Source organism: Halobacillus aidingensis (genome assembly GCF_900104185.1).
GTDB classification, from domain to species: domain Bacteria; phylum Bacillota; class Bacilli; order Bacillales; family Halobacillaceae; genus Halobacillus; species Halobacillus aidingensis.
Genome location: NZ_FNIZ01000011.1, coordinates 1 through 57,671, shown reverse-complemented (window position 1 = coordinate 57,671; position 57,671 = coordinate 1). Strand labels below are relative to the sequence as shown.

General features: G+C 44.7%; 56 protein-coding genes (1 of these 56 running past the window's edge). 21 read left to right on the top strand and 35 right to left on the bottom strand.

Annotated elements, in window-relative coordinates:
* The 3 genes from pyc to glsA form a co-directional block, all read right to left on the bottom strand.
* Positions 1-2,178, bottom strand: partial view of a pyruvate carboxylase gene (gene pyc, locus BLS23_RS11900; protein ID WP_089652772.1) — the 5' portion only. Its footprint begins 1,266 nt before the window's first position; the window shows 2,178 of its 3,444 coding nt (coding positions 1-2,178); the start codon lies at positions 2,176-2,178; the stop codon falls past the left edge of the window.
* A 205-nt stretch (positions 2,179-2,383) separates the two neighbouring features.
* Positions 2,384-2,665 carry an Fpa/YlaN family protein gene (locus BLS23_RS11895; RefSeq protein ID WP_075036512.1) on the bottom strand — a complete coding sequence of 94 codons (282 nt, stop codon included), beginning with the start codon at positions 2,663-2,665 and terminating at the stop codon, positions 2,384-2,386.
* Positions 2,666-2,746: 81 nt separating this feature from the next.
* Positions 2,747-3,676 (bottom strand): glutaminase A, encoded by a 930-nt coding sequence (gene glsA, locus BLS23_RS11890; protein ID WP_089652771.1) that lies wholly within the window; start codon positions 3,674-3,676, stop codon positions 2,747-2,749.
* Between the two features lie 90 nt (positions 3,677-3,766).
* Here glsA and BLS23_RS11885 point away from each other — a divergent pair, with 90 nt between their 5' ends.
* The gene (locus BLS23_RS11885) at positions 3,767-4,261 is read left to right on the top strand and encodes a hypothetical protein (RefSeq protein ID WP_089652770.1); all 495 of its coding nucleotides are present in this window, start codon (positions 3,767-3,769) and stop codon (positions 4,259-4,261) included.
* An 85-nt stretch (positions 4,262-4,346) separates the two neighbouring features.
* A complete protein-coding gene (locus BLS23_RS11880) occupies positions 4,347-4,925 on the top strand; it encodes a YhcN/YlaJ family sporulation lipoprotein (RefSeq protein WP_089652769.1) in 579 nt (192 codons plus the stop codon).
* 33 nt (positions 4,926-4,958) lie between these two features.
* Here BLS23_RS11880 and BLS23_RS11875 read toward each other — a convergent pair whose 3' ends face one another.
* Positions 4,959-5,252: a hypothetical protein gene (locus tag BLS23_RS11875; RefSeq protein WP_341845046.1), complete on the bottom strand. Its 294-nt coding sequence runs from the start codon at positions 5,250-5,252 to the stop codon at positions 4,959-4,961.
* Between the two features lie 128 nt (positions 5,253-5,380).
* Here BLS23_RS11875 and BLS23_RS11870 point away from each other — a divergent pair, with 128 nt between their 5' ends.
* Positions 5,381-5,584 (top strand): YlaI family protein, encoded by a 204-nt coding sequence (locus BLS23_RS11870; protein WP_089652768.1) that lies wholly within the window; start codon positions 5,381-5,383, stop codon positions 5,582-5,584.
* A 627-nt stretch (positions 5,585-6,211) separates the two neighbouring features.
* Here BLS23_RS11870 and BLS23_RS11865 read toward each other — a convergent pair.
* Positions 6,212-6,592 (bottom strand): YlaH-like family protein, encoded by a 381-nt coding sequence (locus tag BLS23_RS11865; protein ID WP_089652767.1) that lies wholly within the window; start codon positions 6,590-6,592, stop codon positions 6,212-6,214.
* A 121-nt stretch (positions 6,593-6,713) separates the two neighbouring features.
* Between BLS23_RS11865 and BLS23_RS11860 the strand changes: the two genes are divergently transcribed.
* Positions 6,714-6,902 (top strand): hypothetical protein, encoded by a 189-nt coding sequence (locus tag BLS23_RS11860; RefSeq protein WP_244157183.1) that lies wholly within the window; start codon positions 6,714-6,716, stop codon positions 6,900-6,902.
* A gap of 38 nt (positions 6,903-6,940) precedes the next feature.
* Here the strand turns inward: BLS23_RS11860 and BLS23_RS11855 are convergent, their stop codons facing one another.
* Positions 6,941-7,750, bottom strand: a complete 810-nt coding sequence (locus BLS23_RS11855) for an inositol monophosphatase family protein (protein WP_089652765.1) — start codon at positions 7,748-7,750, stop codon at positions 6,941-6,943.
* Positions 7,751-8,445: 695 nt separating this feature from the next.
* A complete protein-coding gene (locus BLS23_RS11850; RefSeq protein ID WP_089652764.1) occupies positions 8,446-8,634 on the bottom strand; it encodes a hypothetical protein in 189 nt (62 codons plus the stop codon).
* Between the two features lie 179 nt (positions 8,635-8,813).
* On the opposite strand from BLS23_RS11850, the gene BLS23_RS11845 reads away from it, so the two are divergent.
* Positions 8,814-9,452, top strand: coding sequence for a YktB family protein (locus tag BLS23_RS11845; RefSeq protein ID WP_089652763.1), 639 nt, complete (start codon positions 8,814-8,816; stop codon positions 9,450-9,452).
* Between the two features lie 36 nt (positions 9,453-9,488).
* On the opposite strand, the gene BLS23_RS11840 is transcribed toward BLS23_RS11845, so the two are convergent.
* Together BLS23_RS11840 and BLS23_RS11835 are read right to left on the bottom strand one after the other, a co-directional pair.
* Positions 9,489-9,761 carry a UPF0223 family protein gene (locus BLS23_RS11840; protein ID WP_089652762.1) on the bottom strand — a complete coding sequence of 91 codons (273 nt, stop codon included), beginning with the start codon at positions 9,759-9,761 and terminating at the stop codon, positions 9,489-9,491.
* Positions 9,762-9,773: 12 nt separating this feature from the next.
* The gene (locus BLS23_RS11835; protein ID WP_089652761.1) at positions 9,774-10,733 is read right to left on the bottom strand and encodes an NAD(P)H-dependent flavin oxidoreductase; all 960 of its coding nucleotides are present in this window, start codon (positions 10,731-10,733) and stop codon (positions 9,774-9,776) included.
* Positions 10,734-10,857: 124 nt separating this feature from the next.
* Between BLS23_RS11835 and BLS23_RS11830 the strand changes: the two genes are divergently transcribed.
* Positions 10,858-12,327 carry an aminotransferase class I/II-fold pyridoxal phosphate-dependent enzyme gene (locus BLS23_RS11830; protein WP_089652760.1) on the top strand — a complete coding sequence of 490 codons (1,470 nt, stop codon included), beginning with the start codon at positions 10,858-10,860 and terminating at the stop codon, positions 12,325-12,327.
* A 276-nt stretch (positions 12,328-12,603) separates the two neighbouring features.
* On the opposite strand, the gene BLS23_RS11820 is transcribed toward BLS23_RS11830, so the two are convergent.
* Both BLS23_RS11820 and BLS23_RS11815 read right to left on the bottom strand, forming a co-directional pair.
* Entirely contained in the window at positions 12,604-12,717 is a 114-nt protein-coding gene (locus tag BLS23_RS11820) for a GapA-binding peptide SR1P (protein WP_089652758.1), read from the bottom strand.
* A 192-nt stretch (positions 12,718-12,909) separates the two neighbouring features.
* Positions 12,910-13,758: a polysaccharide deacetylase family protein gene (locus tag BLS23_RS11815; RefSeq protein ID WP_089652757.1), complete on the bottom strand. Its 849-nt coding sequence runs from the start codon at positions 13,756-13,758 to the stop codon at positions 12,910-12,912.
* Positions 13,759-13,896: 138 nt separating this feature from the next.
* On the opposite strand from BLS23_RS11815, the gene BLS23_RS11810 reads away from it, so the two are divergent.
* The 3 genes from BLS23_RS11810 (at position 13,897) to BLS23_RS11800 (ending at position 17,268) form a co-directional block, all read left to right on the top strand.
* Positions 13,897-14,973, top strand: a complete 1,077-nt coding sequence (locus BLS23_RS11810; RefSeq protein ID WP_089652756.1) for an FUSC family protein — start codon at positions 13,897-13,899, stop codon at positions 14,971-14,973.
* Between the two features lie 38 nt (positions 14,974-15,011).
* Complete coding sequence (locus tag BLS23_RS11805) at positions 15,012-16,547, top strand: glycine betaine uptake BCCT transporter (RefSeq protein WP_089652755.1); 1,536 nt, start codon at positions 15,012-15,014, stop codon at positions 16,545-16,547.
* Positions 16,548-16,893: 346 nt separating this feature from the next.
* Complete coding sequence (locus tag BLS23_RS11800) at positions 16,894-17,268, top strand: hypothetical protein (RefSeq protein ID WP_089652754.1); 375 nt, start codon at positions 16,894-16,896, stop codon at positions 17,266-17,268.
* A 238-nt stretch (positions 17,269-17,506) separates the two neighbouring features.
* On the opposite strand, the gene lpdA is transcribed toward BLS23_RS11800, so the two are convergent.
* The 5 genes from lpdA to BLS23_RS11775 all read right to left on the bottom strand — a co-directional run bounded on the left by lpdA (position 17,507) and on the right by BLS23_RS11775 (position 23,544).
* Positions 17,507-18,916 (bottom strand): dihydrolipoyl dehydrogenase, encoded by a 1,410-nt coding sequence (lpdA, locus tag BLS23_RS11795; protein ID WP_089652753.1) that lies wholly within the window; start codon positions 18,914-18,916, stop codon positions 17,507-17,509.
* A 3-nt stretch (positions 18,917-18,919) separates the two neighbouring features.
* Entirely contained in the window at positions 18,920-20,218 is a 1,299-nt protein-coding gene (locus BLS23_RS11790) for a dihydrolipoamide acetyltransferase family protein (RefSeq protein ID WP_089652752.1), read from the bottom strand.
* A 28-nt stretch (positions 20,219-20,246) separates the two neighbouring features.
* Positions 20,247-21,224, bottom strand: a complete 978-nt coding sequence (locus tag BLS23_RS11785; protein WP_089652751.1) for an alpha-ketoacid dehydrogenase subunit beta — start codon at positions 21,222-21,224, stop codon at positions 20,247-20,249.
* A 3-nt stretch (positions 21,225-21,227) separates the two neighbouring features.
* Positions 21,228-22,310 (bottom strand): pyruvate dehydrogenase (acetyl-transferring) E1 component subunit alpha, encoded by a 1,083-nt coding sequence (gene pdhA, locus BLS23_RS11780; RefSeq protein ID WP_089652834.1) that lies wholly within the window; start codon positions 22,308-22,310, stop codon positions 21,228-21,230.
* Positions 22,311-22,857: 547 nt separating this feature from the next.
* Positions 22,858-23,544, bottom strand: coding sequence for a YkyA family protein (locus BLS23_RS11775; RefSeq protein WP_244157182.1), 687 nt, complete (start codon positions 23,542-23,544; stop codon positions 22,858-22,860).
* Between the two features lie 226 nt (positions 23,545-23,770).
* Between BLS23_RS11775 and def the strand changes: the two genes are divergently transcribed.
* Positions 23,771-24,325 carry a peptide deformylase gene (gene def, locus BLS23_RS11770; RefSeq protein WP_089652749.1) on the top strand — a complete coding sequence of 185 codons (555 nt, stop codon included), beginning with the start codon at positions 23,771-23,773 and terminating at the stop codon, positions 24,323-24,325.
* 563 nt (positions 24,326-24,888) lie between these two features.
* Here the strand turns inward: def and BLS23_RS11765 are convergent.
* Positions 24,889-25,665 carry a Cof-type HAD-IIB family hydrolase gene (locus BLS23_RS11765; protein WP_089652748.1) on the bottom strand — a complete coding sequence of 259 codons (777 nt, stop codon included), beginning with the start codon at positions 25,663-25,665 and terminating at the stop codon, positions 24,889-24,891.
* Between the two features lie 436 nt (positions 25,666-26,101).
* Here BLS23_RS11765 and BLS23_RS11760 point away from each other — a divergent pair, with 436 nt between their 5' ends.
* Together BLS23_RS11760 and rnjA are read left to right on the top strand one after the other, a co-directional pair.
* Positions 26,102-26,311, top strand: a complete 210-nt coding sequence (locus BLS23_RS11760; protein WP_089652747.1) for a DNA-dependent RNA polymerase subunit epsilon — start codon at positions 26,102-26,104, stop codon at positions 26,309-26,311.
* A 3-nt stretch (positions 26,312-26,314) separates the two neighbouring features.
* The gene (gene rnjA / locus BLS23_RS11755; protein ID WP_089652746.1) at positions 26,315-27,985 is read left to right on the top strand and encodes a ribonuclease J1; all 1,671 of its coding nucleotides are present in this window, start codon (positions 26,315-26,317) and stop codon (positions 27,983-27,985) included.
* 42 nt (positions 27,986-28,027) lie between these two features.
* Here the strand turns inward: rnjA and BLS23_RS11750 are convergent, their stop codons facing one another.
* On the bottom strand, positions 28,028-29,749 hold the full coding sequence (locus BLS23_RS11750; protein WP_089652833.1) for a pyruvate oxidase: 1,722 nt from the start codon (positions 29,747-29,749) through the stop codon (positions 28,028-28,030).
* A gap of 241 nt (positions 29,750-29,990) precedes the next feature.
* On the opposite strand from BLS23_RS11750, the gene BLS23_RS11745 reads away from it, so the two are divergent.
* On the top strand, positions 29,991-30,365 hold the full coding sequence (locus tag BLS23_RS11745; protein ID WP_244157181.1) for a hypothetical protein: 375 nt from the start codon (positions 29,991-29,993) through the stop codon (positions 30,363-30,365).
* Positions 30,366-30,624: 259 nt separating this feature from the next.
* Here BLS23_RS11745 and BLS23_RS11740 read toward each other — a convergent pair whose 3' ends face one another.
* From BLS23_RS11740 to BLS23_RS11720, 5 genes are all read right to left on the bottom strand, one after another.
* The gene (locus tag BLS23_RS11740; protein WP_089652745.1) at positions 30,625-31,290 is read right to left on the bottom strand and encodes a potassium channel family protein; all 666 of its coding nucleotides are present in this window, start codon (positions 31,288-31,290) and stop codon (positions 30,625-30,627) included.
* Between the two features lie 821 nt (positions 31,291-32,111).
* A complete protein-coding gene (locus BLS23_RS11735) occupies positions 32,112-33,125 on the bottom strand; it encodes a cytochrome d ubiquinol oxidase subunit II (RefSeq protein WP_089652744.1) in 1,014 nt (337 codons plus the stop codon).
* Complete coding sequence (locus tag BLS23_RS11730) at positions 33,122-34,483, bottom strand: cytochrome ubiquinol oxidase subunit I (RefSeq protein WP_089652743.1); 1,362 nt, start codon at positions 34,481-34,483, stop codon at positions 33,122-33,124. The genes BLS23_RS11735 and BLS23_RS11730 overlap by 4 nt, the downstream gene beginning before the upstream one ends.
* A gap of 837 nt (positions 34,484-35,320) precedes the next feature.
* Entirely contained in the window at positions 35,321-37,153 is a 1,833-nt protein-coding gene (locus BLS23_RS11725) for an ABC transporter ATP-binding protein (protein WP_089652742.1), read from the bottom strand.
* Between the two features lie 13 nt (positions 37,154-37,166).
* Positions 37,167-38,924 carry an ABC transporter ATP-binding protein gene (locus tag BLS23_RS11720; protein WP_089652741.1) on the bottom strand — a complete coding sequence of 586 codons (1,758 nt, stop codon included), beginning with the start codon at positions 38,922-38,924 and terminating at the stop codon, positions 37,167-37,169.
* Positions 38,925-39,372: 448 nt separating this feature from the next.
* On the opposite strand from BLS23_RS11720, the gene BLS23_RS11715 reads away from it, so the two are divergent.
* On the top strand, positions 39,373-40,230 hold the full coding sequence (locus BLS23_RS11715; RefSeq protein ID WP_425250621.1) for a mechanosensitive ion channel family protein: 858 nt from the start codon (positions 39,373-39,375) through the stop codon (positions 40,228-40,230).
* Between the two features lie 32 nt (positions 40,231-40,262).
* Here the strand turns inward: BLS23_RS11715 and BLS23_RS11710 are convergent, their stop codons facing one another.
* From BLS23_RS11710 to cbpB, 5 genes are all read right to left on the bottom strand, one after another.
* Entirely contained in the window at positions 40,263-41,555 is a 1,293-nt protein-coding gene (locus tag BLS23_RS11710; RefSeq protein WP_089652740.1) for a hemolysin family protein, read from the bottom strand.
* Positions 41,556-41,647: 92 nt separating this feature from the next.
* Entirely contained in the window at positions 41,648-42,763 is a 1,116-nt protein-coding gene (locus BLS23_RS11705) for an N-acetyldiaminopimelate deacetylase (protein WP_425250620.1), read from the bottom strand.
* A gap of 75 nt (positions 42,764-42,838) precedes the next feature.
* Positions 42,839-43,558 carry a 2,3,4,5-tetrahydropyridine-2,6-dicarboxylate N-acetyltransferase gene (gene dapD / locus BLS23_RS11700; protein WP_089652739.1) on the bottom strand — a complete coding sequence of 240 codons (720 nt, stop codon included), beginning with the start codon at positions 43,556-43,558 and terminating at the stop codon, positions 42,839-42,841.
* Between the two features lie 60 nt (positions 43,559-43,618).
* A complete protein-coding gene (locus BLS23_RS11695) occupies positions 43,619-45,091 on the bottom strand; it encodes an MDR family MFS transporter (RefSeq protein ID WP_089652738.1) in 1,473 nt (490 codons plus the stop codon).
* A 67-nt stretch (positions 45,092-45,158) separates the two neighbouring features.
* Positions 45,159-45,626: a cyclic-di-AMP-binding protein CbpB gene (cbpB, locus tag BLS23_RS11690; RefSeq protein ID WP_089652737.1), complete on the bottom strand. Its 468-nt coding sequence runs from the start codon at positions 45,624-45,626 to the stop codon at positions 45,159-45,161.
* A gap of 250 nt (positions 45,627-45,876) precedes the next feature.
* Between cbpB and trhA the strand changes: the two genes are divergently transcribed.
* Positions 45,877-46,515 (top strand): PAQR family membrane homeostasis protein TrhA, encoded by a 639-nt coding sequence (gene trhA, locus BLS23_RS11685; protein ID WP_089652736.1) that lies wholly within the window; start codon positions 45,877-45,879, stop codon positions 46,513-46,515.
* Positions 46,516-46,637: 122 nt separating this feature from the next.
* Here trhA and BLS23_RS11680 read toward each other — a convergent pair whose 3' ends face one another.
* The 4 genes from BLS23_RS11680 to BLS23_RS11665 form a co-directional block, all read right to left on the bottom strand.
* The gene (locus tag BLS23_RS11680) at positions 46,638-47,582 is read right to left on the bottom strand and encodes a F510_1955 family glycosylhydrolase (protein ID WP_089652735.1); all 945 of its coding nucleotides are present in this window, start codon (positions 47,580-47,582) and stop codon (positions 46,638-46,640) included.
* A gap of 60 nt (positions 47,583-47,642) precedes the next feature.
* Complete coding sequence (locus BLS23_RS11675; protein WP_089652734.1) at positions 47,643-47,843, bottom strand: cation transporter; 201 nt, start codon at positions 47,841-47,843, stop codon at positions 47,643-47,645.
* Between the two features lie 106 nt (positions 47,844-47,949).
* Entirely contained in the window at positions 47,950-50,352 is a 2,403-nt protein-coding gene (locus BLS23_RS11670) for a heavy metal translocating P-type ATPase (RefSeq protein WP_089652733.1), read from the bottom strand.
* Positions 50,353-50,365: 13 nt separating this feature from the next.
* Positions 50,366-50,683: a metal-sensing transcriptional repressor gene (locus BLS23_RS11665; RefSeq protein WP_089652732.1), complete on the bottom strand. Its 318-nt coding sequence runs from the start codon at positions 50,681-50,683 to the stop codon at positions 50,366-50,368.
* 154 nt (positions 50,684-50,837) lie between these two features.
* Here BLS23_RS11665 and BLS23_RS11660 point away from each other — a divergent pair, with 154 nt between their 5' ends.
* Complete coding sequence (locus BLS23_RS11660; RefSeq protein WP_244157180.1) at positions 50,838-51,491, top strand: DUF4396 domain-containing protein; 654 nt, start codon at positions 50,838-50,840, stop codon at positions 51,489-51,491.
* Between the two features lie 85 nt (positions 51,492-51,576).
* Here BLS23_RS11660 and BLS23_RS11655 read toward each other — a convergent pair whose 3' ends face one another.
* Entirely contained in the window at positions 51,577-51,771 is a 195-nt protein-coding gene (locus tag BLS23_RS11655; RefSeq protein ID WP_089652730.1) for a DUF2197 domain-containing protein, read from the bottom strand.
* 15 nt (positions 51,772-51,786) lie between these two features.
* Positions 51,787-52,554, bottom strand: a complete 768-nt coding sequence (gene fadH / locus BLS23_RS11650; protein WP_089652729.1) for a 2,4-dienoyl-CoA reductase — start codon at positions 52,552-52,554, stop codon at positions 51,787-51,789.
* 147 nt (positions 52,555-52,701) lie between these two features.
* On the opposite strand from fadH, the gene BLS23_RS11645 reads away from it, so the two are divergent.
* The 4 genes from BLS23_RS11645 (at position 52,702) to BLS23_RS11630 (ending at position 55,027) form a co-directional block, all read left to right on the top strand.
* Complete coding sequence (locus tag BLS23_RS11645; RefSeq protein WP_089652728.1) at positions 52,702-53,559, top strand: metallophosphoesterase; 858 nt, start codon at positions 52,702-52,704, stop codon at positions 53,557-53,559.
* A 102-nt stretch (positions 53,560-53,661) separates the two neighbouring features.
* Positions 53,662-54,222: an SCO family protein gene (locus BLS23_RS11640; protein WP_089652727.1), complete on the top strand. Its 561-nt coding sequence runs from the start codon at positions 53,662-53,664 to the stop codon at positions 54,220-54,222.
* Between the two features lie 62 nt (positions 54,223-54,284).
* Entirely contained in the window at positions 54,285-54,755 is a 471-nt protein-coding gene (locus BLS23_RS11635) for a YkyB family protein (protein WP_089652726.1), read from the top strand.
* A 62-nt stretch (positions 54,756-54,817) separates the two neighbouring features.
* Positions 54,818-55,027 carry a hypothetical protein gene (locus BLS23_RS11630; RefSeq protein ID WP_089652725.1) on the top strand — a complete coding sequence of 70 codons (210 nt, stop codon included), beginning with the start codon at positions 54,818-54,820 and terminating at the stop codon, positions 55,025-55,027.
* A gap of 661 nt (positions 55,028-55,688) precedes the next feature.
* Here BLS23_RS11630 and BLS23_RS11625 read toward each other — a convergent pair.
* Positions 55,689-56,594 carry a chemotaxis protein gene (locus BLS23_RS11625; RefSeq protein ID WP_089652724.1) on the bottom strand — a complete coding sequence of 302 codons (906 nt, stop codon included), beginning with the start codon at positions 56,592-56,594 and terminating at the stop codon, positions 55,689-55,691.
* An 818-nt stretch (positions 56,595-57,412) separates the two neighbouring features.
* Between BLS23_RS11625 and BLS23_RS11620 the strand changes: the two genes are divergently transcribed.
* Positions 57,413-57,671 (top strand): helix-turn-helix domain-containing protein (locus BLS23_RS11620; RefSeq protein WP_143015262.1); only part of this gene is annotated, 259 nt, incomplete at its 3' end.

The window sequence follows — 57,671 nt, the reverse complement described above, 5'->3', positions numbered from 1 at the left end:
TTGATAAGCCGCTTCCGGTTTAAGCAGTCCAGCCATATCTTTAATGCCAAGGATATGAGCTCCTGCTTCCTGAAGTTCAAGCGCCAGCTTTTTATAGTAAGCGAGATCATACTTCGGTCGGCTGCTATCAAGAATGTCCCCTGTATAACACATCGCCGCTTCGGCTACTTTCCCACTCTCCCGCACAGAGTGAATGGCAAGCTTCATGCCTTCCACCCAGTTCAAGCTGTCGAAAATCCGGAAGACATCAATACCTGCTGACGCACTTTTGTCTACGAATTCACGAATGAGATTGTCGGGATAGTTTTTGTATCCGACCGCATTGGAAGCCCTTAATAGCATTTGAAAAAGGACATTCGGTGCTTTGGCCCTCAATTTCAACAAACGCTCCCAAGGATCTTCATTCAAGAAACGGTAAGAGACATCGAACGTCGCTCCACCCCACATTTCTAATGAAAACAGATCAGGTAATAGACGGGCCGTCGGTTCAGCTATATTCTCAAGGTCCTTCGTTCGGACACGGGTAGCCAGTAACGACTGGTGGGCGTCCCGGAAGGTCGTATCTGTGAGCAGCACTTCATTCCTTTCTTTCAACCAAGAAGCGAGACCTTCAGGACCTCTTTCATTAAGAATTTGTTTCGTTCCGCCTGGAATCGGTTCCGAATGCTTGATGATAGGAATTCTCGGTTTTGAATAGCTCGGTTTCTTGCGATTGCCGTATCCTTCGAAGCCATTGATGGTTCGATCAGCAATATAAGCCAACATCTTCGTCCCGCGGTCTTTTCGTTTTGGAAAAACAAAGAGCTCTGGAGAGCGGTCGATGAACGTTGTATCATATTCACCGGATAGGAACTGTTTATGCTGCACTACATTTTCCAAAAATGGTATGTTCGTTTTGATGCCGCGAATACGGAATTCTTTCAAGTTTCTGACCATCTTATGTGCGGCTTGGTCAAAACTGAGTGCCCACGTAGACAATTTGACAAGTAAAGAATCATAGTAAGGAGAGATAACCGCCCCCTGGAATCCGTTTCCGGCGTCAAGTCTCACACCGAAACCGCCTCCAGAACGATAGGCCATGATTTTCCCTGTATCAGGCATGAAATTGTTCAGGGGATCCTCTGTGGTTACACGGGATTGAATGGCATATCCGTGTGTGACAATATCATCTTGTTTCGGTATAGATATGCGGTCGCTATGTAAACCATATCCTTCCGCGACGAGGATTTGCGTCTGGACAATATCTACACCGGTAATCATTTCTGTAATCGTATGCTCCACCTGTACACGAGGGTTGACTTCAATAAAGTAAAATTCATCACCGGTCACTAAGAATTCTACCGTTCCTGCGTTGATATATTTTACGTTATCCATAAGTTTGACGGCGGCATCGCAAATGGCCTCCCTCACTTCATCTTTCAAGCTGACACTCGGAGCGATCTCCACAACCTTTTGGTGTCTACGCTGCACCGAGCAGTCCCTTTCATACAAATGGACAATGTTCCCATCACGATCTCCGATGATTTGGACTTCGATGTGCTTCGGCTGTTCGATCAGCTTTTCAACATAAACTTCATCACTCCCGAATGCTGCTCGTGCTTCCGAACGGGCGCGATCATACGATTCTTCCAGGGTTGTAGCGCTTCTGACGACACGCATCCCTCGACCACCGCCGCCCATTGCTGCTTTGATCATCAATGGGTAGCCGTGCTTTTCACCAAAGTCGCGAATCTCTTCCAGTCCACTGACAGGGCCGTCACTCCCTGGAATAACGGGAATCTCCGCTTGGACCGCTTGATCTCGTGCCTTCACCTTATCTCCAAACATATTCAAATGTTCACTGGTCGGTCCTATAAAAGTAAGCTTTTCTTCTTCGCATCTTCTCGCAAACTCAATGTTTTCAGATAAGAATCCATATCCAGGGTGGATGGCATCAACCTCCACACTCTTGGCGATTTCAATAATGCCTTCAATATCCAAATAGGCATCGATCGGTTTTTTCCCTTCACCAATCAAATAAGCTTCATCAGCCTTATAACGATGGTAGGACCCCGTATCTTCCTGCGAATAAATGGCGACGGTACGAATATTTAATTCTGTACACGCACGAAAGACTCGAATAGCGATCTCGCCACGATTAGCGACTAATACTTTATTGATTTTCTTCGTATTTGCCATGATTCCACTCCCTGTTTGTCTATGTTTTAGAACTTTGAACGTACTGTTACATTGTTTTCTACTCAAACACCGAAATTTCCTTCAAATCTGACAATTTTAGTTGTAAATAACTGACGAGGAGCCTCTCAAATCTCTCCGTATATGTATAAAAGTGAAAATAAAAAAACTCAAATCACAACAAACCGTCGCAATTTGAGTTCTTATCTTATGACTTCTGTGCAGCCTCATGCAAAACGTTCAACTGTTTTTCAAGGTTATCCAGTAGTGCTTTTCCTTCTTCGTCGCTGATTAAATTCAAGCGAACCGCAAAATGAATTTCGCGGGATAATCCAAACATTTGTGTATCTAAAACTTCTTCGTAGAGTGGACACTGAGGCATCGTCAAGTTGTCCATCTGTACTTTTATTAACCTTAGTATTTTATCAGCGTCAGCTTTTAGAAGGGCATAGGCTTTTTCTCGATGATCCACAGCCACATCAGACAACATCAAAATCCCCTCCAATGTACAAGTCTTTCTTCTTTTTATCTTATCGTTTAACACAATAAATTGCAAGATAGGAATGAACAATTAGAAGATCGACAAATCGTAGCGATTAGATAGGATTTCTAAAAGTCTCAAGCCGACAACGCTGTTCCCCTTTTCATCAAGGCTCGGACCATAAACCGCGATTCCTCCAAATTCGTTTAACGAAGCGAGGACGGATCCCGAGACACCACTTTTTGCTGGTATACCCACTTTGATAGCAAAGGAGCCTGAAGCATCATACATGCCGCATGTGACCATAAATGTTTTACAAATTCTTGCAAGATGCTTCGGTATGATTCTACGCCCAGAGTGGATGTCCTTCCCACCATTCGCAAGCAGCGCTCCAATACGGGCAAGTTGACAAACATTCACTTCAATCGCACATTGTTTGGTATAGGCATCAAGAGTTTCCTCTACACTACCGGTGACAATCTGATGCTGCTTCATGTAGAAAAGCAGGGACCTGTTGAGAAAAGCGGATTCAAATTCCGAGGTGGCCACTTCTTCGTTGTACCCGATGGAATGATCATCGGTCAAGTCATGAATAAAGCTCAACAAGCGCCCTACTTTTTCATCAGGCGTATCTCCGTGGATCATATTTGTCACCGCAAGGGCCCCGGCATTGATCATCGGATTGAGCGGTTTGGATGGAATTTGTTCCAGACGGTAAATCGAGTGAAACGGATCGCCCGTCGGTTCCATACCTACACGGTCGAACACATAGCTTTCCCCGTTATCCATAAGAGCCAAAGCAAGTGAGATGACTTTCGATATACTTTGAAGGGTAAACCTCACTTCCGTTTCTCCAGCTTCCACTGCATCCCCATCTATATAGTGAATGGCGACAGCAAGATCTTCCGGGTTGCTGCGTGATAATGCGGGGATATAGTTGGCCACTTGACCATCGTATGCATATGGGCGTACATTGTCTAACCATTCTTCCAGGACGTTTTCTGTTATATCTTTAATCAATGGATCACGCCTCCTTTAATGAAATCGAATTCATTTTTTGCTATGATTTTGGATGGATGACTTTTTATTAATCGAAAGGTGGCCACAGCCATGATAGTTCAAATAGCAGGAAATGTTAAATTCCCAATTACACTCGACCCGACCGTCTGGATTTTCGATGATCGAAAAAAGACGTTCCCAGAAGTATTCGAAGGTGAAGAAAATCCAACAGAATCAACGAAAGAAGACGAGTTGAAAAGACAGTCTACTCGTTTTGACAGAGAAGTCTATCAACAAAAAATTAACCCTCCTGTCAACAAAAGCATCAATCGTTATGAAAAACAAAGGATTTTAAAAGGCACCTTTCTCATGCCGCTAAAGCCTTTCCTACATACCAGCGAACCAGCAGCCGACGTAAAAAAAGCGGCACTGGTCACGGATGAAGGCGAAGAAGTGATTGATGCAGATGTTTTATCCGAGTCGCTTTTACTTTTTGCTGAAAATGGAAAGCCTTTGCAGGAACATGGCCCTGTTCACCTTTATTTCAAAGACGGATCCAACCGTTCTGAGCCGATCAAAGGAATTAAAAAAATCGTATTACAATAATGAATTGGGCAGCTTTTTAAGCTGTCCTTTTTGTATATTATCTGCAAGCTGACACAGGCTATAAATAAAAAAAGTGGTGATTCCTTTGAAAAAATTAATTTGGTTAGCAGCCCTTTTGACCTTAGTTGCGTGTCAGCAAAACGGTGGTGAAGAGTCACTGCTTCAAGAGCGACAAAACGATCCTGAATTGAAGTATGTCACGGATTCAGATCCGGTGGAAAAGAAAAACATGACGAGCCAGCAAGCAGCCCGGCACCTGGCTAAGCTTGCCGTTCAAGTTCCGGATGTTCATGATGCTACAGCCCTCGTCCTCGGCAACTATGTAGTTGTAGGAATCGATGTGGACAAAGACCTCGACCGCTCTCGCGTCGGCGTCATCAAATATTCTGTAGCCGAAGCTTTGAAACATGACCCTTACGGAAAGCAAGCGGCTGTAATCGCAGACGCTGACGGTGTGGAACGCCTCAGAAGCCTTGGGCAAAAAATGGCTGAAGGCCACCCTGTGGAAGCGGTCACGGATGAACTGAGTCAAATCGTTAGTCGTTATATGCCGAGTGGTTCGGTTGAAGAAAAACCACAATCCAACTCAAACCAGGACTCTGTGCCGGAGAAAGACCAAAAGAAACTTGAGCAAATTGAAAAAGAACAATCAAAGCAAAACTAAATGAACAGAAAAACAGCTAAATCCTCACGGGATTTAGCTGTTGCTTTTCTCAAGGATTTCTCTTTCTTTTTCTGTCAACTCATTATAGTATTGGACACCGAATTGAGATCCCTCTGCAACCATGTCTGAATTATCCAGTGAGGCTGTCTCAGGTTTGCCAGCTTCTTCGATTGGCATGTCCTCTGATTTTCCTAGGTTGCTCTGAATCGATTTTGCTTTGTCTTTAACTTGCTGACGCTTGTCCTCATCTTTCAAGAAATAAGCAACCGTTCCTCCCACAGTGGCACCAATAGCTGTAAAAATCCAACGTTTTCTCAAGTAAATCATCCTTTCCTCTACTTCTGTAATTACATTTCCCATTCACTATAGAAGTCAAACGTGGAAATCTCATCTATTTATAAAAAACTTATTATGTTAAACTATATGTAATCGAATGGAAAATAGAGGTGAAAAAGATGCGTGTACAATGCGTCATTTGCGATGAAATTGAGAAAATTGACAGCTACTGTCTACAAGCAAAACGACTTCGGAATCGCCGGATTCACACGTACATGTGTCAATCCTGCCACGATCGTATAGAAGAAAACACCAAAAGACGTTTAGCTACCGGGAATTTCCGGTTCAACAGAGAACGTAAAAAAGAAAAGCATTTAAGCTAGATACCAAAGAGAGAGGTTCCGCCTCTCTCTTTTTATATTTCACAGTTAAAGATAAGCTCCCGATTGCGGGGAATGGCTCGCTTTCCGCGGGAGCGCGGTGAACCTCCTCGGACTGCGTCCTGTGGGGTCTCACCAAGCACTTTTTCCCGCAGGAGTCTCATCATTCCCCTCCGCCCCTTTGCCATATAAGTATCTCGAAACACTTCCACAAATAGCGGAGCTTCCAATAGTAGCTTGTAGATACTAAAGATTGTACACTTTCCATGGAAAGCTTGCTACAGAGCTCTTTATCAATCTAGAACAGGGATGGTGGAAGGCACTCATCCTGGGCAAAGTGGGATCGTTTTTCACATTTATCGAATGGGGTGGTTGGGAAGCTGCGAGACTCCCGCGGGAATGGATTGACTGGCGATACCCCGCAGAGCTTTAGCTCGAGGAGGCTTGCCGTCATCCCCGCAGGAAAGCGAGTTGCTTCCCAACTACCCCTGACGCTCAACTTTGTAACGAACCCCAGTAATCTCGAAACTGAGTCTTCCACAATCCTGCCATATTCTTTAATAACTAATGAAAAATCATTTTCGGGCAAAGCAAAAGCCCCTTTCTTTAATAAGGAAAGGAGCTTTGGGGTCAGGATGATTCATTTTGCTGACGGGCTCCGCGCTCTCTATGGAGTCGGATCCGGTAAATACCCAGAATTAAGGCCGCTACAACCAAACTTTCAGGAAGGGGCAAATTCAATCCAAGGATCAAGGTTAAAATAAATGTACCTATGATGAGAACGGAATAAACAACGATTGTTTTCATCAAAGGTAATTTTCTGGCGAATCCAAGCTTGAATGTAATGATAGCGAGAATAACAGTCGTTAAGTATAGTAGCATGAAAGAACGAAAGAGCATGGTCACTTCGCTTTCATCGTTTAAGTTCACTTCACTCCCGAATCCGCGGAAAAAGAAATCGGCGACAGGCCATAGATCCGTCGGCACAGGTAGTGTGGACATATCGTTCATGATGTTCCTCCTCATGGATACCCTATTCTGTTATCTATCATACTAGAAAGCCTCACTGGATGCTACCCGTGAAACCATTTTCATTATTTAGACAAATCCTATATAATAGACCTGAATAGAGGTGAGCCTTTTGAAAAACTTTCATATGAACACAGCACTATTAGCCTGTCTCGTAATTTTATCATTTATCGCTGTTGGGTTTGCTATCGGCCAAGAAATCTTCTGGCTTGCAGCCGTCCTTTTCTTTTCGGGATTTGCCCTTATGAGTGTAGGTTTGAGAAGAAAAAGAAAACAACAGCAAATGTCCTGAAACATGCAGAAAGCGACCTCGATTGGGGTCGCTTTCTTTTATTTCTTCAAACGGACGTAATCCTTCGATATTTCTTCATGAATGTTCGACCGGCTTGCGAGGACTGTCGTCTTGTTCAACAAATCCAATTCCTCTCGGTCCGCACGGGTAACGATTCCACCCACTTCACGAACGATAACACTTCCAGCAGCGTAATCCCACGGCATCAATGTCATCGTCAAGTACCCATCCAGAAGTCCTTCGGCTACAAAAGCAAATTCCAAAGCGGCAGAACCATAAGATCTTGTACTGCGTAATTTTTTCACTAGATCTTCCATCCCTTTGTGATCCACGTGTGGATTTTCAGGAATTAACCAGGAAGTATTAAGCGCAAGGATCGACTGATTCAAAGGACGCTTTTCATCAAGTCGAGGTAACCTTTCTTCGTTCTTATAGGCCCCTTCCCCTCGTTTGGCAGTGTACAAAGTACCGTCCATCACATTATAAATCAATCCGATTTCACCGACACCTTCATAATATACTCCGACAGAAATGGCGAAATTTCTTTTTTGATGGACAAAATTCATGGTTCCATCAATCGGATCTACAATCCAGACGGTTCCTCCGAGGTCTTCTATTTCATCTCCGAATCCCTCTTCTCCTAATAAATAATGATCCGGATACGTCTCATTGATTTTTTTCGCGAAAAATTGTTCTGTTTCCTGATCCATTTCTGTAACCAGGTCGTTCGGGTTGGATTTCGTTTCAATGGATCGAGGCGAATCAATATTGCTTTTGATTCGTTCACCAGCTTCCAAGACCCAAGCTTTTGCGTGTTCAAAAATCTCGTTCTTTTTCTGTTGATCCATAACATCGTACCCCTTTTATAAGTATCAATCTTTATCGTACCAAATCCAACCAGACATTGCATCAAATCCGCCCTCCTTGTCCCACTAAAGCTCCTGATTGTGGAAGACTCAGTTTCGAGACTTTTGAGTGAGCGGTTCGGGGCGGCGGGGGATGACTCGCTTTCCGCGGGAGCGCGTTGAGCCTCCTCGGACTGCCGTCCTGCGGGGTCTCACCAAGCACTCTCTTCCCGCAGGAGTCTCCCCATCCCCCGCCGCCCCTTTAACATATAAGTGTCTCGAAACCACTTCCCCAAAGGAAATCTACTATGATTAGCAGGCCGATGATAAAGAGTGGATATCCCACATTGGAAGCTACTACAGAGCGCTTGGTAACACTATGACATGGATAGTGGAACACACACACCCTCTGCAAAGGGGTTCGTTTCTCCCTTACATTGAATGGGTTGGTTGGGAACTGCGACACTCCCGTGGGAGAAGGAGATAGGTGAGATCCCGCAGGGCGTAGCCCGAGGAAGTTTGCCACTCCCCCACAGGAAAGCGAGTAGTTTCCCAACCAACCCTAACGCTCCACTTGGCAACGAACCCCGAACCCCTGTTTTCTCGATACAGAGGCTTCCACAATCCTGCCCTATTAGTCAATAAGTTATCTGGTTAAAAGCAATAAAAAAAACGAGCAACTTTAGTGTTGCTCGCTCTTATATGGACCATTCAATCAATTGCTTACGAAGTTCAGAGAGTCTTCTCTTTGTTTTTTTCATTTGTTCGACATCTCCGGCGATCATGGCATCGTGCAAGGTCACCAGTTCGTAATCAATCTCCATACGGATTACCGGGAGCTTCTCTTCAGCTTCTCTTTTACGCAATGCTTCCATGACATGTTTCACTGCTAATTCCTCCCTTTCAAATCCTTACTTTATATATATGTGACTTTTGCGACAGAAGTTTCAATTAGATTACTTATATGTAACCCATTTTTACAGAAATCAAACCATGCGAACACATCACTTAGTAACCGTGTTTTCTTGTGGTAAAATAAGGGCGAGAAAATGGAGGAGTTGATCGAATGACGACATTTAGTGGATTTACACAGGAAGACTTTGACGTTTTTTCCATTCCCGGATTGGAAAATAGAATGGAGGCTTTAAGAGATCGCATTTCTCCGAAGCTTGAGGCTGTAGCGACAGAACTCGCGGCAGATGTCACTGCGATGACTGGTGACGAAATGTTTGTACACGTTGCGAGACACGCACGCCGGAAGACGAACCCGCCGAATGATACGTGGGCGGCTCTTGCTTCAAATAAACGCGGATACAAGAAGCTTCCTCACTTCCAAATTGGTCTGTGGGAGTCACATGTATTCATTTGGTTTGCTGTGATCTACGAAAGTCCCATTAAACAGGACTTTGCATATAAACTGGAGCAAAATAAGGATGAAGTGCTGCGTCATATCCCGGAAGACTATGTATGGTCCATCGATCATATGAAGCCTGACAGCATTCCCCAGTCAGACGTAGATGAGGATAAGTTTTTGAGTATGACCGAGCGTCTGAAAACGGTGAAAAAAGCAGAGATCTTGTGTGGCAGGAACATTGAACGTGGAGATGCCCGTTTGAAAGATCCGGATGCTTTCATTGAGCTTTGTAAAGAAACGTTCCAAACCCTTGAACCTTTATACCGCTTCACAAAACAACTGGATCAGTAAAGAAAAGGCGCCCCTTAATGGAGCGCCTTTTTTCGTTTACATCTTCACTTTTTCACCTTTACTCAGACCTTTCGCCTGTTTGACAGCTCTGTAGCAGGAATAGCCGGATTCTTTTTCAAATTGTCCGCACAACGTTTTTTCTTCACTTTTAGATGGGACGATCTGTTTGAACCGGGTATAGGCGAGCATAAGCTCATCACGATCGACTCCTTTTTCATAGGCTTGTTCGACCATGCTGTAAAAATTGACAACATCAATAATTTCTTCTTTAGACCAATAAATTTCATCGATTGGATACGTATAACTCATTATTCTTCCTCCTTACTTGCTCCACCTGTTGCGGATTTCTTCCGCTTCTGTGACGATACGTTTGAACAATTCATCGACCGATGGAACGTCATGGATCCTTGAAGCCACTTGACCAGCCCATCCGAATCCGTAAGCTTGTTTTCCATCATAAATGAACTTTTTATTCGCTTCGCCGTTGATGTAAGATTTTAAGCCTTCATACCCCGCTTGTTCATCTTCCAGTTCCAAAATACGCGCTGTCCAATCATTTTTCAAGGCACGGGCCGGGGCCTTCAAACTCCTTTTGATGACAGTGGTGGATGTTTCGTCTGCTTCAATCAAAGCTTCCAGATAAGCGGGATGGGCGTGCACACACTCTTTGGTTGCGATAAACCGCGTCCCCATTTCCACACCTTCCGCTCCTAAAGCAAGCGCAGCCATCAGACCTCTTCCGTCTCCGATCCCTCCTGAAGCAATGACAGGTATATCCACGGCGTCCACGACTTGTGGCGTCAAGACGAATGTACCGACATCATCGCGCCCGAGGTGTCCACCGCCTTCATGACCGACGACCATAACAGCATCAGCTCCCAGCTCTTCTGCTTTAACGGCCTGCCGTCTTGCCGCTACAAGTACGAGGGTTTTTATTCCAGTGCCTTTGACAAGCTCAAGAACTGGTGCAGGATTTCCGCCGGTCACAGAGATGACCGGCACCTTTTCTTCCACAGCCACTTGAACCATCTCTTCAAATGGTCGCCCATGTTGACCAATCGCGAAATTCACTCCAAACGGACGGTTTGTTTTTTCTCTTACGGCATCAATCTCTTCTCTCAGTTGATCGGGACCTTCCATACTCATTGCCGTTAACTGACCGAGCCCGCCAGCGTTTGAAACCGCTGCAGCCAAGTCAGAATAAGCGAGGTGAGCAAGTCCTCCCTGGATAATCGGGTATGTAATGCCTAAAGCTTCTGTGACGCGAGTTTTCCATACCACATGAATCCCTCCCCTTTGTTTCATTTTAGCATGATTGGAAAAAGGATACACAAAAGACTAGCAAGCGAACGTGGAACCTGCTATAATTCATGTGCTTTTCTAAATTAAAGAGGTGGAAACACAAATGAACCAACATGAAACTCCCTTATTTACAGGGTTAAAAAAACATAGAGACCGAAAGCCGGTCCAATTCCATATTCCAGGGCACAAAGGAGGAAAGGGAATGGATGAAGAATTCCGCTCGTTCATCGGAGACCAATCCCTTTCCATCGATCTTATCAACATTGAACCACTGGATGACCTGCACCACCCGCAAGGCATGATCAAACAGGCGCAAGACCTCGCTGCTGAAGCCTTCGGTGCAGATTATACATTTTTCTCTGTCCAGGGCACATCTGGTGCGATTATGACGATGATTATGAGTGTTTGTCATCCTGGTGATAAAATCATCGTGCCAAGGAATGTCCATAAATCTGTAACGACAGCGATTATTTTTTCAGGAGCAAAACCCGTCTTTATCCATCCGGAACTTGACGACCGCTTCGGGATCTCTCACGGGATCACTTCAGAGGCTGTGCAAAAAGCTTGTGAAGCACACCCGGATGCAAAGGGACTGCTCGTCATCAATCCGACTTATTTCGGAGTTTCTGCTGATTTGAAAAAGATCGTCAACATTGCCCACCGTTTCGATATCCCTGTGCTTGTCGATGAAGCCCACGGCGTCCACATTCACTTCCATGAGCGTCTCCCCCTTTCTGCGATGCAGGCAGGTGCAGATATGGCAGCTACGAGTGTGCATAAGCTTGGTGGGTCCTTAACTCAGAGTTCCGTGTTAAATTTACGAGAAGGGCTCGTCTCTCATGAAAGAGTGCAGTCGATTTTATCCATGCTTCATACAACTTCGACGTCGTACCTTTTACTCGCAAGTCTTGATGCCGCACGGAGACATCTCGCCATTCACGGGCGGGAGCTGATGGAAGAAACCCTTCGCCTCGCAGACCATGCCAGAAGACGTTTGAATGAGATCCCAGGCATTTACTGCCCAGGCAGCGAAATATTGACGAGCGATGCTACGGTAGACTTCGATCCTACGAAATTGATCATCTCCGTGAAAAAGCTCGGATTATCAGGCTATGACGTCGAAGTTTGGCTTCGGGAAAAAGCCAACATCGAAGTGGAACTCTCCGATTTGTATAACATTTTATGCATCGTTACCCCTGGCGATCGGGAAGAAGACATCGACGAGCTTGTAACGGCTTTAGATAAACTTTCTAAAGAGTACTCGGACAAAGAAGAGACAGAAAACATCCGGGTGAAGGTTCCCGACATTCCTGTGCTTGCTCTTTCTCCAAGAGAGGCCTTCTATTCTTCCACAGAAACGATTTTACTGAAAGAAGCTGTCGGGAGAATCAGCGCTGAATTCGTGATGGTCTATCCACCCGGCATTCCCATTTTCATACCAGGTGAAATTATTACAAGGGAAAACATTGACTACATTCACGATAATGTCGAAGCAGGCCTCCCTGTACAGGGCCCTGAAGATGATACTCTTGAAACGATTCAAGTCATTCGTGAACAACGTGCATTCAAATAAAAAAGAAGCCCACGCCGGGCTTCTTTTTTTGTTTCTCCTGCTCTTTGGCGCGACTCGATGGCTCTTTGGCGCGACTCGATGGCTCTTTGGCGCGACTCGATGGCTCTTTGGCGCGACTCGATGGCTCTTTGGCGCGACTCGATGGCTCTTTGGCGCGAAAGGATTTCCTCAAATCGGAAATCCTTTCGCGAAAAAAAGAACCAGGTCCAAGACCTGGTTCTTTCCTTTTATGCTTCCTTCACAGGAAGGATGCCCCCATTTAATAGTACATACTCTTTATTTATCTTCTGGCTTGTTGCAAGTTGGACAGGTGCTGTAAAGAGTAGAAACCTTCTCATTTTCGTAGTGCTCAATTACCTTCTGACAGTCTTGACATACGATTGTACCCATTCACATCCACTCCCCATATTTGTAATCGTTTTCAACGTAACTTTATTCTAATATGGCACAATCGAAAAATCAAGCCCAAAAGTATAACTTTTTATAAAATGTGTCATACTAATAATTTCTTTACCTACTATTATATGATCAAGAATTCTTTTTAAGCCTAAAAAAAGAACACTCCGAGGAGTGTTCTTTGAATTATGGTGTCTGAATGAGTGCTGGATCTAACAGCTCATAGCCTTTCTCTCGCAGACCATCAGCGATTGGACCCAATGCTTTGTTTGTCCATTCCCGGTCATGCATGAGCAAGTTGGCGCCGTTATTTAGCAGCGGTGTGTTGACCATGATGTCAGCAAGTGCTTGAGCATCCTGGTATTCACTTTCCCAATCGTATCCGTACGTCCAGTTCATGACGAGCATCCCTTCTTCTTCTGCCAATTGCTTAGAAAAATCAGTGTTCTGTCCAAATGGGGCACGGAAGAAAATTGGTCGTTCGCCAATGATCTCTTCAATTTTGTCATTCAATCCAACGATTTCTACCCTTTGTTCCTCTTCACTGAGATCGGGTAAGCTTGCATGTGTCTCTGTATGGTTCCCGATTGGAAAGCCCATTTCATGAATTTCTTTTAACTTTTCTTCTTCTTCTGGTGTATCTATGAAATGACCGTTTACGAAAAAGATCGCAGGCGCATCTTTTTCTTTCAACGTTTTAGCCATTTCCACCGCTTGAGTATCTGGTGCATCATCAATCGTAAGGAGAGCGACTTTTGGATTCGCATCTCCGATCGGCTCGAAGGACCAGTTTCCTGTTAACTCGTATTGGGGTTCTACATTCTTCATCACTTCTGAATCTTGTGCCGCTGGTTCTTCCGTATCTTTTTCTTCTTCATTGGTTTCTTCCGCCTTCTCCTCTTCCTCAACCACTTCTTCTGTCGACTCTTTCTCAGCAGTCTCTTCCTCTGGTTTCTGAACTTCCTCACTGTTCGCTCCTGAGCAGGCAGCAAGCAGGAAAATAAGTACGATCCACAAACTTGTCCATTTTTTCATAGGTGTTCCCTCCACTGTTATGTATTTCCACTTTCTTCATTATAAAAGATAATTCAACATTTTATCTATCGTTTTCGGGTAAAATATTATATAATGTTTTATCGTGGTCTAATGACTTCTTACATATGGGTGATTAAAATGCTACATTCATTGAAAAAATTCAAATTTTTAGGAAGCCGGACGTTAAAAACGGGGATTTCTGTCTTTTTGACTGCATTGATTTGCGGTTTTTTTAATTTACCCATTATATTTGCTGTCATCACAGCTATCGTCACGATTGAACATACAGCTGCAGATTCGATTAAAAAAGCCGCCGTACGTTTTCCTGCATCGGCCATTGGAGCGTTGCTCGCTACAACCTTTTACGGCCTTTTGGGAAAAGGTGCGTTGACATTCGCTCTTGTAGCTATGGTGACGATCGCCGTCTGTCACAAACTGAAACTGGATGATGGAATTTTAGTTGCCACCATTACGGCGACTGCAATGATTCCAGATTTTCAAGATCAATATGTGGTTTCATTTTTTACGAGATTGGGTACAACCTCCATTGGAATCATCATCTCGACTTTTGTGAATTTTTTCCTTTTGCCACCCAATTATTCGCCCATGATTTACAAAAACATCAACGGTTTGTATAATCAAGCTGGTCTGCTTTTGAAACGAATAATTTCTGAGGTAACGGCAGAATCTAAAGAGAAAACTCGTGCTATTCAGAGGTCCTACCGGCAATTGACGGCCCATCTGGAAAAGACAAATCAGCTTTCTCAATATCAAAGGGAAGAGTGGAAATATCACCGTCACTCAGAAGAAGAGATGGTCGCTTTTCAACTCTCTCAACGGAAACTGGCGGCATTTCAACAAATTGCTTATCATCTTGGAAACTTGCAGTATGTACAAACAAAAGCCTCTGATTTCACAAACGAGGAAAAAGAGCTTTTGCTTGCACTTACGGAGGAGTTCACCCATGTACTCAGTGACCCGACCCACTCGATTAACGAAAACCAGTTCGAGATGGTAAATAAGCTGGATGATGCATTCTGGAAATGGAAAGAAGACCATGTCATAAAGCAGACAGGTTACCGACACCATTTACCACCGCAGACGATCTTAATTTACGAATTGCTTTGTTTTCACGACGTATTGGAAGAGTTGCAAAATTTGTCGCAGAAACAAGAACAATTGGTGAAAAAATGCTATTTACCAGATCAGTCATAACGTGGTAAAGAAATCTTTTACTAGGAGGGAAGTCAGTTATGAATCAAGTAACGAAAGTATTTTACATTTCGGTAGTTGTCGCATTCTTATTCATTGGCTGGGGAGTCATCCCTGAAGCTGTACTACCGACTTGGAACTTAGAAAATGTAACATCTAACATTCAAGGTTTCCTGACAGAAAAATTTGGATGGTTCTACTTATTGTCAGCTACAGGCTTCTTAATTTTTGTTATCTTTTTAGTCTTCTCGAAATACGGAAACATAAAGTTAGGAAAACCGGACGACGAACCGGAATATCCATACATTACATGGTTTGCCATGCTCTTTAGTGCGGGTATGGGTATTGGACTTGTTTTCTGGGGATCTGCAGAACCCCTCTCTCACTTCCATACCCCACCAATCCCTGGACAAGAGCCTATGAGCGAAGAAGCGGCTCAGTCCGCGATGAAGTACACCTTCTTCCACTGGGGACTTCATCCTTGGGCCTTTTATTCTGTACTGGCTCTGGCCCTAGCTTACTTTAAATTCAGAAAAGACGCTCCTGGTGTCATTAGTGCCGCTCTCACGCCAGTACTGGGTGAAAAGAGAGTAAAAGGTCCGCTGGGTACGCTTATCGACTTCATCGCTGTTTTTGCAACGATCTTCGGTGTAGCGACCTCTCTTGGTTTAGGTGCACTTCAAATATCCAGTGGTCTTGCTTTTACCATTGACGGCTTAGAAGATACGTTCACACTACAGCTTACTATTATTGCTGTCGTAACTGTCCTTTTCATGGTGTCTGCCATGACTGGTTTGAACAAAGGAATTAAATATCTTAGTAACACGAACGTCGTGCTAGCAATCGGCTTAATGGTGTTCATGCTATTCGCAGGACCGACAAACTTTATCATGGATTACTTCACGACATCATTCGGGTCTTATATCCGCGACCTGCCCTACATGAGCTTTCGGATGACTCCTTTTGCGGAAGATAGTTCATGGGTTCAAAACTGGACAATTTTCTATTGGGCTTGGTGGATTTCCTGGGCTCCATTCGTAGGAACCTTCATCGCACGTGTTTCCCGCGGGCGAACGGTTCGTGAATTCATTTTAGGTGTACTTTTAGTACCGACAATCTTTGGAGCTCTATGGTTCTCCGTATTCGGCGGAACAGCGATTTCACTTGAGTTCTTCAATGGTGTAGATATCTATTCCGATGTTAGTGAGCTTGGTTCAGAAGTTGCTCTCTTCTCTATGATGGAAAATGTACCATTAGGGTCGATCATGTCTTTCGTAGGGCTATTGCTTATTAGTACATTCTTCGTGACTTCTGCCGACTCTGCTACATTCGTACTCGGCATGCAGACGACGAACGGAAGCTTGAACCCTAAAAACCAAGTGAAATTCACTTGGGGAATCATCCAGGCCGGAGCAGCCGCTGTGCTGTTGTGGCAAGGCGGTTTAGGTGCACTCCAAACGGCAGCGATCATCGCCGCCTTCCCGTTCACCTTTATAATGATTCTCATCTGCTTCTCCTTGTTCAAAACATTCCAGGATGAAGCGAAAAAAGTCGATCTTAAGAAGAAAAAGAAATAATGAATCTTATAGGAACCCAGAATATACTTTCTGGGTTCTTTTTTATTCCCCTAATCAGACTAGCTTGTCCTTATGAATTCATGAGATCCATTCACAGTCCTCTTTCTTATTACACGTTCCCTTCCCCTTTCTTTATTCCATCAAGTCATTCACGTTCTTTCACAAGCCGTTGCACGCTCCTATATCGGCGGCTGCCTCGTTACAAATTTCATTAAGGGACTTTACAATAGATGTCACAATACAACATGAGACTATCATTTCGATGACAAAACGATAACATCAAAAAAATCCCTCTCATTCCTTGTTACACTGAGTATGGATCAAAGACAAGGGAGTGGGTCGGACCATGATTAATCGTATTATCCTATCTTTCTTAGCTATATTCTTACTCGCTGGATGTCTCCAAAAAGGCGAAACCGTACAAGTACTTACAGCTACACCTGAAAACTATGAATTATACTTATACTCCGAAGCGGATCAGGAAGAGTCCGCACAGGATTACTTAAGTGCCCTTCTCGATTGGAAATTGAAACAGGATGAGGGAGCTGAATTGCAGTTCGAACAAACGGAAAAAAACAAAAATGACCTGAACATCCCTACGGAAGAATTGCCCGTCCTCGTAGTTAAAGAAGAAGGTAAAACGGTAACCACGATCTCAGGGAACAACCCACGTGAAAAAATCTTAATGACATTGGAAAATCATATAGCGATGGTTAGATGAATGCCAAAGCCTCCCATAATTTCATGGGAGGCTTTTTGTACACTTAATAAGGTTTTTTGTTAGAGGACGGTGATGCTTACTTAGAGGACACTGACTTACCATTAAAGGACATTAAAGCTCAGCTAGAGGACATTGACTTACCGTTAAAGGACATTAAACTCTAGTTAGGGGACGTTAACCTTTCCCCCAACAAAAAAGCCCGACAGGCTCCTATGAGTCTGTCGGGCTTTTCATTTCATTATTTAACGATGTGGATCGGTTGATCAATGGCAACTTCAGCTGCTTCCATCGTGATCTCACCTAGTGTCGGGTGAGCGTGGATGGTTAGCGCTAAGTCTTCGGCAGTCATGCCGGATTCGATAGCCAAGCCAAGCTCAGCAATCATGTCACTTGCATTCGCACCCGCGATTTGAGCACCGATGACAAGACCGTCTTCTTTACGTGTAACGAGCTTCAAGAAGCCGTCACTTTCGTTAAGAGATAGCGCACGTCCGTTTGCTGCAAATGGGAATTTGGATGCTTTGACCTCGTAGCCGGCATCTTTTGCTTCCTGCTCTGTGTAGCCAACAGAAGCTAATTCTGGATCAGAGAATACAACTGCTGGAATTCCAAGGTAGTCGATCTCAGACTTCTCACCAGAGATCGCTTCTGCAGCGATTTTACCTTCATAAGAAGCTTTGTGAGCAAGTGGTGGTCCTTCAACGATATCACCAATCGCATAAATGTTATCAATGCTTGTACGGCACTGTTTATCGATTTCGATGATCCCTTTATCTGTCATCTTGATTCCTAGATCTTCAAGACCGATTTCGTCTGTGTTTGGACGACGTCCGACAGTTACTAGTACGTAATCAGCATCGATGGATTTTTCTTCACCTTTAGCTTCATACTTAACAGTCACGCCATTTTCCGTCTCTTCAACACCTTGAGCCATTGCTTCCGTTACAACGTCTACGCCTTTTTTCTTCAGACGCTTTTTGACGATGGAAGACATTTGCTTCTCGAAACCGCCTAGGATGTCTTTTGTACCTTCTAGGATGGTTACTTGTGTACCGAAGTTTGCATACGCTGTACCAAGCTCAGTACCGATGTAACCGCCGCCGATAACGACCATTTTCTCCGGGATTTCATCCAGGTTCAAAGCACCTGTAGAATCTAGAACACGATCAGAGAATTTGAAAGAAGGAATCTCGATCGGACGAGAACCTGTTGCAATGATGCAATTGTTGAACGTGTACGTTTGAGAATTCTTCTCGTCCATAACACGAACTGTGTTTTTATCTACGAAGTAAACTTCGCCTTTGACGATGTCTACTTTATTTCCTTTAAGAAGACCTTCAACACCGCCAGTCAGTTTGTTTACAACGCCGCCTTTCCATTCTTGTACTTTAGAAAAGTCGACCGTTGTGTTTTCTGACTTAATACCCATGTCTTCAGCGCCTTGTGCGTGTTCATAGCGGTGACCGGCTTGGATCAATGCTTTAGAAGGAACACAACCGACGTTTAAACAAACGCCACCAAGGTTACCTTTATCGACAATGGTTACATTTTGACCGGATTGTGCAGCACGGATGGCGGCAACATAACCGCCAGGACCCGCACCGACAACTAACGTATCTAGTTCAATTGGGAAATCTCCTACTACCATACTTTACGCCTCCATCATGATTAGTTGTGGATCGTTCAGTAAACGCTTGATGTTGTTCATTGCATGCTGAGCTGTCGCACCATCGATGATACGGTGGTCGAAGCTTAGGGAAATCGCAAGAACTGGAGCTACTACAACTTCACCATCGCGTACGATTGGCTTGTCTGCAATACGTCCGATACCAAGGATCGCCACTTCTGGGTGGTTGATGACTGGTGTGAACCACTGACCACCGGCAGATCCGATATTCGTAATTGTAGTGGAAGCACCTTTCATTTCTTCTGATGATAGTTTACCGTCACGAGCTTTCACAGCTAGTTCGTTGATTTCGCTTGAGATTGAGAAGACGGACTTGCGGTCTGCGTCTTTTACGACTGGAACCATTAGGCCTTTCTCTGTATCTGCAGCGATACCAATATTATAATAGTGTTTCTGAATAATTTCATCCGTATTGTCGTCAATTGACGTATTAAGAACAGGATATTTCTTCAGAGTGGATACAAGAGACTTCACAACATATGGAAGGTAAGTCAACTTGATATCCTGTTCAGCTGCAACAGCTTTGAACTTCTTACGGTGTGCAACAAGCTCAGATACATCCACTTCGTCCATCAATGTTACGTGAGGAGCTGTGTGCTTGGAGTTCACCATAGCTTTGGAGATCGCTTTACGGATTCCGCTCATCTTCTCACGAGTTTCAGGGTAAGCTTCACCTGCAGCTGGAGCTGCTTGTTGTGTAGTAGCTGCTTCTTCCTGCTTGTCTTCAGCTGGAGCTTCTGTAGCTGCTTCTGCTTGTCCGCCGTTCATGAAGCTTTCAACGTCTTCTTTAAGAACGCGGCCGTTTTTGCCGGATCCTTGAACTTTACGGATGTCGACATCGTTATCACGAGCGAATTTACGCACAGAAGGCATCGCTACAACGCGGCGGTCTTCATCAACGTCACCATCGTTTGCAGATGCAGCTGGTTGTTCAGCTTTATCTTCTTTGCTTTCTTCTTTCGGTGCTTCCTCTTTTTCTTCCTTCGGCTCTTCTTTAGGCTCTTCAGAAGCAGGAGCATCTTCAGATCCATCATCGATTGTAATGATTACTGTTCCGACAGTTGTTGTTTCACCTTCGTCCACATGGATGTCTTTGACCGTTCCATCTACTTGGGAAGGGATTTCTACTACTGCTTTATCGTTTTGTACTTCACAAAGTACATCGTCTTCTTTAACTTCGTCGCCAGGCTTGACGAACCACTTCGCAATTTCACCTTCGTGGATACCTTCACCGATATCAGGCAGTTTAAATTCGAATGCCACGGTTATTACCTCCTAGTATTAGAGATGATTAAAAGTTCATAACGTCGTTGACTTTTTCAACGATCGTGTTGTGATTTGGCAACCATACTTCTTCTGCTTGTGTGAATGCATAGACCGTGTCTGGTGCAGCTACACGCAATACAGGCGCTTCAAGGTGAAGGATGGCTTTTTCTTGAATTTCAGAAACAACGTTCGCTGCGATACCCGCTTGCTTTTGAGCTTCCTGGACAACTACAGCACGGTTTGTTTTCTTAACAGATTCAAGGATTGTTTCGTAATCGACTGGAGATACAGTACGAAGGTCAATGACTTCTGCACTGATTCCGTCTTTCTCAAGCTCTTCTGCAGCTTTAAGAGAAGAGTGAACCATTGCACCATAAGCAACAAGAGTAACGTCTGTACCTTCGCGCTTAACGGCTGCTTTATCAAGATCTACTGTATATTCTTCTTCAGGCACTTCTTCACGGAATGAACGGTAAAGTTTCATGTGCTCAAGGAAGATCACAGGATCGTTATTGCGGATGGAAGAGATCAATAGACCTTTCGCATCGTATGGATTTGATGGGATGACTACACGAAGACCAGGCTGTTGAGCCATTAGACCTTCAAGACTGTCTGCGTGAAGTTCTGGTGTGTGTACACCGCCGCCGAATGGAGAACGAACAGTAATCGGCATTGGACGAGTACCGCCAGAGCGGTAACGATAACGTGCCATTTGACCGCTGATTGCGTCCATGACTTCGTATACGAAACCGAAGAATTGAATTTCAGGTACCGGACGGAAGCCTGTAAGAGCAAGCCCGATGGACATACCGCCGATTCCGGATTCAGCTAGTGGTGTATCAAATACACGATCTTCGCCGAATTCTTTTTGAAGACCTTCAGTCGCACGGAATACTCCGCCGTTTTGACCAACGTCTTCACCGAAAACAAGCACGTTTTCATCATTTTTAAGTTCTGTGCGCATCGCGTCTGTGATGGCTTGGATCATTGTCATTTGTGCCATGATTTACTTCGACTCCTTTTCCTTGTATTCTTCCATCTGCTCTTTCAAGTTAGAAGGAAGTTCCTCATGCATGATACCGATCAAATCAGTAACCGTTTGTTTTGGAGTATTGTCAGCTTCTTTAACAGCTGCTTTAATTTCTTCTTTAGTTTTTTCTATCAGTTCGTTCTCTTCCTCTTCAGACCATAGGCCTTTCGCTTCAAGGAACTTACGGAAACGAACGATTGGATCTTTCTTCTCCCACTCGTTGTCTTCATCTTCCGTACGGTAACGAGTCGGATCGTCTCCGGCCATAGTGTGTGGACCATAACGATAAGTAAGTGTCTCGATCAATGTCGGACCTTCACCGTTTACAGCACGCTCACGAGCATCTTTCGTTGCCGCATACACAGCAAGAACGTCCATACCGTCAACCTGGATACCTTCGATTCCTGCAGCTACTGCTTTTTGAGCGATTGTTTGTGCTGCAGACTGCTTTTCAACAGGCACAGAGATTGCGAAACGGTTGTTTTGTACGACGAAAATAGCCTGCGCACCGAATGCACCAGCAAAGTTGATACCTTCGTAGAAGTCACCTTGAGATGCACCGCCATCACCTGTGTAAGTGATTGCTACAGCATTTTCACCGCGTTTTTTATAACCAAGACCAACACCAGCTGTCTGCGTGATTTGCGCACCGATGATGATTTGCGGGCTCACTGCGTTCACACCTTCAGGCATTTGGTTTCCTTTATGGTGTCCACGGGAGAATAGGAATGCTTGATAAAGTGGAAGACCGTGCCAGATCAACTGTGGTACATCACGGTACCCTGGAAGAATAAAGTCTTCCTTCTCAAGTGCAAATTGGCTTCCAAGCTGGGATGCTTCCTGTCCAGCAGTTGGAGCGTAGAAACCAAGACGTCCCTGGCGGTTAAGCGCGATGGAACGCTGGTCAAGAATACGCGTATAAACCATACGGCGCATAATTTCTTTCAGATCTTCATCAGATAGGTCAGGCATAAAATCTTCGTTTACGATTTCGCCTTCTTCGTTAAGGATTTGAAACATTTCGAACTGATTTTCAATGTTCTCAAGAGTTCGTTTCAAATTCATTCACCCTTTCCTTTCGTATTTTAAAATGGATGCTGTGAGTAGCTTTCCCAATTATGAAAAAAAACTGTACCGATTTGCTCTTTACGTTTTACCCTGAACACTTCTTTATTAATCATGCAGGGACGTTTATAGAAACTGTTACATTCTTCAAGTAAGATTCAATGGTACAATGTCAATCCATTATGTAGTTTAGCTCAAATCGCCATCATTCGTCAATCACTTCGCTACATAATATCTATACATAGTCATAGAGGCTTCTGACAGCAGTCGAAAAATGACTTATTTTGTTATTTCAGAACATGATACTGTATCACCACAAAATTAAGCCTGTATTAATCTTACGTTTTTTCCCCTATACAATCAAATGAATTGTTTAGTTTAGAGCCAATTTATAATTCCAGACTTCGGATCCTTCATTATGGAAGAGATGCCGGACGTGCACCTCCCTCATTGTTAAAAAGGTAGAGATAAACGTTTCACGATCAAATGTCCTCACTTAAGACAAAAAGCCGTTGACGAATCATCGTCAACGGCTTTTCCATTACTCTTCTGATGTCGAGGATTCTGATTGTTCCTCATAGGTTACATCAAGTTCCATCGCCTCATAAAGTTCTTTTTTCAATGCATTATACTCTTCTGTATGTTTGTTGAACGTTTCGTTATGTTCAATCACTTCATTATATTTCTGATTGATCTTATCGATTTGTTCTTGAAGTTGTTCTTCTGTTAAATCCTCATTCTGCATCATTTCATATAGTTTGGCATCCAAAGTTAAAGCTTCGTCATAAGCCTTATATAAATTTTGATACGAATCATACCGTGCATTCATCGTTTCGACTAATTGCTCTGCTTTTTCCTTTGCCTCTGCATTCTCTTCGTCCAAGTCTTCGATTAGAGGTTCAATCTTATCGAATTCCTCTTTTGCTGTATCAATGCTTTCTTTTTCAAGCTCAAGCTTTTCTCTGCGCTTTTCTACGATAGAGGCCGCCTGCTTGGACTTCTCTTGGATTTCATCAAATTGATCCATGTTCAAATTGATGATTTCTTCATATAATTGTTGTTCTTCTGTCTCAAGATCCACCATCGGCTGCTGCTGTTCGCGGAAAGCATCTTCTAACGTCACCGCTTTTTCTAGATGTTCATAAATCTGTTCTTCTGCTGACTGACCTGTACAGGCAGACAAGAAAGCTGCTACTGCCAGGAGCACCACTAGCTTATGTACTCGCACACCTTTTCCCCCTCGAATTCCGTGAAACATTATTGTAATCTAAACGTATCTACAATAGTATAATAAATGATATCAAATTGAAAGTGCCTTTTTCACATATGTTACCATTGACATGGAGAGGAAAAAGGTCTATTTAAGAGAGCTCTTTATTCCATTCATTATATATACTGAAACCAATGAGTTAGAGCTTTTTTTGAAAATGTATAGTTTGAAAGGATGTTGCTTAATGATTACAATGGACGATATTGTTCGTGAAGGTCACCCCGCTTTGCGTAAAGTGACAGAGGAAGTGCCCCTCCCCCCTTCTGAGGAGGATAAAGAAACGTTGGAAGAAATGATTCAATACTTGAAGAATAGCCAGGATGAGCAAGTTTGTAACCGGTACGGACTCCGTCCTGGGGTTGGCTTAGCTGCACCGCAGATTAATGTGAATAAACGGATGCTGGCGGTCCATTTCACGGATATGAAAGATAAGTTATACAGCTATGGCTTATTCAATCCTCGTATTGTCAGTCATTCGGTGGAAAAGACTTACCTTTCTACAGGAGAAGGCTGTCTTTCCGTCGATCGTGAAGTCCCTGGTTATGTTCCGCGCTATCGCCGTATCACAGTGAAAGCTACGGACCTTGAAGGTAATGATGTGAAGCTGCGCTTGAGAGATTATGCAGCCATCGTGTTTCAGCATGAAATTGATCATCTGCACGGGGTCATGTTCTATGATCACATTGATCAGGATAATCCTTTCAAAGAGCCTGAAAATGCTACACCTGCCGATCGATAAAACAAACCAAAAGCTCCACCGTCACCGACGGTGGAGCTTTTTTATCCTTTTAACTTCTTCCATATAAGCTCCCGATTGTCGAAGACTCAGTTTCAGGATTTTTGTAGAGTGGATGGGGGCTGCGGGGAATGGCTCGCTTTCCGCGGGAGCGCGGTGAGCCTCCTCGGACTGCGTCCTGTGGGGTCTCACCAAGCACTTTTTTCCCGCAGGAGTCTCGCCATTCCCCTCCGCCCACTTGCCGGAAGAGATTCTCGAAACTACCTCCCAGTATTAGGAGCTTTTATGGTTAAGAATCCTATATCGACGCGGGTTAATAAGGATTTTACAACAGAACTAGGCAGGGTACATTAAGAGCAATTTCGAGAACCTCATATCGTAAAGGGACGGAGGGAAACGGTGAGACTCCTGTGGGAAGTGCGGGGTAGATGAGACCCCGCAGAGCGTTAGCTCGAGGAGGCTCATCACTCGCCCACGGAAAGCGAACCTTTTCCCGGAGCCCCTAAACTACCACAAAAGTCTCGAAATCAAGTCTTCCACAATCCTTTCAGTTAGTTGAAGAAAGGTTATTTCAGCAATCCTAGTTCATAAATTGCATGGGAGAGTCCATCTTCCCCAACATCTTTCGTGACGAAATCGCTGACAGCTTTGGTTTCAGGAACGGCATTTCCCATTGCGACTCCTGTTCCTACCTCACGGATCATTTCTATATCATTCAAGCCGTCGCCAAAAGCGTACGTATCTTCCATCTTGAGACCGGCTGCTTCGATCATCTTTTTAATTCCTTCTGCTTTTGATCCACCTTTAGGAAGGACATCACAGGAAACGGGATGCCAACGAATGTAATCGAAGGAATCATAGGCTTCTCTGTACTCTTCGATTTCGTCCCCTTCACAGAATAGAAGGGACTGATAGATGTTTCTTCCTTTAAAAAAGGACGCATCAGCACTTGGATGGTCGATATACAGCGTCCCAAGACTTTCTTCTATATGATCGTGATCCGGTACGGAGGATTTCATCTCTTCATGATTCATGAAAACCATCGGATGGTCGTTCTGCTCTGCGTGCTTATGAAGACGCGCAAGTTCTGGTTCAGACAATGGATTCGTATAAATTTCTTTTCCCTCGAAAACGACATACTGACCGTTAAAGCTTACAAAGGAATCGATTCCAAGTTCTTCTCTCAACTTCTTATACATGAAAGGAGCGCGTCCGGTGGCAATGGCGCAGTACACACCTTCATCTTTAAGCGCTTGAATCGCTGCTTTCGTTTTCTCCGGCAGTTTTTTATCGTGATCCAGTAGTGTTCCATCAATATCAAAAAAAGCAATTTTTTTTGTCATATTCTTGTTCCTCCTCGTCGGCTGCGTACAATTTCTCTTATGTATCATAGCATACCCCATTCTTTGGCTATACTGTAGCATGAGTGGATAGGTTTGAGAAGAAAAACACACGATATATATAAAATCTAATATGTAATTGTTTCATTCTTCCACAAACCGTATTATACTAGAGATAACAGGGATTGGGCGGTTTAACGTTTTTTGTTTTCTTCATTTGGAAGAAAGGGGATAGATGCCGATGATGAAGCGTCTACGAAGGAAGCTTAGAAAACGTTGGAAAAATTTCTTGAAACGAAAAACATACGCGTAAACCATTGTTTAGGGGTGTACCGAGCACCCGCACATACCATTATCATTCCCATATACGAAATAATCGTGCTATGATGATGACAGGACAAGAATGTGGAAATTATATCTAGTTAGGAGCGATAGAGTAATGATATTTAAAGTATTATATCAGGAACTTGCGAGCGAAGTTCCTGTCCGTGAACATACAGAAAGCATGTATGTGGAAGCGGAAACAGAAAGACAAGTTCGTGAAAAATTAAAAAATGAAGGATTCAATATCGAATATATTCAGGTGCTTGATGAGGATCACCTTGAATATGAAAAGCAATCCGAAGATTTCAAAGTGGAGAATTTTTAACTGATGAAATTCGTGAAAAATGACCAGACAGCCGTATTCGCCCTGGGCGGACTCGGTGAGATCGGTAAAAACACGTACGGTGTACAATTCCAAGACGAAATCATCCTCATTGACGCTGGTATCAAATTCCCGGAAGACGAGCTGCTCGGTATCGACTATGTTATTCCGGATTATACGTACCTCGTCCAAAATCAAGACAAAATCAAAGGGCTGTTCATTACGCACGGTCACGAAGACCACATTGGTGGAATTCCTTACCTGCTGCGTGAAATCAACATTCCAATTTATGCGGGTAAACTGGCGCTCGGCCTCATCCGTAATAAGCTGGACGAACACGGTCTGTTGCGGAATGCAAAGCTGAATCCGATTCAGGAAGACGATGTAATTAAATTCCGTAAAACATCCGTTTCCTTCTTCCGTACGACGCACAGTATCCCTGATTCCTACGGAGTTGTGGTAAAAACTCCACCAGGAAACGTCGTACACACAGGAGACTTCAAGTTCGATTTTACCCCTGTAGGAGAACCAGCGGATCTTGCTAAAATGGCTGAAATCGGTAAAGAAGGCGTGCTCGCCCTATTATCCGATAGTACCAATGCAGAAGTTCCTGGTTTTACAAAGTCCGAACGAATCGTGGGACAAAGTATCGATGACATCTTTTCGCGTATGGATGATGGTCGATTAATCTTTGCTACCTTCGCATCAAACATCCACCGTCTTCAACAAGTGGTGGAATCTGCCGTGAAGAAAGGTCGTAAAGTGGCTGTTTTCGGACGCAGTATGGAATCTTCCATCCGAATCGGTCAGGAACTTGGATATATCCGTGCCCCTAAGGATACATTCATTGATGCCCAGCAGATCAACCGACTTCCAGCAAATGAAGTCGTGATCCTGTGTACAGGCTCACAAGGTGAACCAATGGCTGCCCTGTCACGTATCGCCAACGGGACTCACCGTCAAATTCAAATTCAACCGGGCGACACCGTCGTGTTCTCTTCCTCCCCAATCCCTGGAAACACGATCAGTGTCAGCCGTACAATTAATAAACTCTACCGCGCCGGTGCAGATGTCATCCACGGCCCATTGAATGACATCCACACTTCTGGTCACGGTAGTCAGGAAGAAATGAAGCTGATGCTTCGCTTGATTCAACCGAAATTCTTCATGCCGATTCACGGGGAATATCGTATGCTGAAAGAGCACACGAAACTCAGCCACGATTGTGGAGTCGAGCCTGAGAACTGCTTCGTCATGGATAATGGTGACGTACTGGCTCTTGGTAAAGACGAAGCAAGCGTTGCAGGTAAAATCCCTTCAGGCTCTGTCTATGTCGACGGAAGCGGTATTGGTGACATCGGTAACATCGTCCTTCGTGATCGACGTATTCTTTCCGAAGAAGGTCTTGTGATCGTTGTCGTAAGCATCAACATGAAAGAATTCAAGATCGCGTCAGGTCCTGATATCATCTCCCGCGGATTCGTCTACATGAGAGAATCAGAAGACTTGATCAAAGAAGCACAGAATCTCGTCAGCTCCCATGTTGAAAAAGTGATGGAGCGTCGCACGACTCAATGGTCTGAGATCAAAAATGAAATTACAGATACCATTGCACCGTTCTTGTTTGAAAAAACGAAACGTCGTCCGATGATTCTTCCAATCATTATGGAAGTGTGATCATAAAGAAATCCCCGCTGGAATTCCAGCGGGGATTTTCTTTTATGTCAGGCGTTTCAATGCTTTTTTCATATCCGGTAAATCGAGGTTTCCGGATTCAAAGAACTCTTTGACGATATACTTGGAAAAGTTCACTGCAGACTGGTAATCAATTTTCCCAGGGAGTGGCGCCTGGTCTTCAATAACGACATCGATCAGCACTGGTTTTTCGGAAACGAAGGCCTGTTTCATTTTTGTAGAGAGCTCCTCATAGGATTCAATTCGGTATCCTTCTCCCCCACAAGCTTCCGCAAACTTAGCGAAGTCCACTTCCCCTAAGTTCGTAGCGTAATTCAAATGCCCCATTTGTTCCTGTTCGTATTTAATCATTCCGATTTTACTATTGTTTAACACAATCATCTTGATTGGCAGGTCATATTTAACGGCCGTCACAAAATCATGCATCACCATGGAGAATCCACCGTCACCGGATACTCCAATCACCTGCTTATCCGGATACGCTTTTTTCGCTGCAATCGCTCCAGGCAGTCCACTTCCCATCGTTGCAAGCCATCCGGACAATACGAATTTCTGGTTCACGAGGTGTAAGAAGCGAGAAAGCCAAACGGTCACGTTCCCTACATCCCCAGAAATAATGGCTCCTGGTTCCATATGCTTTTCAAGTTCATACATCACTTGAGGTGCATGTAATGGGTTCTCAGTGGATCGTTTCTCTTCTTGTAGCGCGATTCTCCAATCGTTCATTTTTTCCTGGTAATACTCGAGGTACTCTCTCTTCTCTACAGATGCTGTAAGCTTCGTCAAAGCGGCGAGCGTCTCTTTACTGTCGCCAGCTAGGCCAACTTCAATGGGATAGTACTTCCCAAGGTTTTCAGGTTTATTGTCAATTTGTATGGCTGTGACCTCATCAGGGAGGAAATCACGGTATGGAAATTGTGTTCCTACTAGAATCAACAGGTCCGTTTCTTTCATGGCATGATAAGCTGGTTTCGTTCCGATTTGACCATGCTGCCCAAGGCAATACGGATGATTATCCGGTATCACTCCTTTAGCAAGCAAACTCAAGATGATCGGAGCTTTGATCGACTCGGCAAAATCAATCAATTCGTTCGGAGCATTTCTCGTTCCCTGCCCCGCCAGAATGATCGGTTTCTCTGCTTTTTCAATCATCTCTCTCGCTTCGTTCAATTGGTTCTGCGAAGGGAAGATTTCTGGTCTGTAATAGTCTCCAGATGTGAGGCGAACCTCATCTGTCTGTTTGGCTGCAAATAAATCATCCGGAACGATCAGTACAGACACTCCTTTATGGGCGTATGCCTCTTTGATTGCCTGGTCAAGTAAGTCCGGGAGCTGGGCTTCTGTCTCTGCCCGACGATTGAAGACAGCAACATCATCGAACATTCTCTCCAAGTTGATTTCCTGGAACGCCCCCGTCCCCACTTCTTCACTATGCACTTGTCCGACGATTGCCAGCACAGGCGCGCTGTCCGCTTTGGCATCATAAAGGCCGTTAAGTAAGTGGACAGCTCCTGGCCCTGCAATCGCTGCCGTGACACCGAGTTTCCCTGTCAACTTCGCATAAGCGGCCGCTGACAGTGCTCCGGTCTCCTCATGACGGACTTGGATGAATTCAATTTCATCCTGCCTTTTCCTTAAATCATCAATCAATTCGTTGATAGAGTCTCCCGGCATTCCATATATGTGATCGACACCCCAATTAATTAGTTGTTGTGTCATGACTTCTCCTGTTCGTTTATTGAACATCCAAATCATCCTTTCAAGCTCCATAAATTATCTTCTATAACCTTTCTTATTTCCTTTTCCAGCATTTCTTAAACAATGAAGTGGATGATAACCGGTGCCCATATCATTCAATAATAAGATTCTGCTAAGCCTACTGTTAATATTTGTTCGAATCAAGCATAGAAATACTCAGGTTATCTACATTCACGGATTCTTCGTTGTTCCATGTTCAACTAACGGAGCAAATAAGTGAAAGGCAAGGGTGAGAAGATGTAAAATACCATCAATGATTGAGGGTGAAAAATATGGTGATATCAATTCGGAGAAGGCGGAACAGAACGATTATGAGTCATTGTTGCCACTATTTAAGCAGGTTCATGAATTTCACGTTTTTGCAAGACCAGATTTGTACGTCCAGAATTCAACACCCGTTGAGCAAGAGTTCTTTGAAAGCCAGTTGATGGATGGTAAACATCATATTTTTGCTGCTGCCAAAGGCATTGATATAGTCGGTGTTATAGTGACGAAGGAAGAAGAAATAATTGAAAATACTTTTGTCAAAGCGAGGAAAGTATTGTTTATTAACAGTTTATGCGTTGCTGAAACGCATAGAAAAATAGGGATCGAAAAAAACTAACTACATACGCTTTCGATTTTAGGAGAAGCCTCGGAGTTGATAGTATTGAATTGGGAGTATCCGAGGAAAATACATCGGCCATTGACTATTACAGGTCAATGGGGATGACGACAAAAAGCAGAAAAATGGAGATCCCATTCAACTAAAGTTTGTGTGAGTGAATAACAATCATTTAGTATAATCAACTCTGATCTTTAAATGAGCCAATAATAAAAATACCCCACTGATCCTTTTTGACCGGCGGGGTATTTATCATAAATTAATCTTCTAATACGAGGTTTTTTTCAAATCGACTGATATCTTTATCCGCACCTATGACGATAAGGACATCACTCTCTTTGATTTCTTCCGTGGCCATTGGCGAAACGATGACGTCTTTGTCTCGTTTGATGGCGACAACGTTACATCCGTATTCGGCACGGATATCAAGATCCACGAGCGTTTGGCCGCCCATTTTGCTTCCTGCTTTCACTTCGACAACACTATGGTCATCAGAAAGCTCGATATAATCGAGAATGTTATTGGATATGATGTTATGTGCGATTCGTTTCCCCATGTCACGTTCCGGGTGAACGACTTGATCGGCACCAATCTTATTTAAGATTTTTTCGTGATAATCATTTTGTGCTTTGACCGTAATCATTTTGATGCCCATTTCTTTCAGTATTAATGTCGTAAGCATGCTTGCCTGAATGTTATCTCCAATAGCTACGATGACGTGATCGATGTTGCGGAATCCGAGCTCTTTCAGCACATTTTCATCAGTAGAATCGGCAATGACGGCGTGTGAAGCGATATCACGGTATTCATTTACTTTATCTTCATCAAGGTCAAGGGCGAGAACTTCCATCCCTTCACGGCTCAACTCGCGGCAAATGCTGCCTCCAAACCGGCCGAGACCGATGACGGCAAATTCTTTTTTCATACGTCAACCTCCAGCTGTCTCGCAAAATCTATGCTTATTCTATCACATAAATTCCCACCTCGACATATGAACCTCCATATTAATAAAAGATCTTCCACTAAAGCTCCCGATTGTGGAAGACTCAGCTTCGAGATGTTTTCGGGGTTCGTTGCCATATTGGGTGTTAGGGGTGGTTGGGAAGCTACTCGCTTTCCTGTGGGGGAGTGCCGAGCTTCCTCGGGCTACCGCCCTGCGGGATCTCGCCTATCTCCTTTCTCCCACGGGAGTCTCGCAGCTTACCAACCACCCCATTCGATGTAGAGAGAAACGAACCCCTACATTAAGATGGGATGACTTCCACTATCCTCTTTGTTACAAACAAAAAGCTCACTATATCAAGCTTTCACGCTGGAATTATATGCTATATAGAGGTTTATATTTACTCCTTACCTTTAGCATAAAAGTTGATTATTCCAGAAGTGGTTTCGAGACACTCATCAGGTAAAGGGGCGGAGGGAAACGGTGAGACTCCTACCTTAAGTGTGCAGGCGCCTTGGTCAGCGGCGTATGGACTGGACTGAGCTGGAGGAGATAAAGGAAACACGAAGAGCGGAGTGATTCGATGTTGACTTATCGTACAGAAGCGAGGGAAGTCTCACTAGCCGCTAGGCGCCGGAACCGGATACGAGGCTCATCACTCGCCCACGGAAAGCGAACCTTTTCCCGGAGCCCCTAAATACCCACAAAAGTCTCGAAATCGAGTCTTCCGCAATCCTGCTATTTTCTTTAATAACGAGAAAAAGCATAGAGCCCGTGGGCTCTATGCTTTTTGCTCAGTTGAATTATTTTTTTCCTTTCACATAATCTGCGTCGAAAAGGAAGAGTCTCATTAATAGAATAAGAGATGGAATCAATAATAACAGTCCTGCGATAAACACGATGACCAAAGCGATCGCCATAGATTCGTTGGTCACACCACTCGTAATGGTCACGTAAGGGTAGAGCAAGTACGGCAAGTGAGAGGCTCCGTAACCAAAGAAGGCTATGAAAAATTGAATCATGACGGCGATGAACGCCCAGCCATAATACTTCCCTTGATATACGAGAAAGACAGCGATCATGAAAAAGGCTACAGATATTCCGAAGACCCACCATAATTCAATGGCTCTTTGGAAGTGATCCATGTTTTGCTGACTGAGTGCGATGAATGTCGTAAGACTGGCAATGATTGTCGGCGAACTCCAAAACAATGCGTATTTTCTAAGGATTTCTAGCGCGGGCTTATCCCCTGCCCTGTTGGCATAATACGTCAAAAACATGGCGCTGATATAAAGAACACTAACGATGGCAAGGAAAACGACACTCCATGAATATGGACTGCTCAATAGTTTACCAAACAGCAGTTGAACGCCCTCTGAGGTCTCGTTGATGTATCCACCTTCGGAAATGGTAAGAGCTGTGGAAAGAGACGCCGGAATGAGCAGTCCTGTTGCTCCATATAAAAACATATATAGAGAGTTATCCTTCGATCCATAGTTTTCAAACGCATAGAAGGATCCGCGGATGGCGAGCAGGACAATCGCTATACTTCCCGGAATGAGTAAGGTTTGTCCGAAGTAGTACGCCATATCCGGGAAAAACCCGACCAGTCCAACGAAAAAGAATACAAAAAAGACGTTGGTCACTTCCCATACGGGTGATAAATAACGTGAAATCAGCTGGTTAATCAAATGATCCTTCTTCGTCATTCGTGCGTAATAGGCGAAAAAACCAGCTCCGAAGTCGACGGAAGCGACGATCAAATACCCATAAAGGAAGAGCCATAGTACGGAAATTCCTATCAATTCATAACTCATGCGTCACCCTCCTTACTTGCTGCGGCTGTCTGAGGATAACGATGTTCCAACTCCAATTCAGCCGGTTTTCCTTTGAAAATTTTCCGCAATGTGATGAGACATCCCATTCCCAGGACAAGGTACACAGCTGCGAAAAGGATGAACATCGAGAACACATACGGAGAAGTTGTCGCACCTTCTGCGACGGTCATGAATCCACGTAAAATCCATGGTTGGCGCCCTACCTCTGCGTAAATCCATCCGAACTCGATCGCAAGCATCGTAAGTGGGCCTGTAGCTACAATCCCCCACAATAGAAGCGGGTTGTACTCGTTCCACTTTTTCATCTTCCAGAAAATGAGGAATAGGAGCGAGATCCCAAGTGTATAGAAGCCGATGCTGACCATGAGGTCGAACATGTAGTGAATCCATAAAGGAGGCCGTTCTTCTTCTGGCGTTTCATTCAGTCCTTCCACCTCAGCATTAAAATCACCGTGCGCAAGGAAGCTCAACGCGTTCGGAATCCGAATCGCATTTTCCACTTCATTGTTTTCATTCAACGTACCGAATACAACAAGGTCCGCGCCTTCTTCGGTCTCAAAATGCCACTCCCCTGCCGCCAGTTTTTCCGGTTGGTACTCTGCGAGGAATTTAGCTGATAAATCTCCAGCAACAGCTGTCAGAATCGCAAATAGAAACGTCATCATAACCGTTAGCTTCAATGCTTTTTTATGATATAACGACCCTTTTTTCACAAGAATGATAAAGGCTGCAATTCCTGCAAGTACAGCAGCAGCTGTTAAATACGAGGAGGAAATGACGTGAAACACCTTTGTCGGGGTCGCAGGGTTAAACATCGCTGCGAGAGGATCCACCGCTGTAAAGCGTCCGTCCTCCATTTCGAATCCTTGTGGTGTGTTCATAAATGAGTTGACTGTCGTAATGAAGAAAGCAGACAGTGTTCCTCCGATGACGACAGGAATAGATAATAGCCAGTGATAGATCGGTTTCTTAAACCGGTCCCATGTATATAAATAAATCCCAAGAAAAATCGCTTCAAAGAAAAACGCGAACGTTTCCATGAATAATGGCAAAGCAATGACATTCCCTGCCAGCTGCATGAAACTTGGCCAAACGAGTGATAACTGCAAGCCAATCGCCGTACCTGTCACCACCCCGACAGCTACAGTAATCGTATAGCCGCGAGTCCAACGGCGGGCAAGCAATGTATAGTGTGGATCTTTTTTCTTAATTCCGATGAGCTCCGCAATCGATACGAGCACAGGAACACCGACTCCAAGCGTCGCGAAAATCGCATGGAAAAGCAGTGTCATAGCTGTAAGCGCCCGGCTCAATTCCACGGTTTCAAATCCAAACATCTTTGTTCCCCCTAACTAAAATCGGTCACTTCTACCGTTAGTATAAAGTGTGAAAACGGTTCATGGTCAGATGGTTGTTGACGATTTTGTGACATCCTTCACAAAGTGTCTAATTTATGAAAATCTTACCCGATCTTTTCCCTGCTGTCGAACGATATGCCTATACCTCCTCTTCCCCATTGGTCATTTAAATTAACGTACGAATGACGATGACCAGCACACCTCTTCTCCCGTTATAGCTCCCGATTGTGAAAGACTCAGTTTCAAGATGTTTTCAGGGGGCGTTGCCGTGTTTGGAGTCAGGGGTGGTTGGGGAGCTACTCGCTTTCCTGTGGGGGAGTGGCGAGCTTCCTCGGACTACGTCCTGCGGGATCTCGCCTATCTCCTTTCTCCCACGGGAGTCTCGCAGCTTCCCAACCACCCCATTCGATAAAGTGAGAAACGAACCCCTTCACCTAGAAGGACTGTCTTTATCTATCCCTTTGGCTGTACGTAGGAAGTGCTCTATATCAAGCATTTTAATCCAAATACCTGAACCAGGGGCTTAAACTACCCACCTCCATCAAGTTGGAAATAAACTGTTTCCAGAAGTAGTTTCGAGACACTGATATGGCAAATGGGCGGAGGGGGATGAGGAGACTCCTGTGGGAAAAAAGTGCTTGGTGAGACCCCACAGGACGCAGTCCGAGGAGGCTCACCGCGCTCCCACGGAAAGCGAGTCATCCTCCGTAGCCCCCATCCACTCAACAAAAGTCTCGAAATCAAGTATTCAAGAATCCTGCCATTTAGTTCAAAAAAAAAGACACCGGGTTTCCGGTGTCTTTTTTTTTGAAAAGTTTATATGGCGTCGAGCATTTGGAACTGGGCTTTTACGAGGTCGTAGTACTCGCCTTCCTGGTCCATCAGTTCATCATGCGAACCCTGCTCAAGGATGCGCCCGTTTTCGAGAACGAAAATGTTGTCCGCTTCTCGTATGGTCGACAAGCGGTGGGCGATCATAATCGCCGTCCGTCCTTTAAGCAGTTTACGAAGCGCCTGCTGGATTTTCAGTTCTGTCTCTGTATCAATACTAGCAGTTGCTTCATCTAAAATTAGAATTCTTGGATTGGCAAGAAGCGCACGAGCGAAGGACAGGAGCTGTCGTTCACCGGCGGATAGGATGTTTCCGCGTTCTTCTACTTCTGTTTCATACCCGTTGTTCAAACGTTGGATAAAGTCGTCGGCTCCGACGACTTTTGCCGCTTCGATGACTTCTTCATCGGAAGCATCGGGACGTCCGAAGCGGATGTTTTCCATGATCGTCCCTGAGAAAATGAAGGTATCCTGCAGGACGACACTGATCTGCTGGCGGACACTATCAATCGTGGCATCCTTCAAGTCTACCCCATCGATTTTGACCGAACCCTTGGTCGGATCATAGAAGCGACTGATCAAGTTTGCAATCGTCGACTTTCCAGACCCGGTATGGCCGACAAGAGCGACGGTCTCACCCTCTTTCATTTCAAGATTGATATTATGGAGGGCGATGCGTTTAGAATCATAGGCGAATTGAACGTGATCAAATTCGATATGGCCCCTCATGTCTTTCAGTTCAATGGCATCTTTCTTCTCCTCCACGTTTGGTTGCTCATCCAGGAATTCAAAGATCCTTTCGGAGGCAGCCATCGCCATCAGAAGCTGGTTATACATCTGTCCTAAACGGGAGATCGGCTCCCAGAACATGCCAAGGAAGAAAGCGAACATGACAAAGTCACCTACTTCGATACTTGACTGCAAGATTAAATGGGCTCCATAAGCGACAAGGATGACTGTTCCGACCGCATTGCTCATTTCAACAAATGGGCGGAACATGGCACTTTTCCTTGCAGCTGTGTTCCAGGATTGGAAGTTATCCGTATTCACACCATTGAAGTACTCTGTATTTTCTTTTTCCTGAGAAAAAGATTGAGTAATTCGAATGCCCTGGAGGCTTTCATTCAAGTGCGAATTCAACTTAGATTGTTGAATACGTACATTCTGCCAGGAGCGCCGGATGTTACGGCGCAGCTTTGTTGAGATATAGAACATGATCGGCAGGATGACGAGAATCGCAAGCGCCAGTTTTGGACTGAAGACTAATAAAATGACGACAATTCCCGTCAACATGACCACGTCCATCAGCAGGTTGATGATTCCGTTCGTAAACAATTCCTGCAGGGAGTTGATGTCGTTCATGATCCGGACAAGGATCGACCCCGCGGACCTCGAGTCGAAAAACTTATGTGAAAGTCTTTGAACATGGGAAAACAAGTGCTGCCTCAAGTCATAAATGACATTCTGACCGAGGATGTTCACATATTTTATTCTAAGCCCATTACCGATGTAACTGAGTAAATACATGATGGCAATTCCAACCACGAGTTGGATCAATAGATTGGTGTCCCTGTCAGCAATCGCAATATCAATTGCTACTTGACCAATTAAAACGGGAACAACCAGCCTCACGATGGTGGATACGAGCATCGCAATGATCGCTACGGGCAGCAATGTTTTGGCATAGGGCTTCAAGTACGTAAGCAGCCGCCACATTTGCGCCCAGTTGAACGGCTTTTCAATCGCCTGGTCCTGCGTATATTTAAAACGATTCAAATGGGTGCTCGTTTCTGGTTCATGCTTTGGTTTGCGAGCCATGGTCTCCCTCCTTTTATGAAATTTTAGATGTCTTTAAAATTTTCTCTTTATCCTGGTATTGAATATCGTAGATTCGTTGATAAGGTCCTCCATTAGTTAGAAGGTCCTCATGCACTCCACGTTCCTTGACGGCTCCGTCTTCAAGAACGATAATTTCATCGGCATGTTTCAATGAGGAAATACGGTGTGCGATGATGAATGTCGTACGACCTCTCATCACTTCCTGCAACGCTTTTTGAATCTTGAACTCTGTTTCCATATCAACAGCAGACGTTGCATCATCCAACACGAGAATCGCTGGATCAATAAGAATCGCACGTGCAATGGCAATCCGTTGCTTTTGACCGCCGGAAAGTCCCATTCCACGCTCTCCTAAAAGAGTGTCATAGCCGTCCGGCATCTCCATGATAAATTCATGAGCCTGTGCCCTCTTGGCGGCATCGATAACATCTTCAAGTGTCGCGTCGGGATTTCCATAAGCGATGTTTTCTTTAATGGTTGTAGAGAAAAGAAATGACTCCTGTAAAACAAAGCCGATATTTTTGCGCAGACTTTTCAATCCATAATCCTGGACCGGGCGGCCATCGACGAGCACTTCCCCTCTTTCCGGTTCGTAAAAACGGGTGATCAATTGAGTGATACTCGTTTTTCCGGATCCCGTTGCTCCGATTAGTCCGATCGTTTTTCCAGGAGGCGCATCAAAGCTTATATCTTTCAATGCAGAATCGTCATCTTCAATATAAGTGAGAGTGACATCCTTGAATGTCACATGACCTTGCAAACGATCTTGATGAATGGCTGAGTCCTTCTCACTTATTTCTTCTTCTGCTTCTAAAATTTCAAGCAATCGTTCACCAGAAGCTTTTGCCTGAGAGAAAAGGTTAATGACAAAACCTAAGTTCATCAAAGGGCCAAGAATATACCAGACTAGACTGAAAAAGGCCACCAATTCTCCTAACTGCATCGAGTTGTTCATAACCATATAGCCACCGTAGGCAAGCAGAGCGACAACGGATACGTTACCGATAAATTCCATCAATGGGAAATAACGAGCCCATATGTTGGATGTTGTAATGAATTTGGATCGGTAATCTTCACTTCTGTTCGAAAAACGTCCGATCTCAAAATTCTCTCTTGAAAGAGATTTAACGGTATTCATACCGCTAATATTTTCCTGCACCCTGGTATTCAGTTTTCCGAACGACTTACGGATCTTCCGGAATGCCGGGTGGACTTTACGATCAAACCGGTACACCACAAGTGCTAGAAACGGCATGGCAGCCATCGTGACAAGGGCGAGGGGAATGGAGAAATAAAACATGACGCTCAAACTGATTACAATTAAGAGGAAGATTCGGATAAGTTCCGAAAATCCAACGGAAAGGAAGAAACGAAATCCTTCCACATCTGCCGTAAGTCTCGACATTAAATCCCCTGTCTTCGCATTGTCATAATAACGGAAAGGAAGCCGCTGCAGCTTTTTATACAACTCATCACGCATCGTATATACGGAACGGATTCCGAAGAAGTCCCCTAAATACTGGTGATAATATGTAGCAAACCCTTTGAGGATCATGAGTGCGATAAATGCGATACATATATAAGGAATGAGACTGTACTCTTCAGCGAGAACGACATCATCGATTGTCACTTTCAACACGATTGGATATACGACGGTAATGATGGTCACGAAGAATAATGAAAACAAGGACCAAAAGAAATATTTTCGATACGGCCAATAAAATGCCTTTAGTTTTTTAAACGTATCCAAAGGTTTCCCTCCTTCTTATTTTTTAACGTGATATTAAATATATCGGGTTACGAAATAAATATCTACCCATTTGCAATAATTTTTGAAATTTTCTATCTAGAGGATGATTTTCCCTCATACAAAAGTTGTAGAAGTAAGTGTTTGGGGGCTTACGGGAAAGGTCACCTCCCTCTCTGGATCTTCTCATTAAAAATCTTGAACCAGAACCTTCAGCATGAGAGAGCTCATTTAGAATTTCCATAGAAAGCAAAGGAATTTTAAAACACAACCCTACCATTCTTATGGTGGTTAATCTCCTTCTATACCTTCTTTATGGGTAAGCTTATTGATAATCTTCACTATTCCCTCTACTTTTGTTTTCGTGGTTATCCAAAAAATTTGTGTCTTTAAATGTAAAACATTGAATTCTCCTGTCAGATTCCGCTATTCTAATAGAGGAGACCGGAAGATGGAAAGGAGTTTATTGATGAATTTATTTGAAGAAGGATTAAATTTTAATTTCGATGTCCTCGTTGAGTGGCTGATCACGGGAGGACTGAAAATCGTTGTCATCCTCATCGCCTTTGCGATCATCAAACCTTTAGGTACGAAAGCGATTGAAGCAGCGATTAATCGTATGAGTCAGCAGAGGAACATTACAGACGGAAGAAATAAAACATTACAAAAAGTTGCTGTGAACCTGTTTTCTTATGTATTATTATTTATTCTGATTATGATGCTGTTAAGTGCGGTGAACATCGAAATCGGACCATTGCTTGCTGGTGCCGGAATTCTCGGTTTAGCGATCGGATTCGGTGCCCAGGGTCTGGTTTCTGATATCGTTACCGGATTTTTCTTGCTGATCGAGCGCCAGATTGAGGTGGAGGACTACGTCACAGCCGGCGGTTATGACGGGGTCGTTGAAGAAGTCGGTATCCGTACGACGAAAATACGCAGTTTTGATGGGACATTGAACTTTGTGCCGAACCGGAATATCGTCGGTGTCGCCAACCACTCCCGCGGCAATATGCGCGCGCTGGTGGACATCGGGATCGGTTATGATGAAAACATCGATGAGGCGCTGGCGGTTCTTCAGAAAGTTGCGGACCAATTCGCAGAGGACGAGCGTTTTGTCGAAGGACCGAATGTGCTGGGTGTCCAGAGCCTCGGTTCTTCTGACGTTGTCATCCGTATCCTCGGTAAAACGGAAAACATGGAACAATGGGCGGTTGAACGTGATATGAGAAAAGCGATGAAAGAAGCCTTGGATGCTGCGGATATTGAAATTCCATTCCCGCATCAAGTGTATATTCAAAAAGAATCCTAATAAAAGAAGTAACCCGACCTCGAGAGGTCGGGTTATTTTGATTCTTCTTTCCACATTTCCACTTTTTTGATTTGTCCTTTGACTAAATCAACGATTTTAAAATGATACCCTTCCCCTTCGACAACGGTGCCTTCTTTCGCTTCAAAATCTTTCGTATACATCCATCCTGAGATCGTATCAATATCGATATGATCCAATTGGATATCAAAGAAATCATTGATGTCCTGGATAGCGGTCTTGCCTTCGATTAAAAAGTGGCCGTTTTTCAGCCGTTTAATATCTCTTTCTTCTTCTGCATCAAATTCATCCCGGATTTCCCCGACGATTTCTTCAAGGATATCTTCCACGGTCACAATGCCGGACGTTCCCCCGTATTCATCAATGAGCACAGCCATATGCGTGTGATCTTTCTGCATTTTGACAAGCAGGTCGTGAATTGGGATATTCTCAAATACTTTCATGGCCGGACGTAAAAACGGACGGAGCGTACTCTGATTTTCCGCATCATCATAGAGCAGTTCTTTCATATGAATGATGCCGATAATTTCATCTTTGTCTCTTTCAATCACCGGGTAACGCGTATACCGGTTATGCTTCACTTCCCTTACCGCATTCGTCACCGACTGCCTTACATCGAGAACAGCCATTTCTGTGCGAGGGATCATGATCTCTTTTGCCGTCCGATTATCAAATTCAAAGATACGATCGACGTACGTGTACTCGGACCGGTTGATTTCACCTTTCTGATAGCTTTTCGTAAGGATGTGTCTCAGCTCTTCTTCCGAGTGGACTTCATCCGATTCACGAGCTGTCTGAAAACCGAGCATACGCACGAAAATATTGGCGGATCCGTTCAACAGCCAAATGAGTGGATACATCAATTTGCTGTACAACATGAGAGGTCTCGCTAAAAGCAATGTAATGCTTTCCGCCTTCTGGATCGCCATTGTTTTAGGAGCGAGCTCTCCGAGGACGACGTGTAAAAAGGTAATGACAAAAAAGGCAATGACAAATGAAAGGGTGTGGGTGAGGCCTTCTGGTAAAGCAATTTGATCGAACAAAGGTCTTAACAAAACTTCAAGTGTGGGTTCCCCTAACCAACCAAGCCCGAGGGCAGTAATCGTGATGCCTAATTGGCATGCACTTAGATAATAGTCAAGATCACTGACGACACGAATGGCATTCTCCGCTTTTTTATGCCCTTCCGCTACCTTTGCTTCCAGTCTTGTTTTTCTAACCTTTACGATGGCAAATTCACTGGCTACAAAAAAAGCAGTGAGCAGGATCAAAATTGCTACTGCTGTCAATTTAATCGTTATTTCCATCAGGGCCACTCCTTATAAAAAAGAAGGAGGAAACCTCCTCCTTCTCTCATCTATCCTCTATTGTTAACTGGAATGGCCAACCTATGCGCACATTAAAGGTTTCGAAGTGTTTTTTCAACAATATTGACGCCTACAGTGAGTGCTTCTTCCTTCGGTTTCAACGTCGATTGGTGAAGACCTGCTTCAGAATCAACACCAAGCCAGAACATGAATCCTGGAATTTCTTTGAGCATATATCCGAAGTCTTCGCCCGTCATCGCCATGTTCGCATCCTGAAAACGATAATCTGTCTCTTTTACGATTTTCTCAAAGTGCTGCACTTGTTCTGCATCGTTGAACACCTGATGATAATTGGCTCCGTAATCGATGTGAATATCGCAATCATTCGCGATTTCATAGCCGCGCGCTACCTTTTCGATCTCCCCTTTCACCTTTTCCATCGCTTCTGGAGATAAGGTGCGGATCGTACCTTCCAACCGGGCCGCCTGGGCGATGATATTCTGCACCGTTCCTGCTTCGATTTTTCCGATGGTAATGACCGCGCTGTCCAATGGATCGACTCTGCGGGCGACGATTTGCTGCAAATGGGAAACGAATGCACTTGCTGTGACGACCATATCATGAGTCAAATGAGGAAAGGCCGCGTGTCCCCCGACGCCTTTGAAGTCGATGAAAAGTTCGCTCGTGTTAGCAAACAGTAACCCAGGTTTTGAAGAAACGGAACCGACCGGTAGTTCTGGTGCCACGTGCAACCCGAAAATCACATCCGGGCGGTGCCTGTCCATCGCTTCCGATTGAAGCATCGGTTCTGCTCCGCCTGGGCCTTCCTCGGCAGGTTGAAATAGGAAAACGACATCATCATCGGCCGGTTTCTGAGCGAGTCGGGTCAAAGCTCCAAGCGCGATGGTCATATGAAAGTCATGGCCACAGGCGTGCATACGTCCATCGTGCGTCGACTGGAACTCATACCCTGTCTCTTCCGTCAGAGGAAGTCCATCGATGTCGGCACGGTAGCCGATCGTTTTTTGACCGACGTTCCCTTGGACCCGTACAAAAATTCCTGTACGCCACATTTCTACCCTCAAAGCTTCTTGAGGCAGTTGGTTTATATAATCCAATAAATACTGCTGTGTTTTGTACTCTTTGAAGCCAAGTTCAGGAATCTGATGCAGCTCTCTTCTGATTCTAGTCAACATTTCTTGTTTCAAAAAGAATCCCTCCCTATACGAAGGGCCCTGCTCCAGGAGCAAGGCCCTTCCTTCTATTTCATCTGATCGAGAAAATTAGTTATCCAGTTTACGAAGTGCCTGCATGATTTCAGTCTTGGACTTCGTCTGATCGTCGATTTCTTTGATCACTTTGGCAGGTGTGCCGGCAACAAGTGTGTTTGCTGGTACATCTTCTGTCACAATCGCTCCAGCAGCAACGACCGCACCTTCGCCGACCGTTACGCCTTCTAGGACAACCGCGTTCGCACCGATGACGACACCATCTTCAATGACGACCGGTTTAGCAGAAGGTGGTTCGATGACCCCTGCAAGGACAGCACCGGCACCGATGTGGCAGTTCTTCCCGACGGTGGCACGTCCTCCAAGCACGACGTTCATATCGATCATCGTCCCTTCACCGACGACAGAACCAATGTTGATCATCGCTCCAAGCATGATGACCGCTCCGTCTCCAATTTCAACTTGGTCACGGATAACAGCGCCCGGCTCGATGCGTGCGTTGACCTTTTTCAAGTCAAGCAAAGGAATCGCAGAATTACGGCGGTCGTTCTCAAGCACATAGTCCTCGATTTCGTTTTCATATTTTTCGAGAATTGGCTGGATGACTTTCCATTCTCCGAAAATAACCCCGGAGTTGCCTGTGATGAAATCCTGCACCTGTTCACCAAATTCGATGTTTTCCAAATTTTCACCTTTCAAATAAACTTTCACCGGTGTTGATTTTTCACTATTTGATATGAATGAAATGATTTCATTTGCGTCCATTTGTTTCATGAGTAGTTCCTCCTTTATGTATCTTTCATCCTTTACTTTATCAAAGGGTGCCTGACTTTTTCAATCTTCTTTTTTTGGAATTCTGAGAATTAGTAGAAAACTTAAGACAGCAAGTACGAGTAATCCCATGTACACAAGATGCAGACCTGATGTCAATCCATCCTGTAAAACAAGGAGAGCTTCCTGACTTAACAGCTCTCTCGTTTCCTTTCTAAGCAGGGAATTGGCAGAATCGACACTGAAAGACGCTGGAAGACTCGAACTCTCAATAGCATTTGCCACCTGGCTGTTCAAGATCCCTCCAAGCAAGGCGGCTCCAACAGCACTCCCAATCGTCCGCATGAACATATTGGTCGCGGTCGCAATGCCTCTTTTTTTCCAATCGACACTGTTTTGAATCGAGACGATAAATGAGGTCGACGATAGCCCCATGCCAATTCCTATGAATAACGAGCCCATCGCAGCAAACAAGGGGCCTTTTTCCGGACTGAGCATGGAAAAGATGATTCCTCCTATGATGAGCGAGACCCCGCCAAGGATGGCGGTCGGACGAAAACCGATTTTCAAAATCAGTCGTCCGGCGACAGTAGCTGCGATCGGCCAGCCGATCGACATCGTCGTCAAAGTGAAGCCGGCAACGGTCGCTGATTGCTCCATTACCCCCTGGACGAAGGCCGGTAAATAGCTGCTCACGCCGATAAGGATCATCCCGGTCGTAAGCGAAGTGAGGTTGGCATAGCGAATGGAACGGATGTGCCATAAATCCATCGGCATCATCGGATCATCCGTTTTTCTCTCGTGAAAGAAAAAGGCCAGGGCACCAATGAGAGCAACGACAATCATGGAAAGCATCGTCCATGACATCCAATCGATCCCTACCCCGCCTTCTACAAGGATAATCATCAACGTGCTGACTGTGATAACGACCCACATAGAACCGGCAACATCCACACTCCTTTTTTCTTTGGAAACCTCTTCTTTAAAGAAAAAGAGAATCCCGAAAAGAGCAAGCAGGCCGAGAGGGATATTCATCCAGAATACATACGGCCATGAGAGGAGATCGACGAAGAAGCCCCCAAGCGCAGGCCCCGTCACAGCTGAGATGCCCCAGACGCTCGATAAATACCCTTGGATTTTCGCGCGCTCTTCTTTTGTATAAATATCACCAACAATCGTTGTCGCAATCGGCATCAAGGCTCCAGCTCCCATTCCCTGGACGAGCCTTGCCCCGATCAGAACATTCATCGACGGAGCAAGAGCACAAAGAACAGCCCCTAATAGAAAAAGGCTGATTCCGAGCATGAAGATCGGTTTCCGACCGAAAACATCCGCTAATCGGCCAAAAAGCAGGACGGTCGCTGCATTCGTCAGGAGATACGCAGAAAATACCCAGCTGTATAAGCTGAACCCTCCCAGATCCGCTACGATACTCGGCATCGCCGTGGACACGATCGTCGCTTCAATCGCTGCGAGGAACATGGCGAGCATAATCGATGCAAGCACAAGCCCCCGTTTTTGTTTATCTTTCTTCATATGTAGGTTCACCTTCAATACAAAAATAGATGACATCTTAGATGCCATCTATTCTATCATAATCGGTTTATTCACTTGCTTCTACCATTGTATGTTTGAAAGTTTCATGATAATGCTTGCTGAATTGTTTGAGGATTGTCCGACGTGTTACAATCCCGTCGAATTCCCCTTGTGGATTCGTCACGCAGACAAAAGGATAATCAATAAGCTTGTGCATCGCATCAATCATATTGTCATGGAGCTGTAGACAAGGCACTTCATCATCCATCACTTCACTAACCGTCATTTCAGACAGTCGGTTTAATTCAAATTGTTCAATTCCCAACGTTTCTTCCAAAATTTTCGTTTTGCTGATGACTCCCTGAAATTTAAACGTAGGATCCAGTACAGGTACCGCAGAATAACCAGACTTCACTAAAACCAAAAGCGCATGCTCGAGCGGGTTACCAATTTGCACGTGGGCTACTTTCTCTGATGGAATCATAAGTTCTGAAACGAGCGGGATCCTCAATGCTTCTTTTTCTAAACTAACCATGTTCTTATTCACTCCTCTTTTTCTTGAACATTGAAGGAGCAGAAAGAGACGCTCTTAAGACCATTACATATTCTAACACAATTTCTCCCTAAGCACGAACGCAATTTCCGACATTTCTCTCTCTCGCTTACTTCCGACTTCCTATTACCCCAATCATTGTTCCCGTTAAACCTATTTAAGTATCCAGTCTTTATAAAAACAAGAATCCGGCGTATAATGAAGATAGTTCATTACATTGGAGTTGAAAAATTTGCTCACACACACCTTTACAAAGCGTGAAGAAATCGCCAATGCCATCACCCATGGCATCGGTGCCATTTTAAGCATCGCGATGCTCGTCCTGCTCATTGTGTTCGCAAGTATCGGCGGCAATGCCTGGCATATTACGAGTGTGACGATCTACGGGGCCACTATGCTCATCCTGTATGTATCCTCGACGCTCGTCCACAGTTTTCCACCAGGCCGGGCCAAGGATCTGTTTGAGATCTTCGACCATTCCGCCATCTATCTATTCATTGCCGGAACGTACACACCAATCATGCTCGTTCCGTTACGGAGTACACTCGGGTGGACGTTGTTCGGCATCGTCTGGGGAATGGCCATTCTCGGAATTGTTTTCAAAGTGTTTTTCGTCAAACGATTTGTTGTGATGTCTACGGTTTTCTATGTACTGATGGGCTGGTTGATCGTTCTCGCCTGGGGTCCATTGACAGCGGAAGTACCTGCAGCAGGCATCACCTATCTCGTTGTAGGAGGCGTCATGTATTCGATCGGATCGATTTTTTACGTCTGGCGGAGCTTCAAATACCACCACATGGTCTGGCATTTGTTCGTTCTCGGCGGTTCGATCCTCCATTTCTTCTCGATTTTTTTCTATATCATCGGTTGATGGAAGACTCGCAGGTGCACCCTGCGAGTCCTTTTTTATGGAGAATTCCCTTTCTACGCCTCAACGGGTCCCCCTGCAAGAATAAAAAAGAACTCCAATGATTTTCCATTGGAGTTCCTTCATTAAGAAACGGTTTCCCCTTTTTCTACAATCTTCTCCCAATTCTCTCCTCCGTCTTCAGAGACATACGCTGCACCATTAAAGGTGTAAATCGCCATTCGATTGTCTGCTTCTGCAAAATACATGACAGCGTCTTCTTTCAGGTCGGGAAGTGGAACATCCGATGTGCCGGATTCACCAATTAAATAGGATGTCATGGTCGCTTCCCCAGTGTATAAGCCATAAAACAATTCATCTTCGTTAAAATATAGGCCTCCCGCTTGTCCAGACTCAGAAATCCTCTCAAAGCTCTGACCACCATTTTCGCTTAAGAAAACCCCTGAGTCTGTAGCTACGGCTACCGTTTCTCCATCTGTAGGATGGACAGCCATTTGGAATACACCGCCTTCGATTCCTTCCGCATGGATAGACTCCCATGTCGCGCCAAGATCTGTACTCCTATAAAATCCTTGATCTAATTGGGAATTAGGCTGCTCATTGAACACGTAAACAGATTCATTGGCAAACCCTGCTCCCATGACGTGAAAATCACTTTCCCCATCAAAAGCAAGAGCCTCTAAACTCTCTTCAGAAACTTTTCCTCTTTGCAGACCCAGCGGATTTTGAAGATCACTGGAAGGAATCGGGTGCCCTGAAGACAGAAATCCGTCCTCCCTCACCTGGAATCCCATGTAATCATGAGGGTGATACACCGCTTCTTTCCATTGCCCCTCCTGAAAAATTTTGATTCCTGTGTGGGCGGCAAAAGCGAACCCCTCTTCCATATGGCCAAGACCGTGGACATGTCCGAGATTTCCTTCAAATGATTGTAAGTATTCCTGATTCTCCGCCTTATCTTCTGTGCTGTCCTTAGCTTCTCTTGCCTCTTCTTCGACTTCCTCGCTGCAAGCACCAAGAAAAACGAAAACTAAAAGAAGACTCAATGCAGCTTTTTTAACGTTTCCCATGTTTCCCCACCTCTTTTTAAAAAATACCCCCGGGCAGTTTTACACCGGGGGTTGTATTTGCTATACGACGTCATAGCCTTGTTCTTCGACAGCTTCTCTCATTTCTACTTTATTGGCGCTATCTGCATGGGAAACTTTTACGTTACCTGTATCCAGGTCCACGTTCACATCGTTTACTCCATCGACTTCTTTCAGTGCTCCTTCAACAGCACTCTTACAGTGTCCGCATGTCATTCCTTCTACTTTCAATGTTGTTTCCATTTTCAACACCCTTTCATTTTTTGCTTTTTTGCTTCATCATCAACAAGTCGAGGTATATGGAGGAAATTTCCCCCTCTCCCCTATGAACTAATAATCATATTTTTTTTTATATTTTTGCCCGCTTCAGTCTTAGTGAGTTTGTAACGACACTTACTGAGCTGAAGGCCATGGCGGCACCGGCTACCCATGGCGCGAGAAGCCCGAGAGCAGCGACCGGGATGCCTGCAGAGTTATAAGCAAGAGCCCAGAAGAGGTTCTGTCGAATGTTGCTCATCGTTTTTCTGCTCAAGCGGATGGCCTGGCTCAAGTGAGCAAGGTCCCCACCCACAAGTGTAATGTCTGCCGTTTCAATGGCAACATCTGATCCGGTCCCGATGGCGATTCCGATATCAGCGGTCGCAAGAGAAGGGGCATCATTGATACCATCTCCCACCATGGCGACTTTTTCTCCACGTTTTTGCAGTTCTTTCACTTTTTCAGCTTTCTGTTCGGGAAGGACCTCAGCAAAGACTCCATCGATTCCGACTTGCTTGGCAATCGCATCAGCAGTACGTTGGTTATCACCTGTGACCATATAAACGTTGAGGTTCATTGCTTTTAAATTTTCAATCGCTTGTTTGGATGTTTCTTTAACTGTATCTGCTACGGCGATATAGCCTCTCAATTCCCCTCCGACGGCGATGAACATTGCTGTTTTCCCTTGTTGTTCCAGTGTAACCAAGGATTCTTCATACAAACCATAATCGATGTTTTCGCGCTGCATCAATTTTCTTGTTCCAATATAAACATGTTCGTCGTCCACCACGGCTTTAATCCCATGTCCAGGAATCGCTTCGAACTCCGCAGCTGCTGTTTTCGTGACACCCTTTTCCTCTCCGTATTGGACAATCGCTTCTGCCAAAGGATGTTCAGATGATTTTTCTGCAGAAACGACGAGAGGTAATAAAGCTTTCTCATCATCAAAAGCTACAAAATCAGTTACTTCCGGTTTTCCTTTTGTGACGGTGCCTGTTTTATCTAATAGAATCGTCGTCAGTCGGTGGGTGCCTTCCAAATATTCACCGCCCTTGAACAAAATCCCCTGCTCAGCGCCTTTTCCTGTACCGACCATGATTGAAGTCGGTGTAGCCAGGCCAAGGGCACATGGACAAGCGATGACGAGCACAGCAATGGCAGCTTCCAAGGCAGGCGGCCATTCTCCCGGAGAGACGATGAGAAACCACACAAGGAAAGTCAAAATGGCAATACCTACAACAATCGGAACGAAAATTCCAGAAATCTGATCCGCCGTTCTTTGGATCGGTGCTTTCGATCCTTGCGCTTCTTCCACGATTTTGACGATGCCGGATAAAGCCGTATCTTTACCTACCTTTTCCGCTTTCATTGTAATCGTTCCGTTTTTGTTGATCGTTGAGCCGATGACTGGTTCCCCTGCTTGCTTATCGACAGGGATCGATTCTCCTGTGATCATCGATTCATCGACAGAAGTGATGCCGTTGATTACAGACCCGTCCACAGGGATTTTTTCTCCTGGTTTAACGAGGATTTCATCGCCGACCTGAACATCATCGACAGGAACTTTTTCTTCTTTTCCATCACGGATGACGGTCGCTTCTTTCGCCTGAAGGTTCAACAGTTTCGTCAATGCAGCTGTCGTGCGGCCTTTGGCAAGTGCTTCAATAAGTTTCCCTACAAGGATGAGGGTGATCAGTACGGCACTCGTTTCAAAATATAACTCAGGCGTGACCCCAGGATTCAACTGCCAGCGGATGGCTTCGACCAAACTGTAAAAGTATGCGGCCGAAGTTCCAAGTGCTACAAGGACATCCATATTGGCACTTTTATTAGACAGCGCCCGGTAGGCTCCTTTATAAAACTGGGCTCCGATATAGAATTGGACAGGAGTTGCGAGCAAGAATTGAAACCATGGATTCATCAGCCACATGGGTACCGGAAGACCGATATCCCAAGGTAAGTGACCGACCATCGTGTACAGAAGCGGAAAAGATAACAGGGCTGAAATCCAGAGTTTCCGCTTTTTCTCTTTGATTTCTTCTTCCTTCTGCTCTTTTTGTTCCTCCCGGTTCTGCTTCGTAACCGCATGATAACCTAGTTTCTCGACTTTCCCAATGATGTCATCGACGGTCAGTGTGTTTGGGTCGTATTCAATGACACCCGCTTCTGTCGCTAAGTTAATGTTCGCCTCACTCACACCACTTGTTTTAGACAATACCTTTTGTATTCTTGATGAACAGGCAGAACAGGTCATGCCTTGAATATCCAGCTCTACACGCTCTTTTTGCACACCATAGCCAAGCTTTTCGATTCTCGCCTGAATGTCTTCCGGCTGGACCTTTGACTCATCATAGTGGACATTCGCCTTTTCCATCGCGAGGTTGACGTTCGCCTCAACGCCATCCATTTTGTTGAGCACTTTTTCAATTCGTGTGGAGCAGGCGGAGCATGTCATCCCAGTGACCCCTACATTCATCTGCTTCTTATCTGCCATACTTATGCCCCCTTTACTTCGAGAACTGTCGGACAACTTTCATCAATTCATCAATTGCTTCGTCGCCATTGCCTTTTTGAATGGCATCTTTGACGCAATGATGCGTGTGACGCTCCAACAAGTTGTATCCGACTTTATTCAAAGCGTTGTTGATCGCTGATATCTGCACGAGTATATCCACACAGTAACGATCGTCTTCCACCATTTTCTGAATGCCGCGAACTTGACCTTCGATACGTTTCAAGCGGTTCAATACCGCCATCTTTTCATCTTGTGTCCTCGGTTTGACCGGTTGTTTCCCGCTATCTTCCGGAAGATGATTCTCTGTCATAACACCGCCTCCTTTGCTTACTATTATATACCCGGTATAGGTATTATAGTCAATTGTTTCACCTTGGTGATCCTTATAATTTTTACTCGTTTATTTATTTACTACCTTAGGGTATAGTTATTTAAACTCCGAAAATATAGAGGTGATTGTTTTGTTGTCTACCATTTCTGTAATCGCACTTGCGATTGGTCTTTTATGTTCTCTTATTATTACCGTGGATATCATGAGACACCCACAAATGATGAAGATTATGAATATCGTCTGGCCGATCAATGGATGGTTTATGGGCCCTGTCGCCCTGTGGACTTATTTTAAATGGGGACGTCTGAAGAGTAAGGATAATGATAAAGAGGATCATCGAGGCAGACCTGCGAAAGTGTTTGTTTCCACGAGCCACTGTTCAGCAGGCTGTACCCTTGGTGATGCTGTAGGTGTACCGATTGTTGCCTTGACGGGCATGATGATTGCAGGCTCCACCTTGTTCGCCCACTACACCGTTGAATTCGTGCTGGCTTACTTATTCGGCATCCTTTTTCAGTATTATGCGATCTATCCGATGAACGAAGATCTCAGTAAAAAAGGAGCCGTTTGGGCTGCTATTAAAGCTGACTCCCTATCGTTGATCGCTTTTGAGGTGGGAATGTTCGGTTGGATGGCCATCGTCCACTTCGTCCTGTTTCAGGAGCCACCGAAGCCGAACGAGGCTTCTTACTGGTTCATGATGCAGATTGCGATGATTTTAGGTTTCTTGACAAGTTATCCGGCTAACTGGGTATTGGTGAGAAAAGGGATTAAGGAAGAAATGTGAAAAATGGATCGATGAATGGAATCGCAAAAAAAATTGTTAACAAAAATAAACGTCCAGGAGGGATACCCTGGACGTTTATTTCTTATTACCTCAAATATTTATCGTGAGAATCAATCATATCAGGGTTAAGCCCTGTAGACGTTTGCGCATCTTTCTGCATCGATTGATTACAAGATTTACACACATAGGACGTCTTAGGATTTTTACTTATCTTCATATACTGCGGGTCTGAACGGTCTAATTTATACGTCTTTTTGCAAAAGAAACACTTCTTTTCCATGCCACTCTCCCCTTTTTAAAAAGGAAATTTGTTCAGCCACTGGCCTCCATCAAGGGTAACGACCTCTCCATTCATATAAGCCCCTTCTTCAGATAGAATGAACTTCGCAAGGCCTGCGATTTCCTCTGGCTTCCCTAAGCGGCCAAGAGGTACGGAAGCAAGGGTACGCTGGGCTGCTTTTTCCGATTGAAACAGTTTCTCAGCTCCACCCGTCCGTTCGATTGGCCCAGGTGCGATGGCATTGGCACGAATGCCGTATTTCGTTCCCCATTCCACAGCGAGCGTACGGGTCATCGTAAGCACCCCTGACTTCGCAGAAGCGGAATGAATCACACCAGCACCCGCATTCCAAGCGTAGGTGGCGACGATGTTTAAAATCGACCCTTTGATTTCATTTTCAATCCAATACTTTCCGACCGCCTGGCTGCAATAAAAAGTTCCATTTAAAACGATGTTGATGACAGAATTCCAACCGTTCGGAGACAGGTCTTCCGCAGGTGCAATGAAATTACCTGCTGCATTATTAACGAGATGATCGACTCTCCCGAAGGCCTCCACTGTTTCTTTGACCATCCGTTCGGTATCTTCTACTTCACGGACATCCATTTGAACCGTTAGGACATGATCTTCTTTTCCGGCTGCGATCTGTTTCTTCGCTTCTTCCAGCCGTTCTACATTCCGGCCGGTAATCGCGACCTTCGCTCCTTCTTGTACAAACCTTTCAGCCATATGCAGCCCCATCCCACTGGAACCACCTGTAACGATGACGACTTGATTTTCCATATGTAAAACCTCCTCTTCTTGACTACTTATGTAATTCAACAAGAACAAACTGAATACCTGTTCATTTTTAAAATAAAGTATAAAAATTCGACGTTATCTTTCCTTCAGCCATGTTATAATGGCGGAAGAATTCAGAGGAGAGACGTCATGAAAATTACGAGAAGAACCTTCATCAAACGTACATTAGCAAGCGCTGCAGCCTTTATCGGACTCAATGCGTTCGGTTATTCGTATGCACGTTACATGGAACCGAATATGCTCGCCATCCGCCGCCATGAGATCAAACACGGGAAGATCCCACGGCATTTTCATAATTTCAAAGTCCTCCAGTTTTCAGACACGCACGTCGGCTTTCATTATGAATTGGATGATTTGGAGCGTCTCGTTGAAAAAATTAATGCAGAAAAAGCAGACCTCATTTTGTTTACAGGGGATCTCGTAGACGAACCGCACACCTACTCGTTTCCTCCCCGCCTCATCCAAATATTAAAGCGCTTGGAAGCGAATCAAGGCAAGTATTGGATTTATGGAAACCATGACCACGGCGGCTATGGTACGGAAAAAATTCGTGATGTCATGGAGCAGAGCGGCTTTCAACTTTTACAAAATGAACATACCCTCATTGAAAATGGATCTGCGTCCTTCACGCTTGCCGGTGTCGACGACATCATGCTCGGCCAACCTGATTTAGAACAGACACTCGAGAATGTTCCCACAGATTCGTTCACCTTATTGATGGTTCATGAGCCGGATGTTGCGCTTGAGTATCAGCACTACCCCGTGGATGTACAACTGTCCGGGCACAGCCATGGAGGACAAGTGCAGGTGCCTTTTTTCGGCTACCTTGTCACTCCGCCGTTCGCTGAGCATTTCGTCGAAGGGCACTACCCATTAGTGAACGGGTTCAACCTTTATGTAAGCCGTGGGATCGGTACGACAAGACTTCCTTACCGGTTTATGTGCCGCCCGGAATTTTCCGTGTTCCGATTGAAATCCACACAATGAACCAAATCGAACTCTTACATTTTTGTGACAGATAGAAAACAAGTCTGTCCTTTTTCCTTTGGAGTGGTACACTGAAGACAATTTAGAAAGTTGGAGGATCCCATGAAATTAAGATTTTGGATCAGCATCATTTTTCTCATAACCATCACGGCGGCCTGTGGGTCGAAGGATGTCGGTGAATTATCAGCCGTGAATCAACATGGAAAAGAGGTATCCGTCCCCGGAGCATATGCTGGAGATTACTGGGTTGCGGACTTCATCTTCACCAACTGTGAAACCGTCTGTCCTCCGATGACAGGGAATATGTCCAGGTTGCAAGCACAATTAGAGCAGGAAAATTTAGACGTACAGCTCGTTTCTGTTAGTGTAGATCCAGCAAATGATACACAAGAAAAACTGCTATCTTTTGCTGAGAACTATCAGCCGAATTATGAGCAGTGGGACTTTCTGACAGGTTATTCTTTTCAGGAAGTGAAAGAATGGTCCATTAAATCATTCCAGTCCCCCGTCAAGAAAATGGAAGATTCGGATCAGGTCGCTCATGGAACGAGCTTTTTCCTCGTTGACCCTGATGGAAACATTGCAGAAACTTACAGCGGAACAAAAGCTGAATCTGTCGAAAAAATCGTCGAAGATCTGAAAAAGTATAAAAATGAATCTTGATATTGTAAAATGTTGTAAAATGATAAAAAGAGAGCTATACTTGGATGGAAAGGAGATCATAGATGAAAGACAATCAAATATCCAACCGCGAATTAGCCGAATCCCTATTTATCGTCAATCGACATGCCAAAACAGCCCCAGAACCGAGGCATCTCTATGACATTAAAAAGCATACGATTGACAAACTCCTAAATGAAAACCGCGCCAAAAAGGTCGGACTCCATTTTTCCGACCATCCGAAATTCAGCCAGCAGCACTCGACCCTCCTCATTGAAATTGGTGGTTACTATTTCCATGTTCCTGCAACAAAGAAAGACTTTCAAGATTTGGAGCATTTAGGAAAAGTCGACCAGTCTTACCGGAACCCAAAACCCAAATTATCATTGTCGAGAGCCAAACGTACGCTTTACCATTATTTGAATTGGAAACAACCGAAAAAGCCGGCCTATTCATTCCAAGGCACTTCACAACCAAGTATGCTCGGCCAGCCGACAGGCAGCCCATGGAACCAGCGCAGAAGAAGACGCCCGTAAACCCTTTTCGAGGTTTCATTTCTTACTAAATAAGGAATGGACAAATAGAGGAGGATGATAGGATGGCTGTAAGTGAAGTCGAAGATTTTTTATATCATTTGAAAAAGTATATGGAATACACAACGGAAATGCGTGCTTCTTATGAGCACCTTTCAGAGCATCACAAGAATATTGTCGTAGATTCATCACCAACAAAAGCTGGGCCGGAAACGTTGTCCAAGCATGCTTATGACTGGCATGATGAGTTGTTCGAGCGATTAAAGAAGGAATAAAAAAATCCGCCAAGGAGCGGATTTTTTTATTCCTTCTTTTTTATCCATCATGACTATTCCACTAAATGTCCCTTTTCTGGAAGACCTAGTTTCGAGATAACCGGGGTTCGTTTGTCGTATTTGGATTCAGGGGTTGTTGGGAAGCCACTCGCTTTCCTGTGGGGGAGCGCCGAGCTTCCTCGGACTACGTCCTGCGGGATCTCGCCTATCTCCTTCTCCCACGGGAGTCTCGCAGCTTCCCAACCACCCCATTCGATGTAGAGAGAAACGAACCCCTATACCGAGAAGGAGTTTCTCCCACTCTTCTCTCCTAAGTATGCATAAAGCGTTCTATATCAAGCTTTTACATTGTGAATGCGAGCTGTGGAGGGGGTTATATTATCCACTTCCCTCAATCATACAAGCTGACTTTTTCAGAAGTGGTTTCGAGATCCTTATATGGCAAAGGGGCGGAGGGGAATGGCGAGACTCCTGCGGGAAAAGAGTGCTAGATGAGACCCCGCAGGACGGAGTCCGAGGAGGCTCAACGCGCTCCCGCGGAAAGCGAGTCATTCCCCGCAGCCCCATCCACTTACACAAAAGTCTCGAAACTGAGTCTTCCACAATCCTGCCATTTACTTTAATAACAAAGACAGACGTTCATTAATGGAGCCTGCTTTTTTTAGAGGATGTGATGATCGATGATTTTTACGAGTTCTACGATTTCCGGTTTGGAAACTTGGGCATCGGCTCCTACGATTTCCCCTTTGTGACGAAGGTCATCTGTAATCAGTGAGGAGAAAATGACGACTGGGAGTTGGCTCAAATCGCTATGATTCTTCAACAAACGAGTAAAGTGGTGGCCGTCCATACGCGGCATTTCGATATCAGTGATGATCAGCTGATATTCCTCTTCGATCGTTTTCCCTTCATCCAATAAATCTTCCAGATGTTCGTAGGCTTCTTTTCCATCCTCAAAAGAGATCGTATTTTCATATCCAGCTTCACTTAACGTTTCCTGTAGCATGGCACGAAGCATGCCGGAATCTTCAGCGATCATTATTTTCTTTTGTGAACGTTCCCTTTGGCCTAGTTCGCGCAGCTGCTCCGCGTTAATACTGGATTCAGGATTGATATCAGCGACTACTTTTTCAAAATCAAGCAGCAAAAGCATGTCTTCATCCATTTTGATTACTCCGGTAATTTGCGTTTCCAGCCCCTGATACATCTTATTCGGTTTTTCTATCTGTTCCCACGAGATACGGTGAATCTGTGTAACGGTATGCACATGGAAAACGATTTTTGTTTTATTGAATTCCGCCAGAATAAATTTATCCTGCTTCGGATTTTCGGATGGTGAAAACCCGAGGGCATGGGCTACATCTACAACAGGGACCACTTCCCCACGAATTTCGATGATCCCTTCCACCGATTTATGTGAATGAGGGATTTTTGTGACGGGGTGAGGGTTCAGGATTTCTTTTACTTTTATGACGTTTATGCCAAAACGGTTGTTGCCGATTCCGAATTCGACGATTTCCAATTCGTTCGTTCCACTTTCGAGTAATATGCCTTGATCCTGCTTCATGAAGCATCGTCCTTCCTTTGATAGAATCCACTCTTTATATCGTCTATCAAAGGTTAAATATAAAGCAGTTGTCCTCGATTACTAAAACCTCTCATTTGTTCCATAAAAGCTCCCTATTGTGGAAGACTCAGTTTCGAGACTTTTGGTTAGTGGATGGGGGCTGCGGGGAATAGCTCGCTTTCCGCGGGGCCCCACACGAGGTGGGGTCGTTCGATGTTGGCACCAGGACGTGCCGAACTTAATCGAACTTCCTCTGTTCTCTTGAGCCTCCTCGGACTGCGTCCTGTGGGGGCTCACCAAGCACCTTTTTCCTCTTAGATATCCGGTTCCGGCGCCTAGCGGCTAGTGAGACTTCCCTCGCTTCTGTACGATAAGTCAACATCGAATCACTCCGTTCTTCGTGTTTCCTTTATCTCCGCCAGCTCAGTCCAGTCCATACGCCGCTGATCAAGGCGCCTCCACACTTAAGGTAGGAGTCTCCCCATTCCCCTCCGCCCCTTTACCATATAAGTAGCTCGAAATCACTTCTCGAATAAGTAGCTATCCAGTCTGTTGGGAGTGTAAGAAAAAACTTCCATGCACAGGTTCATGAATCTTAAAACCTTTAATACAGAGCGCTTTATGCTTCTAACAGTCGGATAGTGGAAGACAATCCAACGAGGTAAAGGGGTTCGTTTCACGCATACATCGAATGGGGTGGTTGGGAAGCTGCGAGACTCCCGCGGGAATGGATTGGCTGGCGAGACCCCGCAGAGCTTTAGTGAAGTGACCCCCAAGAGTTGGACACTTATCTAGCTCTGAGTTAAGGGGGATTCACCTTGAAAAAATTTACGAAAGATGAAAAATTCCAAGCCGTTCGTCGATATATGGATGAAACGATAAGCTACCGTCACCTTGCTAACGAGATTGGCGTAGACAACTCCGCTCTACGCTATTGGGTCAAATTATATGAGTATCATGGCAATCAAGCTTTTGCGTGTCCCTATACAAACTATTCCTCAGACTTTAAACTGAAGGTAATTCAATGGATTAAAGACGAAGGGTATTCCATTCGCGAGGCCTCAGCTCTCTTCCATA

Excerpts from the sequence above, each read along its gene's own strand:
- BLS23_RS11895 (WP_075036512.1), bottom strand. The coding sequence starts at position 2,665 with ATGTTGTCTGATGTGGCTGTGGATCATCGAGAAAAAGCCTATGCCCTT.
- BLS23_RS11885 (WP_089652770.1), top strand. The coding sequence starts at position 3,767 with ATGATAGTTCAAATAGCAGGAAATGTTAAATTCCCAATTACACTCGAC.
- BLS23_RS11875 (WP_341845046.1), bottom strand. The coding sequence starts at position 5,252 with ATGATTTACTTGAGAAAACGTTGGATTTTTACAGCTATTGGTGCCACT.
- BLS23_RS11870 (WP_089652768.1), top strand. The coding sequence starts at position 5,381 with ATGCGTGTACAATGCGTCATTTGCGATGAAATTGAGAAAATTGACAGC.
- BLS23_RS11865 (WP_089652767.1), bottom strand. The coding sequence starts at position 6,592 with ATGAACGATATGTCCACACTACCTGTGCCGACGGATCTATGGCCTGTC.
- BLS23_RS11855 (WP_089652765.1), bottom strand. The coding sequence starts at position 7,750 with ATGGATCAACAGAAAAAGAACGAGATTTTTGAACACGCAAAAGCTTGG.
- BLS23_RS11845 (WP_089652763.1), top strand. The coding sequence starts at position 8,814 with ATGACGACATTTAGTGGATTTACACAGGAAGACTTTGACGTTTTTTCC.
- BLS23_RS11840 (WP_089652762.1), bottom strand. The coding sequence starts at position 9,761 with ATGAGTTATACGTATCCAATCGATGAAATTTATTGGTCTAAAGAAGAA.
- BLS23_RS11830 (WP_089652760.1), top strand. The coding sequence starts at position 10,858 with ATGAACCAACATGAAACTCCCTTATTTACAGGGTTAAAAAAACATAGA.
- BLS23_RS11820 (WP_089652758.1), bottom strand. The coding sequence starts at position 12,717 with ATGGGTACAATCGTATGTCAAGACTGTCAGAAGGTAATTGAGCACTAC.
- BLS23_RS11815 (WP_089652757.1), bottom strand. The coding sequence starts at position 13,758 with ATGAAAAAATGGACAAGTTTGTGGATCGTACTTATTTTCCTGCTTGCT.
- BLS23_RS11810 (WP_089652756.1), top strand. The coding sequence starts at position 13,897 with ATGCTACATTCATTGAAAAAATTCAAATTTTTAGGAAGCCGGACGTTA.
- BLS23_RS11805 (WP_089652755.1), top strand. The coding sequence starts at position 15,012 with ATGAATCAAGTAACGAAAGTATTTTACATTTCGGTAGTTGTCGCATTC.
- BLS23_RS11800 (WP_089652754.1), top strand. The coding sequence starts at position 16,894 with ATGATTAATCGTATTATCCTATCTTTCTTAGCTATATTCTTACTCGCT.
- lpdA (WP_089652753.1), bottom strand. The coding sequence starts at position 18,916 with ATGGTAGTAGGAGATTTCCCAATTGAACTAGATACGTTAGTTGTCGGT.
- BLS23_RS11785 (WP_089652751.1), bottom strand. The coding sequence starts at position 21,224 with ATGGCACAAATGACAATGATCCAAGCCATCACAGACGCGATGCGCACA.
- def (WP_089652749.1), top strand. The coding sequence starts at position 23,771 with ATGATTACAATGGACGATATTGTTCGTGAAGGTCACCCCGCTTTGCGT.
- BLS23_RS11765 (WP_089652748.1), bottom strand. The coding sequence starts at position 25,665 with ATGACAAAAAAAATTGCTTTTTTTGATATTGATGGAACACTACTGGAT.
- BLS23_RS11760 (WP_089652747.1), top strand. The coding sequence starts at position 26,102 with ATGATATTTAAAGTATTATATCAGGAACTTGCGAGCGAAGTTCCTGTC.
- rnjA (WP_089652746.1), top strand. The coding sequence starts at position 26,315 with ATGAAATTCGTGAAAAATGACCAGACAGCCGTATTCGCCCTGGGCGGA.
- BLS23_RS11750 (WP_089652833.1), bottom strand. The coding sequence starts at position 29,749 with ATGTTCAATAAACGAACAGGAGAAGTCATGACACAACAACTAATTAAT.
- BLS23_RS11740 (WP_089652745.1), bottom strand. The coding sequence starts at position 31,290 with ATGAAAAAAGAATTTGCCGTCATCGGTCTCGGCCGGTTTGGAGGCAGC.
- BLS23_RS11735 (WP_089652744.1), bottom strand. The coding sequence starts at position 33,125 with ATGAGTTATGAATTGATAGGAATTTCCGTACTATGGCTCTTCCTTTAT.
- BLS23_RS11730 (WP_089652743.1), bottom strand. The coding sequence starts at position 34,483 with ATGTTTGGATTTGAAACCGTGGAATTGAGCCGGGCGCTTACAGCTATG.
- BLS23_RS11725 (WP_089652742.1), bottom strand. The coding sequence starts at position 37,153 with ATGGCTCGCAAACCAAAGCATGAACCAGAAACGAGCACCCATTTGAAT.
- BLS23_RS11715 (WP_425250621.1), top strand. The coding sequence starts at position 39,373 with ATGGAAAGGAGTTTATTGATGAATTTATTTGAAGAAGGATTAAATTTT.
- BLS23_RS11710 (WP_089652740.1), bottom strand. The coding sequence starts at position 41,555 with ATGGAAATAACGATTAAATTGACAGCAGTAGCAATTTTGATCCTGCTC.
- dapD (WP_089652739.1), bottom strand. The coding sequence starts at position 43,558 with ATGAAACAAATGGACGCAAATGAAATCATTTCATTCATATCAAATAGT.
- BLS23_RS11695 (WP_089652738.1), bottom strand. The coding sequence starts at position 45,091 with ATGAAGAAAGATAAACAAAAACGGGGGCTTGTGCTTGCATCGATTATG.
- cbpB (WP_089652737.1), bottom strand. The coding sequence starts at position 45,626 with ATGGTTAGTTTAGAAAAAGAAGCATTGAGGATCCCGCTCGTTTCAGAA.
- BLS23_RS11680 (WP_089652735.1), bottom strand. The coding sequence starts at position 47,582 with ATGGGAAACGTTAAAAAAGCTGCATTGAGTCTTCTTTTAGTTTTCGTT.
- BLS23_RS11675 (WP_089652734.1), bottom strand. The coding sequence starts at position 47,843 with ATGGAAACAACATTGAAAGTAGAAGGAATGACATGCGGACACTGTAAG.
- BLS23_RS11670 (WP_089652733.1), bottom strand. The coding sequence starts at position 50,352 with ATGGCAGATAAGAAGCAGATGAATGTAGGGGTCACTGGGATGACATGC.
- BLS23_RS11665 (WP_089652732.1), bottom strand. The coding sequence starts at position 50,683 with ATGACAGAGAATCATCTTCCGGAAGATAGCGGGAAACAACCGGTCAAA.
- BLS23_RS11655 (WP_089652730.1), bottom strand. The coding sequence starts at position 51,771 with ATGGAAAAGAAGTGTTTCTTTTGCAAAAAGACGTATAAATTAGACCGT.
- fadH (WP_089652729.1), bottom strand. The coding sequence starts at position 52,554 with ATGGAAAATCAAGTCGTCATCGTTACAGGTGGTTCCAGTGGGATGGGG.
- BLS23_RS11645 (WP_089652728.1), top strand. The coding sequence starts at position 52,702 with ATGAAAATTACGAGAAGAACCTTCATCAAACGTACATTAGCAAGCGCT.
- BLS23_RS11640 (WP_089652727.1), top strand. The coding sequence starts at position 53,662 with ATGAAATTAAGATTTTGGATCAGCATCATTTTTCTCATAACCATCACG.
- BLS23_RS11635 (WP_089652726.1), top strand. The coding sequence starts at position 54,285 with ATGAAAGACAATCAAATATCCAACCGCGAATTAGCCGAATCCCTATTT.
- BLS23_RS11630 (WP_089652725.1), top strand. The coding sequence starts at position 54,818 with ATGGCTGTAAGTGAAGTCGAAGATTTTTTATATCATTTGAAAAAGTAT.
- BLS23_RS11625 (WP_089652724.1), bottom strand. The coding sequence starts at position 56,594 with ATGAAGCAGGATCAAGGCATATTACTCGAAAGTGGAACGAACGAATTG.